The organism is Methanobacterium subterraneum, from assembly GCF_002813695.1.
GTDB classification, from domain to species: domain Archaea; phylum Methanobacteriota; class Methanobacteria; order Methanobacteriales; family Methanobacteriaceae; genus Methanobacterium; species Methanobacterium subterraneum.
Genome location: NZ_CP017768.1, coordinates 922744 through 980414 on the forward strand (window position 1 = coordinate 922744; position 57671 = coordinate 980414).

Annotated in this window: 45 protein-coding genes (2 of these 45 only partly in view); 29 read left to right on the top strand and 16 right to left on the bottom strand. The window is 42.3% G+C overall.

The features are described 5' to 3' along the window. The 6 genes from BK009_RS04370 to BK009_RS04395 all read left to right on the top strand — a co-directional run. Nucleotides 1-49 carry the 3' portion of a protein translocase subunit SecF gene (locus BK009_RS04370; protein WP_100909133.1) on the top strand. Its footprint begins 794 nt before the window's first position, so only the last 49 of its 843 coding nucleotides appear in the window; its start codon lies off the left edge, out of view; the stop codon is at nucleotides 47-49. Beyond that, complete coding sequence (locus tag BK009_RS04375; RefSeq protein WP_100909134.1) at nucleotides 46-1263, top strand: preprotein translocase subunit SecD; 1218 nt, start codon at nucleotides 46-48, stop codon at nucleotides 1261-1263. Before BK009_RS04370 ends, BK009_RS04375 begins: the two co-directional genes overlap by 4 nt. A 349-nt stretch (nucleotides 1264-1612) precedes the next feature. Next, on the top strand, nucleotides 1613-2086 hold the full coding sequence (gene pyrI / locus BK009_RS04380) for an aspartate carbamoyltransferase regulatory subunit (protein ID WP_100906131.1): 474 nt from the start codon (nucleotides 1613-1615) through the stop codon (nucleotides 2084-2086). Between the two features lie 70 nt (nucleotides 2087-2156). After that, nucleotides 2157-2567 carry a secondary thiamine-phosphate synthase enzyme YjbQ gene (locus BK009_RS04385; protein ID WP_100909135.1) on the top strand — a complete coding sequence of 137 codons (411 nt, stop codon included), beginning with the start codon at nucleotides 2157-2159 and terminating at the stop codon, nucleotides 2565-2567. A 472-nt stretch (nucleotides 2568-3039) separates the two neighbouring features. Next, nucleotides 3040-3234: a helix-turn-helix transcriptional regulator gene (locus tag BK009_RS04390; RefSeq protein ID WP_100906129.1), complete on the top strand. Its 195-nt coding sequence runs from the start codon at nucleotides 3040-3042 to the stop codon at nucleotides 3232-3234. Beyond that, nucleotides 3231-3686, top strand: a complete 456-nt coding sequence (locus tag BK009_RS04395) for a DUF6773 family protein (RefSeq protein ID WP_100909136.1) — start codon at nucleotides 3231-3233, stop codon at nucleotides 3684-3686. The genes BK009_RS04390 and BK009_RS04395 overlap by 4 nt, the downstream gene beginning before the upstream one ends. Nucleotides 3687-3725: 39 nt before the next feature. Here BK009_RS04395 and pheT read toward each other — a convergent pair whose 3' ends face one another. Further along, nucleotides 3726-5396, bottom strand: a complete 1671-nt coding sequence (gene pheT, locus BK009_RS04400; RefSeq protein WP_100907890.1) for a phenylalanine--tRNA ligase subunit beta — start codon at nucleotides 5394-5396, stop codon at nucleotides 3726-3728. A gap of 89 nt (nucleotides 5397-5485) precedes the next feature. Then, nucleotides 5486-5842, bottom strand: coding sequence for a hypothetical protein (locus BK009_RS04405; RefSeq protein WP_100906126.1), 357 nt, complete (start codon nucleotides 5840-5842; stop codon nucleotides 5486-5488). Between the two features lie 374 nt (nucleotides 5843-6216). Here BK009_RS04405 and BK009_RS04410 point away from each other — a divergent pair, with 374 nt between their 5' ends. From BK009_RS04410 to BK009_RS04440, 7 genes are all read left to right on the top strand, one after another. Continuing rightward, complete coding sequence (locus BK009_RS04410) at nucleotides 6217-8952, top strand: valine--tRNA ligase (RefSeq protein ID WP_100909137.1); 2736 nt, start codon at nucleotides 6217-6219, stop codon at nucleotides 8950-8952. Between the two features lie 82 nt (nucleotides 8953-9034). Beyond that, entirely contained in the window at nucleotides 9035-10411 is a 1377-nt protein-coding gene (aroA, locus tag BK009_RS04415; RefSeq protein ID WP_100909138.1) for a 3-phosphoshikimate 1-carboxyvinyltransferase, read from the top strand. Between the two features lie 182 nt (nucleotides 10412-10593). Then, nucleotides 10594-11055 carry a GTP-binding protein gene (locus BK009_RS04420; RefSeq protein ID WP_100909139.1) on the top strand — a complete coding sequence of 154 codons (462 nt, stop codon included), beginning with the start codon at nucleotides 10594-10596 and terminating at the stop codon, nucleotides 11053-11055. Between the two features lie 404 nt (nucleotides 11056-11459). Then, nucleotides 11460-12089 (top strand): endonuclease III domain-containing protein, encoded by a 630-nt coding sequence (locus BK009_RS04425; RefSeq protein WP_100909140.1) that lies wholly within the window; start codon nucleotides 11460-11462, stop codon nucleotides 12087-12089. Nucleotides 12090-12744: 655 nt separating this feature from the next. Then, nucleotides 12745-13239 (top strand): hypothetical protein, encoded by a 495-nt coding sequence (locus BK009_RS04430; RefSeq protein ID WP_100907894.1) that lies wholly within the window; start codon nucleotides 12745-12747, stop codon nucleotides 13237-13239. Between the two features lie 306 nt (nucleotides 13240-13545). Beyond that, entirely contained in the window at nucleotides 13546-14388 is an 843-nt protein-coding gene (locus tag BK009_RS04435; RefSeq protein WP_100907895.1) for a helix-turn-helix transcriptional regulator, read from the top strand. Then, nucleotides 14318-15229 carry a UbiA family prenyltransferase gene (locus BK009_RS04440; RefSeq protein ID WP_100907896.1) on the top strand — a complete coding sequence of 304 codons (912 nt, stop codon included), beginning with the start codon at nucleotides 14318-14320 and terminating at the stop codon, nucleotides 15227-15229. Before BK009_RS04435 ends, BK009_RS04440 begins: the two co-directional genes overlap by 71 nt. Before the next feature lie 96 nt (nucleotides 15230-15325). Here the strand turns inward: BK009_RS04440 and BK009_RS04445 are convergent, their stop codons facing one another. The 7 genes from BK009_RS04445 to rbr all read right to left on the bottom strand — a co-directional run bounded on the left by BK009_RS04445 (nucleotide 15326) and on the right by rbr (nucleotide 23301). Further along, entirely contained in the window at nucleotides 15326-16318 is a 993-nt protein-coding gene (locus tag BK009_RS04445; protein WP_100909141.1) for a sensor histidine kinase, read from the bottom strand. A 135-nt stretch (nucleotides 16319-16453) separates the two neighbouring features. Then, complete coding sequence (locus BK009_RS04450; RefSeq protein WP_100909142.1) at nucleotides 16454-16816, bottom strand: response regulator; 363 nt, start codon at nucleotides 16814-16816, stop codon at nucleotides 16454-16456. Nucleotides 16817-16848: 32 nt separating this feature from the next. Continuing rightward, a complete protein-coding gene (locus BK009_RS04455; RefSeq protein WP_100907899.1) occupies nucleotides 16849-18294 on the bottom strand; it encodes an ATPase domain-containing protein in 1446 nt (481 codons plus the stop codon). Nucleotides 18295-18848: 554 nt separating this feature from the next. Next, on the bottom strand, nucleotides 18849-21026 hold the full coding sequence (locus BK009_RS04465) for a DHH family phosphoesterase (protein WP_100909143.1): 2178 nt from the start codon (nucleotides 21024-21026) through the stop codon (nucleotides 18849-18851). Nucleotides 21027-21358: 332 nt separating this feature from the next. Then, complete coding sequence (locus BK009_RS04470) at nucleotides 21359-21856, bottom strand: hypothetical protein (protein ID WP_100906114.1); 498 nt, start codon at nucleotides 21854-21856, stop codon at nucleotides 21359-21361. Between the two features lie 267 nt (nucleotides 21857-22123). Further along, nucleotides 22124-22501, bottom strand: coding sequence for a desulfoferrodoxin (locus BK009_RS04475; RefSeq protein ID WP_100909144.1), 378 nt, complete (start codon nucleotides 22499-22501; stop codon nucleotides 22124-22126). Nucleotides 22502-22716: 215 nt separating this feature from the next. Continuing rightward, the gene (gene rbr / locus BK009_RS04480) at nucleotides 22717-23301 is read right to left on the bottom strand and encodes a rubrerythrin (protein WP_100909145.1); all 585 of its coding nucleotides are present in this window, start codon (nucleotides 23299-23301) and stop codon (nucleotides 22717-22719) included. Between the two features lie 482 nt (nucleotides 23302-23783). On the opposite strand from rbr, the gene BK009_RS04485 reads away from it, so the two are divergent. The 3 genes from BK009_RS04485 (at nucleotide 23784) to BK009_RS04495 (ending at nucleotide 27449) form a co-directional block, all read left to right on the top strand. Continuing rightward, nucleotides 23784-26144 (top strand): sensor histidine kinase, encoded by a 2361-nt coding sequence (locus BK009_RS04485; protein WP_100909146.1) that lies wholly within the window; start codon nucleotides 23784-23786, stop codon nucleotides 26142-26144. Between the two features lie 358 nt (nucleotides 26145-26502). Next, nucleotides 26503-26967, top strand: coding sequence for a hypothetical protein (locus BK009_RS04490; RefSeq protein WP_100909147.1), 465 nt, complete (start codon nucleotides 26503-26505; stop codon nucleotides 26965-26967). Nucleotides 26968-26969: 2 nt separating this feature from the next. Continuing rightward, entirely contained in the window at nucleotides 26970-27449 is a 480-nt protein-coding gene (locus BK009_RS04495) for a metal-dependent hydrolase (RefSeq protein WP_100909148.1), read from the top strand. A 320-nt stretch (nucleotides 27450-27769) separates the two neighbouring features. Here BK009_RS04495 and BK009_RS04500 read toward each other — a convergent pair whose 3' ends face one another. Next, nucleotides 27770-29254: a sensor histidine kinase gene (locus BK009_RS04500; RefSeq protein ID WP_100909149.1), complete on the bottom strand. Its 1485-nt coding sequence runs from the start codon at nucleotides 29252-29254 to the stop codon at nucleotides 27770-27772. Between the two features lie 563 nt (nucleotides 29255-29817). On the opposite strand from BK009_RS04500, the gene rfbA reads away from it, so the two are divergent. Further along, on the top strand, nucleotides 29818-30690 hold the full coding sequence (rfbA, locus tag BK009_RS04505) for a glucose-1-phosphate thymidylyltransferase RfbA (RefSeq protein ID WP_100906106.1): 873 nt from the start codon (nucleotides 29818-29820) through the stop codon (nucleotides 30688-30690). A gap of 172 nt (nucleotides 30691-30862) precedes the next feature. Here rfbA and BK009_RS04510 read toward each other — a convergent pair whose 3' ends face one another. After that, nucleotides 30863-31471 carry a hypothetical protein gene (locus tag BK009_RS04510; RefSeq protein WP_100909150.1) on the bottom strand — a complete coding sequence of 203 codons (609 nt, stop codon included), beginning with the start codon at nucleotides 31469-31471 and terminating at the stop codon, nucleotides 30863-30865. Between the two features lie 147 nt (nucleotides 31472-31618). Then, entirely contained in the window at nucleotides 31619-33922 is a 2304-nt protein-coding gene (locus tag BK009_RS04515; protein ID WP_169923154.1) for a glycosyltransferase family 39 protein, read from the bottom strand. Between the two features lie 309 nt (nucleotides 33923-34231). On the opposite strand from BK009_RS04515, the gene BK009_RS04520 reads away from it, so the two are divergent. The 4 genes from BK009_RS04520 (at nucleotide 34232) to BK009_RS04535 (ending at nucleotide 39747) form a co-directional block, all read left to right on the top strand. After that, nucleotides 34232-34888, top strand: coding sequence for an RAD55 family ATPase (locus BK009_RS04520; protein WP_100909152.1), 657 nt, complete (start codon nucleotides 34232-34234; stop codon nucleotides 34886-34888). 333 nt (nucleotides 34889-35221) lie between these two features. Then, nucleotides 35222-36250: an archaeosortase/exosortase family protein gene (locus BK009_RS04525; RefSeq protein WP_100907910.1), complete on the top strand. Its 1029-nt coding sequence runs from the start codon at nucleotides 35222-35224 to the stop codon at nucleotides 36248-36250. 176 nt (nucleotides 36251-36426) lie between these two features. Continuing rightward, on the top strand, nucleotides 36427-38214 hold the full coding sequence (locus tag BK009_RS04530) for a glycosyltransferase (RefSeq protein WP_100907911.1): 1788 nt from the start codon (nucleotides 36427-36429) through the stop codon (nucleotides 38212-38214). A gap of 294 nt (nucleotides 38215-38508) precedes the next feature. Beyond that, nucleotides 38509-39747, top strand: a complete 1239-nt coding sequence (locus BK009_RS04535) for a GDP-mannose 4,6-dehydratase (protein ID WP_100907912.1) — start codon at nucleotides 38509-38511, stop codon at nucleotides 39745-39747. 94 nt (nucleotides 39748-39841) lie between these two features. Here BK009_RS04535 and BK009_RS04540 read toward each other — a convergent pair whose 3' ends face one another. The 3 genes from BK009_RS04540 to BK009_RS04550 all read right to left on the bottom strand — a co-directional run bounded on the left by BK009_RS04540 (nucleotide 39842) and on the right by BK009_RS04550 (nucleotide 40982). Beyond that, nucleotides 39842-40243, bottom strand: a complete 402-nt coding sequence (locus BK009_RS04540) for a type II toxin-antitoxin system VapC family toxin (RefSeq protein ID WP_100906098.1) — start codon at nucleotides 40241-40243, stop codon at nucleotides 39842-39844. After that, nucleotides 40233-40457: a type II toxin-antitoxin system VapB family antitoxin gene (vapB, locus tag BK009_RS04545; protein ID WP_100906097.1), complete on the bottom strand. Its 225-nt coding sequence runs from the start codon at nucleotides 40455-40457 to the stop codon at nucleotides 40233-40235. Before vapB ends, BK009_RS04540 begins: the two co-directional genes overlap by 11 nt. Before the next feature lie 315 nt (nucleotides 40458-40772). After that, a complete protein-coding gene (locus tag BK009_RS04550) occupies nucleotides 40773-40982 on the bottom strand; it encodes a BRO-N domain-containing protein (RefSeq protein WP_100906096.1) in 210 nt (69 codons plus the stop codon). Between the two features lie 602 nt (nucleotides 40983-41584). Between BK009_RS04550 and BK009_RS04555 the strand changes: the two genes are divergently transcribed. Both BK009_RS04555 and BK009_RS04560 read left to right on the top strand, forming a co-directional pair. Further along, nucleotides 41585-41842: a hypothetical protein gene (locus tag BK009_RS04555; RefSeq protein WP_100906095.1), complete on the top strand. Its 258-nt coding sequence runs from the start codon at nucleotides 41585-41587 to the stop codon at nucleotides 41840-41842. Next, nucleotides 41839-42264: an HVO_A0114 family putative DNA-binding protein gene (locus tag BK009_RS04560; RefSeq protein ID WP_100906094.1), complete on the top strand. Its 426-nt coding sequence runs from the start codon at nucleotides 41839-41841 to the stop codon at nucleotides 42262-42264. Before BK009_RS04555 ends, BK009_RS04560 begins: the two co-directional genes overlap by 4 nt. A 281-nt stretch (nucleotides 42265-42545) precedes the next feature. On the opposite strand, the gene BK009_RS04570 is transcribed toward BK009_RS04560, so the two are convergent. Then, on the bottom strand, nucleotides 42546-43181 hold the full coding sequence (locus BK009_RS04570; RefSeq protein ID WP_232728035.1) for a nuclease-related domain-containing protein: 636 nt from the start codon (nucleotides 43179-43181) through the stop codon (nucleotides 42546-42548). Nucleotides 43182-43816: 635 nt separating this feature from the next. Between BK009_RS04570 and BK009_RS04575 the strand changes: the two genes are divergently transcribed. From BK009_RS04575 to BK009_RS04600, 6 genes are all read left to right on the top strand, one after another. Continuing rightward, the gene (locus BK009_RS04575; RefSeq protein ID WP_100909153.1) at nucleotides 43817-44593 is read left to right on the top strand and encodes a 4'-phosphopantetheinyl transferase family protein; all 777 of its coding nucleotides are present in this window, start codon (nucleotides 43817-43819) and stop codon (nucleotides 44591-44593) included. A gap of 2 nt (nucleotides 44594-44595) precedes the next feature. Continuing rightward, entirely contained in the window at nucleotides 44596-52857 is an 8262-nt protein-coding gene (locus BK009_RS04580; protein WP_100909154.1) for a non-ribosomal peptide synthetase, read from the top strand. 120 nt (nucleotides 52858-52977) lie between these two features. After that, the gene (locus BK009_RS04585) at nucleotides 52978-54720 is read left to right on the top strand and encodes an MATE family efflux transporter (RefSeq protein WP_100909155.1); all 1743 of its coding nucleotides are present in this window, start codon (nucleotides 52978-52980) and stop codon (nucleotides 54718-54720) included. A 68-nt stretch (nucleotides 54721-54788) separates the two neighbouring features. After that, nucleotides 54789-55103 carry an STAS domain-containing protein gene (locus tag BK009_RS04590; protein ID WP_100906089.1) on the top strand — a complete coding sequence of 105 codons (315 nt, stop codon included), beginning with the start codon at nucleotides 54789-54791 and terminating at the stop codon, nucleotides 55101-55103. Nucleotides 55104-55241: 138 nt separating this feature from the next. Then, complete coding sequence (locus tag BK009_RS04595; RefSeq protein WP_100909156.1) at nucleotides 55242-55793, top strand: ATP-binding protein; 552 nt, start codon at nucleotides 55242-55244, stop codon at nucleotides 55791-55793. Between the two features lie 65 nt (nucleotides 55794-55858). Next, nucleotides 55859-57671: the 5' portion of a PP2C family protein-serine/threonine phosphatase gene (locus BK009_RS04600; RefSeq protein WP_100909157.1), read on the top strand. 113 nt of this gene lie beyond the right edge of the window; only the first 1813 of its 1926 coding nucleotides appear in the window; the start codon lies at nucleotides 55859-55861; its stop codon lies beyond the right edge, outside the window.

The window sequence follows — 57671 nt, forward strand, 5'->3', positions numbered from 1 at the left end:
GCTCATGAACCTTGGAATACTGAGATGGTACACGGAGGCACGCCAATGAAACTCAAAGAATTCTTAAAAGATAAAAGAGTGCTACTCCTGATAGTTCTGGTTATTGCCAGTATTGGTGCTATTTCTGTTCTAGGGATACAGCAGGGTTTGGATCTGAAAGGTGGGTCTACTATACAGATCCAGCTGGAAAAACCAGTGGACACCGCCACCATGAACACGGTTACCGCGGTTCTGGATAAAAGGTTGAACATTTTCGGGGTTAAAGATGTTAAAGTTTATCCCAGTGGAAACCAGAATGTAATTGTGGAGATTGCGGGGGTTCAACCTGAAGATGTGGCCAAGATCGTGGGAAGTAACGGTAAATTCGAGGCCAAGATCAACAACCAGACTGCGCTGGTGGGATCAGATATCACCCAGGTGAAAACTTACCAGGTGACCGGAACCCAATGGCAGGTCCCATTCACCGTGTCATTAGATGGTTCCAATCGATTTGCCCAGGTTGCTAAAGGCCAGGCCGGAGTCCCTGTGGAGATGTATCTAGATGATGAGTTGATCACTTCCCCGGAGCTTGCCGAAGAACTGGCCAATGGAAATCCATCCACCGATGTGATGATCAGTGGCGGGGCAGCTACCAAAGAAGAAGCTCAGACTGAAGCTAAAAGTGTGCAAACCCTCTTACAATCTGGTGCTCTACCAGTTAAAGTCAAAATAGTAGGAGTTAGTAGTGTATCCGCAGATTTAGGTGATCAGTTCATTAATGGTGCTCTTATCGCCGGTTTATTAGCCCTAGTGGTTATTGCTGCCATTATTATCCTAAGGTACCGTACCCCCATACTGGTTGTTCCCATCATAATCACCAGTATTGCAGAGTTAATACTGGTTTTGGGAGCCGCTGCAGTGATCCACTGGAACATTGACCTGGCAGCTATTGCCGGTATAATAGCAGCCATTGGTACCGGGGTTGATGACCAGATCATCATCACCGATGAGGTGCTCAAGGGATTCAGTGAGAAGAAGGGTAAAAGAAGAAGACTGGCAGGTGTACGGTCACAGATTAAAGGCGCATTCTTCATAATATTCGCTGCAGCCGGAACCCTGATCGCGGCCATGTTACCACTGGCCTATATTGGGTTCAGCAGGGGAGCAACAGGAATAGGTGTGCTTTCTGGATTTGCCTTCACCACGGTTCTGGGAGTGCTCATTGGAATTTTCATCACCAGGCCAGTGTACGCCAAATTCATTGAAATGATTCTGGATAAATAGGATACAATCCCTAAATCCTATTTTCACCACATCTTTTTTTTAATCCATTTTTTTCAAAATGAGGATATTCTAAACTATTCAACCACTATTTTCCATACCATTATTTCTTAAAAAAAACCTGAAAATAAAACTAATTTTAATATTACTGCAATAGGACTACATATTTGAAGGATTCATCCTTATTTGAAGGATCCATGCTTATTTGAAGGATCCATCCTTATTCTCCAAAATTAAGCGGAAATTCTATTATAATTAGCCGGTTCAGGATAGGCTGGTAATCACCAGGGGGGATAATCTTATAAAATATTATCAGAATATATTTCTTCTAGAAATAAGAAAATGGTGAAACATGAAAACTCCCTGGGAACTGAAGGTAAAACCCATTAGGAATGGAACCGTAATTGACCATATCAGTGCTAACAAGGCCCTGAGAGTCCTTAAGATACTGGGACTTCCCAGTAAGGAAACTGCAGTGACCCTGGCCATGAATGTACAGTCCAGCCAAATGGGAAGTAAGGATATTGTTAAGATCGAAGGCCGGGAACTGGCATCCCGGGAAGTGGATGAAATTGCACTCATAGCACCATACGCCACCATCAACATTATAAGGAATTATGAAATTGTGGGAAAGGGTAAGGTGAATCTCTTAAATGAGATTAACAGTATTTTAAACTGTTCCAATCCCAACTGCATCACCAACACTGATGAACCAGTTACCACCCGTTTCACTGTCCTGCAGAAGGAACCATTGATACTGCGCTGCCATTACTGTGAACGGATTATGGATCAAACTGAAGTACAAACTCAGTTCAGAGTTTTCTAGATTCATAAAATTTTTATTATCTATTTTAAAGACAAATATAGGATTTATAGGATAAATAAGGGGGATTTTGATGGTTTTAAAACGTGGAACTGTGGAGGTTAACACCTCCCAGAGGGTGGAGATTCAGGATATCACCCCTGAGGTGGATGCAGTGCTTAAAACTAGTGGTGTTAAAGATGGGCTGTTGAATATTTACAGCCGTCACTCCACTTCAGCCGTGGTAATCAATGAGAATGAAACTGGTCTGGTTAATGATTTCCAGTTAGCCCTTCAGAAACTGGTTCCAGAGGGTGTGGGTTACCAGCACGATGGTATTGATAACAATGCTGACAGCCATATCCGTGGGTTCTTACTAGGGGGCAGCCAAACCATACCTTTCGAGAATGGTAGGATGATGCTGGGTACCTGGCAGAGTATCTTCTTTGTGGAACTGGACGGCCCACGGCAAAGGAAACTTACCGTGACTGTTATGGGAGATTAATAGTTATAGATTAATTGTTATAAAAATCAATAATAAAACTTGTATTTTTTGAAGGGATGCTTAAAATAAGGGAATAATTTAAGGGAATGCTTAAAATTCGTTTAAAATGGATATCTAAAAACTGTTGGAAAGGATTAAGAACCTTCATTAAAGAGTATAAAAAATTAAATTAGAATATAAAATCAATTGAAGGGACTTTCAATTAAAAAAAAAAGATTTTAAATTAAAATAGGGTTGTTTATTCCATCTTATCACATAAATTACCTTCATTTCATTTTTTTATTATTTTATCTCGGAAGTTGTAAGTTTCTGGTATAATATTCTTATTTTTCATCAATATCTCAAATCTATTGATTGTATGCATCTTTAAAGTTCAAACTTGAAGATAAAAATAGATAACATTTATAAGGTGCAATATATAATTAGAATTATGCAACATATATATTGCATACGGGTGGTGGAGGTAAAAATAGTGAAAAATAAAAGAATGAAAATTGCAAGGGTTGAAATGGATTTATCACAGGAACAACTTGCAGAACTTGTTGGAATAACCAGACAAACAATAGGACTTATTGAATTAGGAAAATACAATCCGTCCTTAAATTTATGTATTGCTATTTGTAAAGCTTTGGGAAAAACATTAAACGATTTATTCTGGGAGGAATGAATATTAAAAAAATTAAAGATGAACGAATTGAAAAAATACAGAACAGATATGGGACACATGCTTTCATAATAGTATCTGCATTGTTATTTTCATCCATATTATTCAAATCAGTTGTAATGAATTTACCATTTAAGGAGTATCTAACTGAACTCGTGATATTTTTAATAGGAATGGTATATTATACCCTTAAAATTACAAATGCAGGTTTATTCCACACAGTCAAAGAAAGCAAAATATACCTCATTACATCTTTTGCTTTAATCTCCATCCTTTTTGGTATTTTAGTGGGACTAACAAATATGTTCAGGTATCAAAATGGACAATTCAATGAAATAACAATGTTCAGCATATCCATTTTAACAGCTGAAGCATTCGTTATTATAATAATTGCATGGATAACTTTTGAAAAGTTATCCAAAAGAAGCGAAAAAAAGCAATTTGATGTAGAGTGAAGGTATAAACTTTTTATTAATACCTGAATGTAGTGGAGTTTATTTAAGGGTTTTAAACTCCACTTCCATTGCCACCACCGGATACTCCAGTTCAAAGTTCCGTATAACCTCTGGATTCATTTCACCGAAGAATCCTTCAACACATATCTCACCTGTTTCTTTTTTCACTCCTTTTAGTAATGCGCAACGCCCCCGGATAAAGCTGGGGTGATCTAGATCGTCAATAACCATTTCCAGCCCCAGATTGTTTATAAAGGCATCGCTGGTTGATTTGATCTCGGTGAAGTTGGCCTGTGAATGGGTGATCATGGCTGCCATTTTTTTACTACCCTTTGTCCGGGTTTCATTCTCCCCATCCAGGAAGACTGTTTCCCCTACTTCGAAGATCCTCTGGGGTAGTTCTTCGTGTTTGTTATCCTCCAGAAACTCCAATAATCCATTTAGAAGACTCTGTCTGATCATGGTCCGGTCCTGGCTTATGGGTTGGGCTACTTCCACCCGTTCCGTTTCCTGGAGTTTCATCTTCTGGAAGTGGTTCTCCTCGTTGGTTAACATGAGACTCATAACCTCTGTGAAGCTGAGTCCATTCATGATCTCCCGGACGTTCTGATCAAACTCCAGGTAAGGGTCTTCCCGGGCCACTGTGGCTACCTGAGGTAGTTCCGGTTCTATCTTACGGAAACAATAACCAATAGCCACATTCTCAATTATATCCACCTCATGGAGGATATCAGCCCGGTAAGGAGGTATTTTAACCAAGACCGTATCCTCATCAGCGACTTCTGCATCAAAACGGACTTTTCTTAGGGATTCTACCACCATATCCAGAGTTAATGGTATTCCAATAAGTTTTACTGCATTTTTCAAGCTTAATGTTCTTTCTTTCGGTGTTAAATCAGGCCTTATGAATGTTTCATCCGGATAAATGTTTTCCATGGTCTGAATGGTAGCCCCAGATTCAGCGAAGCTGGTGGCGATAATGTTCAGGGTTCGCTCCACTGCCTGCTGGTCAGTACCGGTGACATCCACAAATAGGTTCCTGGTATCACTGGTAAGCTTGGTGAGCTCCCCATTGATAATAGGAGGCATGGAAAGTATTTTATCTTCAGAATCCATAATCAATGGGTAACGGTCGTACTGGTCTATTAAATGGGCATAGGCCTGTCCTTTTTTATGTTGGGTGAGTATTTCCCGGAGGGTCATTTCCTCATCTGATTCCAGGGGTACGAAGGATACTTCATCAGGATCTGCAGCAAAATATCGGAAAGGACCCTTTATCACGTCCAGGTTGTGGATTCCAATGGCTACTTTCTTACGGTCCCGTCCAATAACCCAGTGCAGGTCTTCCTGGAAGTCCATGATCTGGGGAAGTTTATCATCATCAAATTCCACGTTAAGGACCAGACAACAGGCGGTGTAAGGTCGGATATTTTTAAGTCCCGGATCAATGGTTATGCTGGTTCCAGATGGCTCTAAAGGGTACTTTGGTATTCCTTCCTCTATTTTCAGGAAACCTTTAAGTGCCCGGGCAACTCCCTCCACACTCAAATAGTCTGGCCGGTTGGGGAAAAACTCCACTTTTACCCCTTCATCATCATACTCCTCAATATCACTCCCAATCATGGGGAGAAGATCAATGAGTTCATCCTTGTCTATTTCCATTTCCAATAGTTCTTCCAAATCAGTGTAGGTGAATTTTATAACTGGCATGACTTTTTCCTCATTTATTTATTTTTTCTAGATGATCCAGTTAGATCAACTTATAATTGAGATTAATTATCTAAAACTACATCCACATATTATATACCCAGTATCATTATAAAGAACAGTGATTCTACTGTAAAGTGAAGGGCACGGTGTTGAAGGTAGTTCATTTTTAACCCCGCCACTTCGTGGTAGAGGTCCACAACCAGGTGAATTACAGCTGCTAAAAACCCTATCTCCAGGGATAAAAATACCAGGGATAATAATATAAAGTGAAAAACGGCTTCCAGGACCTCATGAACCACCCACATCCGGATATTAGAACCCATTATTCTCTGGATCATTCCGGCCAGGAGGACATAAAAATCAAAGAACACCTTCCAGAATATCTGACTATGGGCCTCATCACTCACTGCCAGAATAACCGCAATGTAAAACCACAGTATTTCCATATTATATCCACCGGTATTTACTACTTTTAAGGATTATTTATCACTTTTAAGCTATTTAGAAACTCTTAGGGTATTTAGAAACCTTTTCAGATTGAGGAATCAATAATATTTACTCAAGTATTAGCTTATCTCACCCGTACTGATCTATCTTAATTACTGATCAATCTACAAGTACTGATCTATCCTAATATCAAGGTTTTTATTATCAACGTAATTTTATATCATGTAGCTATAATATAGCTATAATTATATCCATTCATTAATAAACTATAGAAATACTTAACTTGAAAGCATATATATTAATTTGTATTAATTTAGCTAATAATTTGGCTGATTTTAGAGTTTACTAATGATTTATTAAGAGGAGACCTAAGATGAAGGAAGTTGAGGTTCCCAAGGACTACAATCACGAAAATGAAATAAACTGGCAAGCAACCTGGCAGCGAATGAAACTCTACCAGTTCAACCCTGATGAAAAACGACCACGCTATATTATTGACACCCCACCACCATACCCCACTGGCTCAATCCACATAGGTCATGTTCTTAACTGGCTTTACATGGATTTATTAGCCCGATGGAAGCGTATGCAGGGGCACTCAGTATTGTTCCCCCAGGGATGGGATTGTCACGGCCTGCCCACCGAGGTTAAGGTGGAGGAGATCCACGGTATTAAGAAGAACGATGTTCCCCGGGAGGAATTCCGGCAGATGTGCATCGAACTCACCAAAGAGAATATTCAGGGTATGAAGACCCAGATGCAACGTATGGGATACTCACAGGACTGGAACCGAGAATACGTAACCATGACCCCTGAGTACAAGGAAAAAACCCAGCGCAGCTTCCTGCAGATGTACCATGAGGGTCTGATCTACCGCGCAGTGCACCCGGTGAACTGGTGCCCCCGCTGTGAAACTGCCATTGCTTTTGCTGAAGTTGAGTACCAGGAAAATGAAACTTTCCTCAACTACCTTGAATTTCCTGACCCTGCTGGTGAAACAGGTGTTCCCATTGCCACCACCCGACCAGAATTACTGGCAGCATGTGTAGCAGTGGTGGTACATCCAGAGGATGAACGCTACCAGCACCTCACTGGTAAAAAGGTACAGGTACCCTTATTTAACCGGGAAGTGGAGATTATCACCGATGAAGAGGTGGACCCCGAGTTCGGTACTGGAGCAGTTATGATCTGTACCTTCGGGGACAAAACTGACGTAACCTGGGTGAACCGCTATGATCTGGACATCATTGAGGCCATCAATGAACAGGGAATAATGCAGGATGTCTGCGGGAAATACAGTGGACTCACCCTCACAGAATGTAAAGATGCAATAGTGGAAGACCTGGATAAGGAAGGATTCCTCACCCGTAAGGAGAAGGTAGACCAGAACGTGGGCCAGTGCTGGAGATGCAAAACACCCATCGAGATACTGGTGAAAAAACAGTGGTTCGTGGCAGTTAAACAAATGAACCCCCAGATCATAGATGCCGCCGAAGGCATGGACTGGATACCAGAACACATGAAAACCCGTCTATTGAACTGGACTGGTAGCATGGACTGGGATTGGTGTATAAGCCGGCAGAGGATATTCGCCACACCCATACCAGTATGGTACTGTAAAGAGTGCGGAGAGGTTATGGTCCCCTCTGAAGAGGAAGTACCCCTGGACCCAACCCAAACACAACCCACAAAACCATGCCAGTGTGGAAGCACAGAATTCATAGCAGAAGAAGATGTACTGGACACCTGGATGGACAGTTCCATCACCCCCCTGGTAATCGCTGGCTGGCCTGGTGAAGAGTACCAGGATCTCTTCCCAGCCACCATCCGCCAGCAGGGACATGACATCATACGTACCTGGGCATTCTATACCATTCTACGTACCCTGGCCCTCACTGGAGACGCACCTTTTCAGAATGTGGTGGTTAACGGGATGGTGTTCGGGGAAGATGGACATAAGATGAGTAAATCCAGGGGGAACGTCATTGCCCCTGAGGATGTGGTGGAGGAGTACGGTGCCGATGCCCTCCGGTTATGGGCAGCCAACAGCGTACCAGGATCAGATGTGCCCTTCGCCTGGAAGGATGTTCAGCACGGCTACAAATTCCTCCGGAAATTCTGGAATGCCTTCCGATTCGTTAACATGCACCTGGCAGCTTACAGTGCAAATAATGATGTTGAATCCATTAAAACCACCTTAAAACCGTTGGATAAATGGATACTATCTGGTTTAAACCAGCTGGTAGGAGAGGTCACCCATACCATGGATGATTACAACTTTGCCCATGCCCGTAACCGTATCCAGGCCTACATCTGGCATGATTTCTGCGACGACTACATCGAAGCAGTTAAATACAGGCTGTACACTGATGAAGAAGGAGAATCCAAACAGGCTGCACTTTACACCCTGAACACAGTTATCCAAACATGTTTAAGGCTAATGGCCCCATTCACTCCCCACTTCACCGAGGAGATCCATTACTACCTGGAAGGATACGGAAATGCTAAAAGTAGCGCAGAAAATGATAATGTGGGAGAATTGGATAAAACTAGGGATGAAGATGTTTTCAGGAGCATTCACCAGGAAACCTGGCCTGAAGTGGTACAAGACCTGGTGGATCCAGTGGCCGATGGTATTGGACAGCTGGGCGCCGAAGTCATTGGTGAGTTAAGAAGATTCAAAGCCAGCAGGAAAATGCCACTCAACACCCCCCTCAAGGCTACCACCATCTATTCCAATTCTCCTGAAAAGTATAACCACCTTTTAACTCTAGAAGATGATATCAAGGGCACCATGCGTATTGAAGAGTTGATGGTCAGTGAAGGGAAACCAGATGTACGGGAGATCGTGGTGGAAATCACTCCCCGTATGGATAAGATCGGACCAGAGTTCAAGGGACAGGCCCCAGTTATAGTTAAATATCTGCAGTCCCATGATCCACAAGAAATAGCTGATTCCCTGGAAGAAGATGGTTCCATTGATATTGAAGGATCCCTGATCACTGCTGACTACATTTCAACCAGTAAAGAATTGGTAGGCCGTACCGGGGAAAAAGTGGAACTTTTACTCCTTGAGGAAATGGACCTGGTAATGGAACTGGTGATCTAACACCTTTACATGTAGAATCAATGACCCATTACAAATAAATCACAACGAAAAGTTGATTGATGATGTTTAATTGGTGATTAATGTGGAATTAAAGGTAGAACAGGCCAGTGAAATAAAAGGAGTGGTTAAGGCACCTCCATCAAAAAGTTACACCCACCGGGCTCTTATGGTGGCCTGCTTGGCAGAGGGTGAGTCCCGCCTGCAGGATCCCCTCTATTCAGCCGACACCATGGCCACTCTCGAGGCCTGCCAGGCCCTGGGGTGTGAAGTTGAAGTAGGGGATGACCATTGCATTGTCCAGGGCACTGGTGGAGATCTTGAAACTCCCGGGGATGTTTTGGACCTTAAAAACAGTGGAACCACCCTCCGTTTTCTTACGACCATGACCGGTCTAACCCCAGGTTGCACCGTGCTCACTGGTGATGATTCCCTGCGGGGAAGACCCATGCAGGACCTGTTAGATTCCCTCAGTATGCTTGGAGTTAAGGCCTACTCCACCCGTAATAATGGCCTGCCACCAATGGTTATAACCAGTGGTTTTCCTGGGGGTAGAAGTGAGATTAAGGGAGATGTTAGTTCACAGTACATCTCTTCCATCCTGCTTTCAGCTCCCTACGCCCAGAATCCGGTTGATCTTCAGGTGATTGGAGATTTCAAAAGCAGACCATACGTGGAGATGACCCTGGACATAATGGATAAATTCGGGGTGTACTGCCAGCAGAGACCTGGAAATCAGTTCCATCTAGAAAAACAAACATACCAAGCCAGGGATTACACCATAGAAGGAGATTATTCTTCAGCATCCTACTTATTAGGTGCTGCTGCCCTTTTAGAGGGAGAGATAACTGTTCAAAACCTTTTCAAAGGCTCTAAACAGGGTGATAAGATAATAGTGGATATCCTGGAAAATATGGGTGCTAATCTTATTGTAAAGGAAGATCAGGTTACAGTGAAGGGAACTCTGGAACCGGATAAAAGTATTAAATCCCGGAATGATAAGTCATCTAGATCTGGAATTGATGATTCTACAAAATCCAGTAATGTTACCGGTGATCTTCTGTTCACAAGCAACCTCCAGGGAATAGAGGTGAACCTGGAAAATTCACCTGATCTTTTACCTACAGTTGCTGCCCTGGCAGCAGTGTCCCAGGGAACCAGCCATATAATGGGAGTTGAACACGCCCGTTACAAAGAGACGGATCGGGTGCATACCATGGCCCTGGAACTGAGTAAACTAGGTGTTCAGTTAAAAGAAGAACCAGACGGCCTCATTATCAGGGGAGGAGCTCATGGTGGTGAAGTGGAAAGTCACAGTGATCATCGTCTGGTTATGGCCCTAACCCTGGTGGGACTCCTCACTGGAGATATGCGTATCAAAAATGCAGCTTCACACCAAGTGTCTTTTCCCAATTTCCCCCAGGTGATGATGGGTTTGGGATGCCCTGTGGAAATCATTTAGAACCAGTCAATGTTTTCCATTTAAAAAAATAGAAAAAAGTAAGGTATACTGGAATAGTTTAATAAAAGATATTTATTAAATAAGATAATAACTTAATACTTGTAAGGGATAGGTAATATGCACTGAGGTTAATAGAAGATTTGAATATTTATGTAACATTGGAATATTAGCAGGCGGTTAAAATGAAACTTAGCAATGAAACCAAAATTGTGGTTCTAGGAGCTTATAACTCAGGGAAAACCACAACCTTAGAACAGATATGTTATAACAGGGCCAAAGTTGAGTACAATGGAACCACCACAGCCCTGGATTACGGTAGCACCATGATCAATGGGGAAAAGGTGCACTTTTTCGGAACCCCCGGTCAGGAACGCTTCCGCTTCATGCGCAGGATACTCTCAGAGGGCCTGGATGGAGCTATACTGGTGGTGGATAACAGTAAGGGAATCACCTCTACTGATCAGGAAATTCTAGGACGTTTAAAAGAATTCAAGGTCCCCTATGTTGTTTTCTCTAATAAACAGGATCTGAACTCCAACAACCTGGAAATAGATTCTGATGCCCCTGTAATTCCAACCATAGCCCAGGATGGAGAGGGGATCCTGGATGGGGTGGAAACACTTCTGGAAATAATTAAATCATAAATAAGAAGATAAATCACATCATACCTAAGATTTATCAATTATATATATTTTTACCTCTCCTTATCTATCTTTTTAACCTGATTAATTCTAAGATTTATCAACCACACTTAATAAGGAAACATTTTTACCACTTATGATTCTATTTAGTCAATTATTAAAGAGGGATTATTTACATGGAATAATCAAACTTTATGAGTGAAATTATTCAACTTCAATGTAAAAGTAATTCAACTTGGTGTGTGAAGTCTTTATTAGTAAATTTCTCAGCCCAGTTTTTCTAATTTGCAATGATTTTCTAATTTGCAAATGAAAGTTTGGGAAAAATGTTTGAATCAATTTAGGATAGCAAATTTAGGATAGCAAATTGCATATAAATTATTAAAAACTTTAAAAGGATAAAGAAAATGGATCTTAGAGAACGTATTGACCTGATTATGGAAAGTCTGCAGCAGCAGTACGATCTAAGGGTATTTGAAGATAGAGACCCATACCGGGTGCTTATAAGGACCATTTTGTCCCAGAGAACACGGGACGATAACACTGACCGGGCCTCAGCACAACTTTTCTCAAAATATCATACCATGACTGAGATTGCCCAGGCAGACCCGGCTGAACTGGAGCCCCTCATCCGTCCGGCTGGTTTTTACCATGTTAAGGCCAAGAGGATAGTTGAAGTATCCCGCAAACTTCTGGATGAATTTAAGGGCCAGGTGCCGGAGGATATGAAGGGCCTCCTGGAACTACCGGGAGTGGGAAGAAAAACCGCCAACTGTGTGCTGGTTTACGGTTTCCAGAAACCTGCCATTCCAGTGGATGTGCATGTCCACAGGATAAGTAACCGACTGGGACTGGTTGACACCAAAAACCCGGAAGAAACTGAATTGGAACTTGAAAAAATAGTTCCCAGGGAGTACTGGATAGAACTTAACGATCTCATGGTGCAGTTCGGACAGAATATCTGCCGCCCCCAGTCACCAAGACACCAGGAATGCCCCCTAAATGAAATCTGCGATTACTACCAGAACCTCGAGTAAAAACCTTTAACAGAATATTCCCTCAAAAACCAGCACAGAGAATAAAAACTTTAAAAAGAGAACAAACACTGTAAAAGGACAATGATCAATTGTAACAAAATAATGCACACCGCAATATTTTAATGTAAAATATCAAAGTTACACTGGGATAGGTAATAACCCAACCACCAAATAGAATGTAATTATATGAAAATTTAACTCACACTTTACCTATGAATGTAATAATCCAACTTCAAGCCAGAGATTTTAAACGAATATTTTAAACCCAAAATATTCACTATTAACAATATTAAAGTGATTATATTATTTTTTAAAGATATAACTGAAGTTGAATTAAAAATAGAGTATTTCAATAATAGTTAGGTCTTTTAGATATCATAGATACCCATCATTTAAGATATAACAAATTATAACATACTTCCAGTTAATAAACCTCTCCTATAACTTTAATTATACTATGTCCCCACATAATATAATTATATTTGGCCTTCTTTGGGAGATTATCCTGTTTTGTGAGTGTTGCTTACATTTACGGCCATTTAGTCCACTGAAGTTTTTATGTTACTTTCAAAAGAAAACTTATTTACATAATACTTGAAAATAGTTTAGTACATGGTAAAATTAATAATAAAATTTTATTTGTGGAAGTGAACCTATGGAAACCAAATATTTAGTGGGAGTTTTAGTATTGATTGTGGCTATTAGTGGCGCCACTGCCTGTAGTTTTTTGTTACCATCAAGTAATCCCTTGCAGAATAATGCTGCCACATCGGTAAGTAGCCCTGTGGCTGGAAATGACTCTGGAACACAGGAACAAACACAAAAACCGGCCAATAACCAGAAAACTGTGCAGGCTCAGAAAGTCACCTGCACCAAGTGCGGTGGAAGTGGTGTGCTCAAATGCACCAGTTGCGGTGGAAGTGGCAAGCTTAAAGGATCATGCGTCACCTGTGGTGGGGATGGGAAAGTTTACATAGATGGGAAAGGTGTTTCTAACCCCAATGTAATACATGTTGTTGCGGTTCTAGCATGTCATGAAGAAACCTGTTCTGCCTGTGGAGGAACCGGTGGAATTAAAACCACATGCACCAAGTGTGGTGGGGATGGGAAAATAAGCTGTCCTGCCTGTGGTGGGGATGGATATACATAATTGGATTGGATAAAAACTTTATTTAAATAATCCTTTGTTTTTAACTAGTTCCTAATTCCTTTTTTTTAGTCTAAAAAAATGACTCCATTTAATAGAATGATTATAATCAATTCCTGATTATAGAAAATACATCCTGCAATAATAATACAATATTTGCCCATAGTACTAATTTTAACTGTTCTAATTAGTATACTAAGAACAATGGTTATTAAGTAATTACTACTAAAAATAGTTAGGGAAGTAAATGTTATATTAAGAATCAAATGTAAATTAGTTAAAACTCGAAAACCGTTATTACCAAGATTCGTGGGGGCGATTTATATTACTGTTAACTATCTTGATGTTTATACTGAAACAAAGGACCTATTAAAATACACTTCCAGTTCTGCAGTTAGAGTTAAAATCCTTATCTGCCTCAGTGAAGGCCATGGAACCATGAGCGCACTGAAAAAAGAAACAGGAATCACCAGTTCCACCATATCCCATAACCTCAGTGATCTGGAAAAAAGGAAGATAAGCACCAAGAAAGGTGAAAAATATTCTTTAACACCCCTTGGTAAAATAATCACCATTAATCTTATTGAATATATAAAAACCAATGCTGCAGTGAGTAAATTCCAGAGATTGTGGATGGGTCATGATCTAAGCTGTATACCCCTCCACTTAATAAAGAGGATCGGAGATCTTCACAACTCAGTACTGGTTGAATCAGAATCAGGGGAAATTTACAAACCCCATGAAACATATCAAAAGATAATATCAGGATCCAAATATATTAAAGGGGTTTCACCTATTTTCCGTTTCGATTACATTGGTTTATACCAGAAATTGGTGGTTGAACACGATATAGATGTAGAACTCATACTGACCCAGGAGATAGTTAACCAGACCATGGAGGGTATTGATGGAGATAATTTGAAGTACCTTCAGGATTTCATGTCCAGGGATAAAGTCAAATTTTGGGTTATTCCAGATGATGTGAATATTGCGTTTACCGTCACTGATAAATATTTATCATTGGGCTTATTCCATGAAAATGGAGAATACGATAATACCAAAGATCTGATAAGTGATGATCATGACGCTGTTACCTGGGGTAACCAGCTATTTTACCACTATAGAAACCAGGCTGAGAAACTCGAACTATAAATTTTGGCGAAGTTTACTGGTTATATTAACTTCCAGTTCCATTTTCATTGCCATTAATGGTTGTTTAAAAACATTTTTCTCTTTTTATTTATATGGGGTCCCTGTTTCCTACCAACTTATAATGGCCACTTTCCTGGTTATATACTCAGTTTACGGTCTAAACAAGATTACAGATACTGAAGAAGACCAGTTGAATGCACCGGAAAGATCAAATCTCATCTCCAGTCACCAGAAACTATTCACCTACAGTTCATTTATTGCCTACATCCTGGCGGTGATTATTGGAATCCTGCATGGATGGCAGGTGATTTTGGTGCTCCTCTTCCCATTACTGGCTGGGGTGATATACAGTATACAGGTCCATCCCCGTATCCCCCGGTTAAAGGATATATTTGCAGTGAAGAGTCTCGTAGTGGCCCTGAGCTGGACTGTTGGTAACACCTTCCTGCCCCTGGTGAATTATAACAGTAATCTACTGGTTATGAGTTTGATATTTTATTTTTTCTTCATAAAAAGCTTCATTAACACCGTTCTTTTTGATCTAATGGATGTAGATGGGGATAAGCTCACCGGGGCCATGACCATACCAGTGGTTATAGGGGCATCCTGCACCATAAAATTACTACTCCTACTGAACACAACACTATTATTTTTCATTTACCTTGTTATGGCCTTTGATTTGTTTTCGGTATTAATCATCCCCTTGATATTCTGTGTAATCTATGGTTACGCCTATATTCTATATTTTTCAGGCACCAAAAACAGGTTACAAATGGATATCCTGGTGGATGGTGAATGGATACTGGTAGTATTCATTAGTTTACTGAGCATGGGAATTTAAGTAATGACATTTAGGTAAGAAATGAGTTTAGGTAATAAGTGAGAGTCCTAATTAAAAAGTAGAAGTTTGCTTCTTTAAAAAATGGGTTATTGGAATTTATTCCTTAAATTTTATCCGGAAGGTGGTTCCCTGCTTGCTTATCAGTTCCAGTTCTCCCTGGATCTGGGAGGTGAGACTGCTCACCAGTAACATTCCCAGACTGTCACTTTTTACCACATCAAAATCATCTGGTATTCCAATTCCATCATCAATGACCTCCAGCACGTATTCATCACCTTCAAGGTGGAAGTTTATCTTTATTGTTCCCTCCTGATCATCAGGAAATGCATATTTAAGGCTGTTAGTCACCAGTTCATTGATTATTAGTCCCAGGGGCACTGCACTATCCACATCCATCTTAACATCCGAAACATCCATCTGGAGCTGGACCCGCCCCCTGCTGGTACGGTAGGTATCAAAAATATCCCGGGTAAGTGATCGAAGGTAATCCGGAAAATCAATGTTCTTAACATCCCCTGATCTGTACAGTCGCTCGTGGATAAGTGCCATGGATTTAGCCCTACTCTGACTTTCTCTGAATATCTCCCGGGTTTCTTCATCCTTAATGTACCTGGACTGTAGACTCAGGAGACTGGAAATGATCATCAGATTGTTTTTAACCCGGTGGTGAATTTCCTTCATCAGCATCTCCTTATCCTGCAGGAGCTGGTTAACCTGCACCGAAAGTCGGCGGGTCTGTAGAAGAACCCTTACCCTGGATTGCAGTACCATTTTTGTAATGGGGACCGTGATAACTTCATCAAAACTACTCCAAACATCATTTTTAACCTTTAAAAGATCATTAGGAGAAGTAACCAGGAGATAGGGGAGGAAAAGAGGTTTATCTTTCTCTTTCCTGGTTTTAACCTGGTCTTTGATAGGGGCCCATGAAGGTAAGTCCATGATAACCATACTCAGACTATCAGGAGAATCCTCTGAAATGTCTGATTCATCATATATTATATTGTAATCCTTACCAAGAAGCTGTCCAACCATTTCACTGTTTTTATGGTTAACCATGGATATTAAGATGGTTTCTGATGATTCCATAGTAATCCCTCATTATAATAAAAGCAATTTTCCCAATAAAACCTATACTTGTACTTTAGAAATATCAAATTCACCACCCAATTAAACCCCACCCCGCAACAGTGATAAACCCTGGTTGTTAAACCCATATATCTCCTATTCCTCAATGAAACTTTTTATCAGGAGTAAGAGTTCTTTAACCACCAGTGGCTTTACCAGTACCCCATGAGCTCCATGTATTTTACTCTGTTTCTCCACAGCCTGCTGGTGCTGGGGGCTTAGTACAAGAAATGGGATTTCCAATACTCTGAGACGTTCACAGGAGTCCCAGATACTCCGGTTGAATCCGGATATGTCCATCAGTACCAGGTTTATGGTTCCCTGATTTTCAACCTCTTTGTCCAGTTCTTCAGGACTTAAAACCCCTATAACTTGGTATCCTTCTTCCCCTAAAATTTTAATTAAAATGTCCAGGTTCCGCTGATTGCGATTTAAAGCCAGTATTACTGTTTTAGACATTTAAATCATACCCCCAAGGTAACCTAGCATTCCTAGTTTTTGATGTTTTCCGGGGTGCCGCTTAGTATTCCACGAATATCCTTGAGTGGAGGTCCCACCCGGATACCGTACTGGGTGATGCGTACTTCCCGGAGGCTTTTCTCAAAGTCGCTTAAACGTTTTTTAAGCACACCAATAGATTTGCGTAGTTCTCCGCTGGTTTCAAAATATCTGAGGAACATTATATTATCAGCCAGGTAGCTGATACCAATTTCAGTTACTTTTATTTCTCCACTGATGTTTTCCACTTCGTTTATGAGTATAACCGTGACACCAGAGCGGGTGAGGTACTTGGCCATGGCATGGAGATTACTCACTGGATCCTTCCCACGGAGGGAGAGAGTGTAACCGGAGGTGCTGTCGATCATCACGATCTTGGAGTCATTCCCATCAACTTCCTTACGCACCAGCTGGGCGAATTCCTCAGGAGAGTAACGTAAGGGTTCCACTGGAACCACCGCGAGCATACCCGTCTTTATCATGCTTTTGATTGGTATGTTAATGGATTCACACCGGTTGATCAGGTTTTCCTTACTTTCTTCAAAGGTGTAAACCACGGAACGTTCCCCCCGGCCGGCAGCTTCCTTCATGAACTGTATTCCCACTGTGGTTTTACCCACCCCACTGGGTCCGCTGATTATAGTGGTGGTACCCCGTTCAATACCACCATGAAGTAGTTCATCTATCTCAGGAACACCAGAAGATATGGTTTCCTGGATGAATTCCCTTTCAGTAACCACTGGTCGCAATCGAGGATAAATTTTAACACCCTGACGAGTGATGCGCATGGAATGAAAACCAAACCTGAACCCAGAACCTCTGAATTTACTCACCGCTAAACTACGGCCATCCTTGAAGAAATCCAGGTTTATGATACCATCACACATGAACTGGAGATCGTCATCAGGGTCATGGTCACTGAATTCAGAGGTGAATAGGACTGTGGCTCCATTATCTGTTAAAAAGCGGAGGAATGAAAGGGCCTGTTTTCGGAACTGGAATTCATCGGTGGATAAATACCGGAACTGGGTGATAGGGTCCAGGAAAACACGGACTGGTTTCAGGGATTGTACTTTTTCAGTTATTTGAGAGGTGGTTGTTTCCCTTTCAACTTCTGCTGGGGAAAATATGTCATAAGCCTCCTGTTTGGCGAAGAAATCTTCATCAGGACTAAGATCCAGGAAGTTAATACCTTCAGTTTCAAAGCCCATATTCCTGGCATTGCTTATTACCTGGGCGGTAGGCTCCCCCATATTGATGAACAGGACTTTTTCATTATTTTTAACACCCTCGGTTAAAAAGTGCATCCCCAGGGCTGTTTTTCCAGTTCCTGGTAACCCCCTTAATAGGTATGAGCGTCGGGGTACGAATCCCCCCATTAATATTTCGTCAAAACCAGGAATTCCACTTGATAATCTTTCCATTTTCTTGCTGGACATTAAATGTTCACCCCTGAATATTCCATTTTTTCGTAACTATATACTGGTTTCATTTTCATTACACTTCTATTTTCCTTTTTAAAACACTTAATCAGCATTAACCCAAGTTCCAATGTTAAAACTCCCCAAATTGAGAAATGAGGTATTTTTTCCAGAATATTGATATGGTCCTGGAATATTGTTTCCATTGAAGAATAACCCTTCACATATCCATAAACTTTAAAAGTTATTTTGTGAGGATTATCACAAATTACAGAGGGAAAAAAGAATCCCCATTGAAAAAGAGTTAATTAGGATATAAATCCAATTATAAGGGTTCAAATATTCACAAAAAACTGAATATTACTTGAAGAATTATAATAAAAAAACCATTTCTGAGATATTCATTTAAATCAGGATAATAAATCAGGAATATGGGGAAAATATGGGAAATCGGGAATATGGGGAAAATAGGGAATCATATATGGGGAAAATTAGAAAAAATCAAAATATAATGAGGGAACAGATGTACGAGGGAAAATAATGGAGAGAAGGTAGAAAATCGAAAAAAATTATTATGATGCTTTTAAGCCAGCAACCTTAGCCGCAAAGCTCTCAAGCACCTTCTTGGATAGTCCTTCCACATATTTCAGACTACCGGCACATTCATGGCCACCACCATCAATTCCAGCCTCAGGGATTTCACCCAATAATTCCTGGATTATGGTGTTAAGGTTGAACCCGAATATCTCGTTAACAGCATCGGTGGCTCTGATAACTCCAAAGTCCGGCCCGTAGGCTAGTGTGATGATTGGTGTTTCCTCCCCATGCTTTTGTACCATACTGTCATGGACGAAACCACAGGTCTTACCCGGGGCAGGGTAGGTGAATTTATGGGCGAATTTCTCCACATCCAGGACATTGAAGATGATACCATTGGGGAAACTCTGGGTTTTCAGGTTGGGTAAGGCAGCTGCCAGTTGCCACTGCACCCTTCTCTGGGACTCAGTGTATAATGCATCCACCAGTTTAGTGTGTTTTTCACGATTACCCAGACCAAGTATAGTATCCATGATTCCCCTGCCGTTCATAAAGCGCAGGAAGAAAGCTTCGAAGTCAATGGCAGTGGCGATCCTATCCAAATCTTCAAGATCATAGCCTTTTTCCCCGGCAAGATCGATGTACCACTGTGCTTCGGGTGATCGGGCATGGTCTCCCACTGCAGCAATACCCGGCAGGTGTAAGAGTCTGTCCTTCACCTCCGGGTTGATCATCTGGGCAAGTTCCACTGCCAGTGCACCGGCAGTGACCTGACTGTCCCCTCCTTCTAGATATGGGTTCACATGAACATCCACGTAGTCATCCACTGCCACCCGGCCATCAGTGACCTCTCCAGGGTAGTGGTGGTCCACCACCACAACTTCTATATCGTAAATTTTAACCTTCAATAAGGCTAAGATGTCTTCTTCTGTGGATCCGTTATCTAAGAGTACTAGGAGGGGTAGTTTCTGTCCGTGTCGTTCCTGGTCTTCCAGGGCAAAACTTAAATCCTTCACCACATCCTCTATTTCATAGAAGGGTGCTTTACTGGGAGACCGGCGGAAGTAATGCCATTCAGCATCGTTGGATGGGTTGATCTCCTGTAGTAGTGGTATCACTGCCTTTTCCACAGCCACACCTGCACAGATCCCATCGGCGTCAGCGTGGTGGCGTACCAGGAGGCTCCTACCATCTAAAACAGCCCTACGTATGGATTTAGCGGCTTTGACCAGTCTGGGCTGGAGTTTCTGGAGTATGGGTGCGTCCTGTATGAGTTCCTGGTTTTCAGGTACAGCACGTTCATCCAGTGCTTCATCGATACGTTTTCTTGCTTCAGTGGCTTCTGATCCGTGCAGGCGTTCGATGTTCTCGGATTCTATCTGGATTTTGCCCCCGTGGAGTGATACTTCTCCCAGGACTTCCACCATGTTATCAACGTTGATGTTGGGGTAGACTCGTACTCCAGGTTCGTCAAAGGCTGCGGCCCAGGTGATCCCGGTTTCATCAGAGATGGTGAATATGGTGGGGCCACTGGTTTGCTGGATCTGCACCACTTCACCCACTATGCATACATTTCTTCCCTTAATTTTAGGGGTGAGTTCTTCGATTCGGGTGCGGGGAATCTCTTTTTTGACCTTCACCAGGTCGTAGGATCCCTTGATAGCGGCAGGTGCCAGGTCCACCTCTCCCCGACGGGGTTTGATCTCGATGATTTGGACAAATAACTCATCACCCACACTGTAGGGTGGGTTTCTGAGCCTTAAGAGTCCGTAAAGTTTCTTGGAGAGGCTTACGAACACACCATAGTCTTCCACTCTGGTGATTTTCCCTTTGTAGTGTTCTCCCACTTCCAGGTCACTCATTTCCGAAGCAGGGTGTAATATGTATACCTGTGTTTTGTTCTGGCAGTCATCACAGTAGTCTCCCTTTTCTAGGGGTTTACCGCAATTGATGCACAGGTTTATTTCTCCTTCTCCCTGGCATTCTGGGCATTCTTCGGTGACTTCCACTTCCCCTTTACCACTGCATACACTACAAGGTACTTCCTGTTCTTCGTCAAGCTGGAAGCGTTCCCTGGCCCCTCCAGATAAGCCCTTGAGATGGCCTTTTATATCTACTTCACCGGATACTCCGGTTCCATGGCAGGTTTCGCATATTTTGTAGCTTACTACCTTCCTTCCTTTTCCTTTACATTGTGAGCATGTCTTCTTCATTGAATTAACCTCATAAAAATAGATTTATGGTATAAACGGGTTTACGTTAATTTAGAACTTTCTTTTTGATTGGTATTGTTAAATACTGGATTGTATTTAATTTGATGGGGTATTCTTAAATAATATGGATTATATTCTAATAATAATTTATTCTTAAATTGTTTATGGTGAATTTAGAAATAATAATCTGATGTTTATTCCTTGCAAATAAATATTCTCTTTATTCCTTTGTAACTAGTTGTTATGTTTATTCCCTGTAATAATGGTTCGGGTGTGTCCGGATATAATAATTGTGGTTCCAGTTGTGCTATGTTTTTTACTCTAAATATGATTTAGAACTTGAATTTAGTGGGATTCTGCTGTACTATTTCCTCTCTCTGTTTCTGGTATTTCAGTGATTGTTGCATGAACTGGTTGGCACTGTCCACGTGGGTGTTGCCGGTTCTGGTGTCATTCCGGGCAAATAATGGTATGGCCACTTTCAGTTGGTTGGTGGCGTTGATCTTGGCATCCAGTTCATAGAGGGTGATTTGAAAGTAGGTGATGTAAACCTGGTCCTGAAGGTTTTTAGAGTATATCAATGCCTCCTGGGAGGTTGTTCTTGCCTGGTTGAATTCAGATGATGCGTTTTCTGCCTGTGATTGGGCAGCAGTGTACTGGTATTTGTTGGTGCTGGTGGCAGCCTGGTTGAAATAGTTGTCCCCTGCTTTAATATGACCATTGATGCTGTCGGTTAACTGATCTATCTGAGCTATCTGGTTGCCTAAACATCCAGATAAAGAAACAGTTATAATCATCACGAAGAATATGATGGGGATTATTTTACGCATAACACACCTGCACACTTTGAATTTCTTTTTAAACCTTGAAAATATTTGGAAACCATAGTATTCATCTATAAATCTAATATGTATGGGTTATTACTAGAAATATTTACCTGTAAAGATTGAAATAATCTCATTAAAATATAATTTGAATAGTACTATTTCCTTAATATTAGTTTTGAATTGGAACTATTTAAGTGATATATTTTTATGAAGGAATATTTCTTCGGGAATACCATTGAAAAAAAGTTAAAAAAAAATGGAATATTCATTTTATGATTTCCATAATCCGTGTATGTTACAGTAGCATCTTGCCTGTAGCCCTTCATCAGATTCTACCGGGAATTCTGCTTCTGGCTGGTCACCGGGGTTTAAAAACTGTATGAAAACATGTTTACCAGTGGTTAACTCCACCAGTTCAATGTGGTGGTTTTCTTCCATGGGATGGGCTGCTTCTCCCACTTTTACCCTGACTCCCTCTGTTGTTTTCTCAATTACTGGCCGGTGCTTCAGGGACCCATCCTTATCCTGCCTTTCTTTTAAAAGTTCCATTGGCACTTCGCAGCAAACCAGGTTCCCCTGGCCCTCACAGAGAATATTCACAATATTCCCACAAACATCACACCGATAAACTTGTCCTTTTTCAGTCATTTGCACCCTCTAAATAATTTTTTTTAATGGTAATTATATAGTAATTTTTGAAAAGTCTGGTCTTTTATTTTGAAAACTTTTGTTTAATGGTTGGTATAAGAAATCTTTTTACTGGATTTGATAATTCAGTAATGATTTGATATTCAGTAAATGAAAAATATTCCCTAAAAAAAATGATGGGTGGGGAGTTCCCCTTACGGAACTACCTGGCTATCTTAAAATTTTTCGCAGCGAATGTAGAAGTATTTGGTAGGGTGGTCACAGGCTGGGCATTTTTCCGGTGGCTGTTTTCCAGTGACTGAGTATCCGCACTTTACACAGGCCCAGGTGACTTCTTCATCCTTGTTAAACATGGTGCCGGCTTCCACCTGCTCCAATAGCTGGGTGTATTTTTCCTCGTGGTGGACCTCTGCTTTACCAATGGCATTTAAACGCTGAGCTACATCATCCAGTCCTTCTTCTCTAGCCACTTTAGCAAATTCCGGGTACATTTCACTATTTTCATAGTGTTCTCCGGCTATGGCTGCTTTCAGGTTTTCAGTAGTGTCCCCTATGGTTAGGGGAGCTTCTGCTTCCACGTGGATCTCATCATTTCCAAGGTTAGCATCTCCTTTAAGGTCCTGAATCATTCTGAACAACCATTTGGCATGTTGCTGTTCGTTTTCAGCAGTTTCCAGGAAAATATCCTGTATCTGAGGGTAACCATCCTTTTTAGCCTGTTTAGCATAGAAAGTGTACCTGTTTCTAGCCTGACTTTCACCAATAAACGCCTTTGTAAGGTTTTCTAAAGTTTTCTGCATATTAACACCAATATAATATTGTAATTCAAAGTTTATAAATTTTTATTATCTAAACTGGAGGGCAGTTTAAGTCTTAAATACTTATTTTAATGGTTTAAATGGATTATTATCCTTAAATATTCCATTAAAATCCTCCAGCATTCTATCCGAAAATATATTACCGGAGTAAGTATTTATTTCCACTTTTCAATGGAAATATTCTACTCAGCGTCGCTGTGCACCATACCACCTAGTTTATTCACTCTACCCTCCTACAAAAAACAACCTAACCACTTATTATCTACCAGTAACATAATAATTGATAGATAATATTACTGAATACTAACACATACCATTCCCTTATTTTGGGAAGTGTAAAGCTCATCTAAAGTCCTTAGATTAATATTTATCTCATTTAATATCTGCATTTAAGGAATAGATGTTTTTAAAAATATTTAGGATAATAAATCTTTATCTAGGTATAGTTGGAGGAACTATTTCCCATGTCAAACCCGATAAGGGGCGAATTCGAACCCTTAAAACCTGACCAGGTGCCCCTGGAAGATGATAAAGAACAACATTCCATTTATCTCAATCGTCTTTCTCATTTTAAAATTTATTCCAGGAGTTGTGCCCTGCTGGTGATAATTTTAGGGATCATATCTGCCATGGGGTGGTTTTTAAACATACCAGTGCTCAGGGGAGAATTCATGGGCTTCCCCGGGACCAAATTCAACAGTACATTAATCTTCATCATGGCCGGAGTCTGCCTGTATCTTTTAAACCGTAGGTTTACTTCCAATTTACTCTCCGTAACCCGGATCCTGGCCGCCCTGGTCACTATTCTAGGTGCTTTAACCCTGCTGGAATATGCTACTGGTGTTAATATCGGTATGAACCAGTTATTTTCAAGTATTCTGCCTGGTTCGGCTGGTGTGTTGGGTAAAAGTAGATCCTTGGGTGCTCTTAACTTCGTCTTAGTGGGTATTGCCCTGTTGATGGCCAGTTACAAATATAAACCCCACTTAATGCAGTTTCTGACTTTTATAGTTGGTTTTTTAGGATTACTGGGATTATCTTCCTATTTCTATGGAGTGAGTTCCAGTTTCCTTCTGGATTTAATGGTGCAGATGGCTTTTCTCTCATCATTGATTCATATCTTTCTTTCAGTGGGCATCCTCTGCCTTTACCCTGACCAAAGTTACATGGGACGGATAACTGCCCAGAACAGTGGGGGGTACATGGCACGGCGTCTTCTACCTGCGGCTCTGGTGGCAGTGTTCATCCTGGATCTGCTGATAACCCGTGGTCACCAGCTTAAAATGTACAGTGAACATTTCGGGAATGTTTTCGGAATTATGGTCACCCTGGCCTTTTTAACCGCAACAATTATTTGGACTGCCAATATTCTTAATGGGATGGATCGGGAGCGGCAGAAATCCAATCTTAAACGTCTTGAACTTAAAGAATTCTACGAGAATCTAGTTGAAGGTATAAATGAAGGCATATGGGTTACTGACCGTGATGATCATCTTTACTTCATGAACCGGGGTATGGAAGAGATTGCAGGGGGTAAAACCAGGAATCTGGATGGTTTGAATGTGCTGGAGCTTCCTGATGAATATGTAGATGGTTTGAAGGATTATTATCGGAAGGCCAAAAAAACCATGCAACCGGTTTATTATGATTCACTATGTGTCAGAAACCCAGAGGGTAAAAGATCATACCAGAGTGGCTGGATCATTCCCCGCTTAAATAATGGTCATTTTAACGGTGCCATATGTACCGTGATTGATCAGACTGAACGTAAAAAGGCTGAAGATGCACTATTAAAATCTGAAACTTTTTACCGGGCTATTTTTGAGAATACCGGTACTGCCACCATTATCGTGGGTGTGGACACCATTATCTCCATGGCCAATAAACGTTGCGAGGCCCTCAGTGGTTACCCTGTGGAGGAAATTGAAAATAAATTGAGTTTTATGGATTTTGTGCATCCTGAAGATCAACAACGAATTTTAGAGTATCATAAGATGCGTAGAAGCGGTGATGTTAATATTCCAGATGAATATGAATTCCGACTATTGGATAAAGATGGTGAAGAACGGCAGATCATGCTATATGCGTCCATTATACCAAGCACCACCGATAGTGTGGTTTCCCTGCTGGATATAACCCAACGTAAAACTGCGGAGAATGAGGTTAAAAGATCCCTGAATGAGAAAGAACTCTTACTAAGGGAGATCCACCACCGCGTGAAAAACAACATGCAGATAATCAGCAGTCTCCTGAATTTACAGCGCAGTTACATCCATGATGAAGAAGCAGCCAACATTCTCCAGGAGAGCCAGGGAAGGGTGAAGAGCATGGCACTGATCCATGAGAAACTGTACCAGACCTCGGATCTGGCCAGGATAAATGTGGAAGAATACATTCAGAGTTTAACCATGAACCTGTTCCACAGTTACACTGTAAATCCAGGTATAAAGCTCAGCATGGATGTTAGTGATCTGTACTTCAATATTGACACTGCCGTTCCCCTGGGACTTATAATCAATGAACTAGTATCTAACAGTTTAAAGTACGCCTTTAAGGATCGGGATGAAGGTGAAATCCGAATATCCCTCCTGGAAACAGCTGAACCAGGCAAGTATCTTTTATTGATTAGGGATGATGGTACTGGTTTCCCTCATGAACTGGACTTCGCTGAATCCCACAGCCTGGGACTGCAGCTGGTTAACACCCTGGTTAATCAACTTGATGGGGAGATTGAAATGATTACCAATGGTGGGACCACCTTCAACATAATAATCCATGAACAGAAGTACAAAGAGCGGGTTAAACCTTCCTCTGATGATAACTAACCCGTTAAATTAAAAACCCCTTTTTTAGACTTAAAAATTAACTTTTAATATTAATTAATCCTAAATTTTTTGAAATGATCTATTCATGAAATCATTTAGCCCTTCTTGTTGGTAAAATCAAATAGAATTACGTTTTTCTAGAATTTATTATAATATCTCGTTATGGTGTATTGATATAACAAAGAATTTTGAGATTAAAGTATATATTTTAAAATAAAGGGAAATCTGATAAAGAAATGAAAGCTGATTAGTGATAAAACACCCATTGTAGATGATTATTAACACCCAGTAGTTGATTACAAATATGAAATGTATTTGATAATAACTACTCTGGTTACGGAGTTACGGAGTAATAAAAGTGAAACTGGAAACACCCAGCAAGCGAATTTTAACCGGGCTCATCCTGGTAGTAGTCCTGGCTGGACTTTGCATCCACTACACCACTGAATACCAGGAACACCTTAAATATCCTTCATACGAGGTTATACTCGCTGATTACCCTGAGGGCGAAGTGGTTAATGTGGATGGAACAGTGCTCGGCAGGGATAATGGAATGCTGGTTATCCAGGAAAACCAGCAGGGCCAACTGGTTACCATGAAGGTGGAAAGCAACACCCCGGTGGAATTAAAGGATCAGGTGTCGGTGGTGGGAGTTTTAGGGGCAAATAACACCATAATAAATGTGGAAAGGGTGGAAGTGAATGAGAACTGGAAGTACCTTTTCCTGTTACTGCGTTCACTTCTAGTTTTAATCTTCCTGGGATACCTCTTCCAGCGGTACTGGTCCTTTGACTGGGAAGCTTTCCATTTCAGGAGGCGGTAGGTATGCCTGACTGGATGGTTCACGTGGCAGTGGCCTGGAGTCTATGCCGCATACTCCGCCTCCACTATGGGGAGTTTAACCCGGCTAACACCGTCCTGGTTATGGTGGGATCCATCTTCCCAGATGCCATAAAGGTCTCCATTATAGGGGAACTTCTTGGTTTTGATCTGTGGAATTATATCTATGTCTTCCACCTACCAGTAGGTTCATTCCTCCTGGCAGGGATTACATCCCTCCTTTTCCAGGAGAAAAAGAAGGCTTTCCTCTTTTTATCACTGGGAATAGTTACCCACTACCTGATGGATTTACTGCTTATACAGGTGGGTTATGGAATGTCCCTTTTCTATCCCCTGAACTGGATGGGATTCACCTTGAACCTGGTCCCCAATGACGATTATTATATTACCATCGTGGCCCTGGTAGTGGCACTGGTGATTTACCTGGTTACAAACTGGATTGAATCCAGAAATATCCAAAAATGATAAACCAGGAAGATAGATAGAACCATTTTAAGGGGTAAATTAACAAATTTTTCCTTTCATTGTGTATCTTAACCTTGAGATCATCTAAATAATTGAAGAAGCTTAGATTGAAAACTAAAAAGACTACCCTAGAAACTGGATTATAAATTAAAATAAATAAGAACTTGAATTGTAAACTAAAAGAAATAAAAACAGAATTGTAAACTAAAAAGACTCCAATTATAACCAGTATGATAACCTCTGCCATTGAACACTAATTGGGCGGGTGTTCTGGGTAAGGATGTTCATGGTAAACATTAATTTATAGACTTTTACCGTGTTTATTCCCCATATTCTTCTTCACTGAAGTTAATGGTGAAAGATGTTCCCCTGGTGGTGTCCAACTCTATTTCCCCGTCTAGTTGGTCGGTGAGGGTGTTCACCAGGCGCATCCCCAGGGAGTTGGTTCTTTGATAGTCCAGGTCCGATGGAAATCCAATACCAGTATCTGAAACCTGGAAAGTGAAATGATCATTGACCTTATGGAATCGGACAGTTACCTCTCCCTTCTCTCCATGAGGGAAGGCGTGTTTAAGACTGTTAGAGACCAGTTCGTTAACAATAAGTCCCAGAGGTATGCTGGTGTTTATGTCCAGGAGCACTTCTCCCACATCCAGGTTAAGGTCGATGTTATCCTGGGTGATGTAGGTGCGGAATAGTTCACTGGTGAGCTTGGCTATGTAATCCCCGAAGTTAATGCACTTGAGATCAGTGGACTGGTATAACATGGTATGAATAAGGGCCATGGAACGAGCCCGGTTCTGACTTTCCCGGAAAACCTCCAGGGCAGCCTTATCCTTGATGTACTTCGATTGCAGGTTAAGAAGACTGCTAATGACCATGAGGTTGTTTTTAACCCGGTGGTGGATTTCCTTCAGCAATAATTCTTTTTCGTTAAGTGATTGGAGGAGTTGAGCCTCAGATTCCTTTCTCCGGGTTATATCCCTTAATATGGAAAGGACCATCTTCTCACCACGGAGGTTGAAAATATGGGCGCTGACTTCCACTGGTATTTCCACACCATCACGGGTGAGGTTCACTGCCTCGAAGGTGTTATTCCCATTCCTGATGATCTTTTCCATACGCCTGGGTATTTGCCTTATGGTTTCCTCATTATTAATATCCCGAGGATTCATTCCCAGTAATTCTTCACGGTTGTATCCAAGACGCTTGCAGGCCACATCATTCACTTCAATAAAGTTATCTGGGCTGCCATCGGGTTTAATGGGGTGGAGGACTATGGCATCGTTGGCATTGTTAAAGACCTCCCGGAATTTCTCCTCACTTTCCTGGAGTTCCAGTTCCATCTTTTTACTGGTGGTGATGTCCCGGGCTATGCTGGATGCTCCAATGACTTTCCCAGCTGAATCTTTGATGGGGGAAACACTGAGGGATACATTCACTATGGATCCGTCCTTCCTACGGCGCAGAGTCTCATAATGGGTCACCCTTTCCCCACTTTTGATCCAGGCCAGGATCAGGGATATTTCATCGGCATTGTAGGGTGGTATGAGGATGGACACACTGCTACCCACCACCTCACTTTCCGTGTAACCATATATAACCTTTGCAGCAGGGTTCCAGGTTAGTATGGTCCCGTCCAGGTCTAAACCCACAATGGCATCTTCGGTGTGACCCACTATGGATTTAAGGTAATTTAACTCAGACTGGGTTTCAGTTAACCTTTCTTTAGTATGGGCTAACTCTTTTCCCATTTCAACTAGTTCCCAGTGAATTTTTTCCTGGTTTAACTCTTGCTCCTTCATGATAATAACTCGGTATAAATCCAGTATTCTTCTTGAGTTTTGCTACTTTTAAGGTTAAGTTTCATCTTTAACCTCTTTTGTGGTTTTGGTGCAGTCAGGTATTAATTAACACTTAAAAAAGGTTCAAATAATTATTATCCCCTAGCATGAGATCAAAGTAGATCATTGTTAAAATGTAGATCATTATTAAAAACCTCAGATTTTTACTATCCCATTTAATATTTAACACTGGGACCTGGGCTGAGTAGCGAATAAATAATACTTAAAAAAAAGCCCTTCATCTCCGGCGAATATATACTTTCTCATGGGAACCGGAGTTTCTTCCCATGGGAACAGTAGTACTTGCATTTAGGGGAAAATATTAAATAAATATTGGAACCAGAACTGAAACTAGATTAACATTAAAAATTGGTACTGTGCATGGGAATTACTTAAGGGTTATTTAAGAATATAAAAATACTCCCTGGAAAGTCTTTAAATATACCCCAAGGAATATAAAATGTTCAGTTATATATTGAATACATTAAACATTAAAAAAAATAGAATTTAAGAGGTTAATTATTATGAAAGGAATCATACTAGCTGGAGGTTCCGGCACCCGCCTTTATCCCATAACAAAAGCAGTTTCCAAACAGTTACTGCCAATCTACGACAAACCCATGATCTACTATCCCCTGTCAGTGCTGATGCTGGCTGGGATAAGGGAGATACTCATAATATCCACACCACGGGATTTACCATTCTATGAGGATTTACTGGGTGATGGTAGCAAGCTGGGGGTGAGCTTCTCCTACGCAGTACAGGAAGAACCAAGGGGACTGGCCGAAGCATTCATAGTAGGGGAGGAATTCATTGCAGATGATAACGTGGCCCTGGTACTGGGTGATAACATCTTCCACGGACACCGGTTCAGTGAAATACTCAAAAGAGCCGCCTCCTTAGATGAAGGGGCCATAATCTTTGGTTACTACGTTCGGGACCCTAAAGCATTTGGAGTTGTTGAATTTGATGAAGGATGGAACGTCCTATCACTGGAAGAAAAACCAGAACACCCCAAATCCAACTATGCCATACCAGGACTCTACTTCTACGATAATGACGTGGTTGAGATAGCCAAAAAGGTGAAACCATCCCAACGTGGTGAGTTGGAAATAACCTCAGTCAACGAGGAGTACCTTAAAAGGAAACAGTTAAAAGTGGAATTACTGGGGCGAGGTATGGCCTGGCTGGATACCGGAACCCACATAGGACTCCTGGAAGCCAGTAACTACATTGAAGCCCTCCAGAAAAGACAGGGATTCTTCGTGGCCTGTTTAGAGGAGATTGCCTATAACAACGAATGGATTGATGAGGAAACTGTCCTGGAACTGGCTGAAACCCTTAAAAAAACTGAGTATGGGGAGTACCTGGTGGAACTGGTTAAGGGTGAGTTTTAGTTAAAAATAGAATAAGATATTTTCATTGGCCAGATTAATTAGATCTGAAGCTGGATTTTATCTAATCAATTTCTTTTTTTTGTCCAATTCTTTTTTTTATTACCTTTTTGAATGATTTAACCCTAGCATTTTGGAAAATATCAATACCGGCTTTTAGAAAAAATACCAGCTTTTAGAAAATATTAATCCATATCTTTGAGAATATTAATCCCCCAAATATCAAGGCTAGGGCCAGAAATAGGTAGTTTAGTGGGCTTCCGGTTTCTTGCATACCAACGGTTTTTGCAGCAGTTCCAACTGTAATGGGGGCACTGGTAATGGTGATGTTTGCAGTGTCTGAATCCACCATTAACTGGTCAAGGTATAGTTGCACATTCATCACCTCATAACCCGGGGTCACTGGTGTGCCTGGCCAGCGTAGGATAGCTTTCTGCTGGGCCAGGAGTGATCCAACCTGCCAGGTGAAACCATCACTACGGGTTGTTACCGAGCTGGGATTCTGGGCCCAAGTGTTACCCCCGTCCAGGGAAGTGTAGTAATTATCATCATTGATCCACTGGTTATTATTGTGGTAAGACTGTTCAACCACCACGTTGGTAACTGAATTTCCATCATTTTGAACCACAATGTTGGAAGCAATGGTTTCACCAACCTGGACTTCGTCCACAGGATGGTTATGGGTATCAGTGTAATACAAATCAATATTGGCTGCTGCCGATACAGTTCCACAGATTAAGAGTGCTGAAAATAAGAACATAACCCCTTTTAAACCCTTTTTCATTGAATAATCACTTTCCCGTTTTTTGTCAATATTTTTATTAAAGTGAATCCCATTGAAATGATAACCCTAACACTACCCAGATGAGAATTCCCGTTCTCGGTAAATCTATTAATGATATCTGGAACCCAGAACAATTAGTTTCTGACCTTAAATCCCAATAGCTTCCTGGATTAATCCCATTTCATCATTGTTGTCCGTGTGGAAGGCATGCCAGACGAAATTGTAGCCGATCCAGATGATCTTACCCTTACCAACTTTTTGAACACCAATTAGAGTTTGGTTATTGACAGTGACCAGTGGTTCGATCTTATTCTGGTTAGTTGATTCATAGTTGGCCCCGTACCAGGGCTGACCATCGGCCAGGAATGGGGATAGTTTTACTGATTCTGGTTCTACCTTGGGGTTTCCAGGGAGGCTCTTCCGGGTTATGATGGTGTGCAGGAATTCAGAATTATCCAGGTTGTAGAATGTACCCTCCAAGTTACCCGATGCGTCAATAACCAGTGTCCCACCAGATTCCACGTATTCCATTAACAATTCTTCGGCCGTTTCCTGGTCACGCCATTTGAAGTTGTAGAGGAGGATGTAAGGATATTGCTGGAGTTCTTCCAGGGAATGGGAGTCTATCTCTGTGGATTTTCCCCGGATAGCATGACCCTTATTCTCGTATATAACGTAGGTCTTAAGGCCCAAGACCTCATCGATGTAGTTCTGCCAGTTCTGCCCAATGTAGAGCATCCTGGTTTTATTTTCTAATTTAGAGGGGTCTTTCTGGTAGATGGTTACCATTCCAAACTGTTCCAGTGGAGGATAGGAATCTATGTTCAGGGATTCCGAGGATATGTAGTAGTCAATATCATTTTTGGCCAGTTCATGGGCTGTTAACCGGGTGGTGTTGACAGTGGGCTGCATATCCATGAACATGCGCAGATTCCACACAGCCCCAGGCCATAAGTTGGACCGTATCTTCCGGTTACTGTAGTCAGGGTCATACTGCATCAGCCATTGGGTGGCCTGGTTCAGGCTCTCCACCGTGTATTTATTCCGCACCAGATCCGATGCATTCACATTAAAGGGCGTAAAATCCTCCTCGGAGATTAGAGCCATGTGCTGGTCTTCATCCATCAGTATATGGTCAATATCAGTTAGGTAGGTTGCAGTAGAGGATAATGCCACCATGATGAGTATTAAGGGCAGAATATAGCTAGTGAGGTTAAATCTTCGGTATTTAAATCTTATTTGCCCTGATATCTCATGGATTCCCAGGATCAGGAAGTAAACCAGGGCCGGAGCCATGGTGATGAAGTAACGGTCCACCTTCAAACCGTACTGGGCGTGGACTATGAACTGGGTCAGGAACCATGAAAACATGAGTAGATCCAGGTCCAGATTTACCCTGCCCCTCCACAAATCATAGGCCAGGTAACAGGATAAGACCACCAGTCCAATGCTGGCCATGCTACTGATTTTACTGAAGGTGAACAGGAAGGCAATAACAAAAAACACCATTAAGAGGATTTTCAATCGGTTAAGGGAAGACTTCCAGTCTAGCTGATGGTCCTTAACCAAGTTGTAAAAGTAGATGATCACTCCCAAGATCAGGATCATTACAAACAGATAAAAAATCCAGTGATGGAGAGATCCAGGGATGGATATGAACAGATCAAGTGTTTTCAGATAGTAAAGTGGATCTGCGGAGAAGGCAGAGTGCCCGGAGAGTGACTCAGATTGTATGCTCAGTAGGCTGGTGAGGGTGATGAAAGGGTCCCCGGCTCTCTGGTACATGAAGCCCAGGTAGGGGATTATAATCAGAATACTCAGGACCAGCCCCAGGATCATCTCTTTCAAGTTCCGGAGGTAATTACCGCACATTAAAATGTACAGTATAATTGGGAATAACAGGAATCCTGCGGTAAAACGGGTTAAAAATGCCATCATGGCCAGTGGGAATGCCAGGTAAAAATATTTAGGGTTCTTCTTAACTGCTAGAACTGTGAGGTAAACTGCCCATATGGAAAAGGCTACCGCGGCTATGTCCAGATATCCGATCCCCAACCAGACCAGTATCACCGGAAATGAGATATAAATGGTGGATCCGGCTAAACTTTCCAGGGGGTTAAACCGTAGTTTGAGTAGGAGGTAAAGTCCGATAACTCCGAAGATGAATATCAAACCCTCCACCATGTAAATGGCGATTTCCGAGACGAATCCCATCCTGAATACCAGCGAGGTTAGGAAAGGGAGGAAGGGAGATCGGTCCAGTTCAATGTAACCAGTGCCCATCCCAGCATATTCCAGGGCATTGGCTAAGAAGGAATATGTGTCCCAGAAAGGTCCGATGATGATTTGCATCCGGACACGGTAGTACACTACTAAACTTACTGTTAAAATAAGGATCAAAAGACAAATCCAGTTCAGAAGGTTTGATCTTGTGAAGATGTTCCTGGTCAAAAGTATCGCCATTAGTAGTAGTGGGTGGTATCTATAAATTTTGGGTTACACATTTAATATTATTGTTGGTACTAATCAATATTCTTAATAGAAACGTATATAAGAACTATATCTGTAATTATTTATTATTGTGCTGTGAAAGATCAATTAATACTGAAGATCAAAGGGGAATGATAAGTTACCAATGCACTTTTAAGTTTATCATTGCACTTGAAAGATCAAATTTAATACAACTCATCACTAAACTGAAGATCAATGTGAATTAAAGTTCATTAATATATTAAGAGTTGAAAGGTGGAATTATAGTTTATGAATTATAAATTCGGATATCCGGATATGGGAATTGAAGTACCTCCCGGCACCAATTTAATGCTTTTAGGCGATCTTTTCTCCGGGAAGGACATTCTGTCTAAAGAATTCATCAGGGAAGGATTAAAAAATGGTGAAGCCTGTATTTTTGTCTCCACCAGCGACCCTATACTGGAGACTGTGGAAGAGTTTTCAGATAACGATCTGGAGTATCTGGGAATGGTTAACTGTATCTCCTCCCGCACCGATCTGGCCCCTGATTTTGCTTACATTAACCAGGTACGTTTTGTAAGCAGCCCAACTGAACTGGCCACCATCATGGCCTTCATCAATGAATTCCTGGATATTTTCAGGGATAAAGATGTTAAAAAGATAAGGATAGTTTTCGACTCGGTTTCCACCTTGCTGATGTACTCCAATTTGAAAACCTTGTATAAATTCCTGCACGTATTAACCAACACCGTAAAAAGCAGGAACGCAGTTCTTCTTTTGACCATGGAGGAAGGAGTGCATGATAAGATTGAAATAAGTTCTCTCCAGAGGTTAAGCCAGGGACTTATAACCATGGCCGAGGGAGAAATTCAATTTAATGGTTTTTCCCGGAAGAAGTTCCAATACGAAACCCAGGACAACCGTATAATTCTAAATGGAGATTGAAGAGATTTGAGTTTGCATAAACTAGTTTTTTTATATGGTGTAAATGTTTAGATCATTAAGTTGGTAAATGATGGATTTGTTTAAATTCATTAATTATTCTTATAATTTCAATTAATTACCCAAAAAATTGATATAAATACTTATATCTTGCTTGGACCTGTTACTGTTAATATAACTCATTACTGTTGATAGAAACCAATTATAATCCGAGAGTCTAGGATTATTTCAAACAATGTGATATATTTAAAGTACCAAATACATAACTTTAAAATAAGCAAGGCCTTTTAAACCAGGAAATATATATTGTTTACAGTGAACAATATTGGTCCAATTATGTACAAACGATTATTAATTGTTAGTTTAATGGCTGTGGCTATTTCATTTTTATTGGTTACACCCATCTTCGCTGCCGAGTACGGGGGAATCATTACCAACCTCGCTCCGGATAAAGCCAGTTATCCTAATCCTGGTGAGACCATTACCATAACCTGCCAGGGCAGATTCACCAATGCCCAGGGACATGGGAAAACCCTGGATGACTCACAGATCGTCTACACCATTACCGATGGTGGAGGGAATGTTGTGGGAACACACACTGCAACTTTAGATCCCCTGGAAGTTGGTGACAGCTTTACTGATACCTGGGTGACCACCAACACTAATTTCCCCACTGAGGGTAGTTACACCATCACTGCCAAATGGTACGATGGTACCAACCATAACCCTGGACATCTCATCACTTCCAGTAGCACATCATTCACCAGTATCCCTTCACCCTGGATTATTGTGGTCATCGCCGGGATTACCATGACTATAGCTGCCTTTGCCCGGAAGAGGAGATGGTGGCTTTCCTACTACCTGGTGGGAAGCGTGTCAGTGGTAGCCCTCCTCATGTCCTTCTTCGTTTTAACTGGTTATGATAGTTACATCATGAGTATTGAAGCACAATCCATGGCCTACGTTGCCAGCATACTGGGCATGTCCTCCCAGTACCTGGCACCCAACGCCTTCCTCTTCCCGGATCCAGCCGGGTGGAGTATCTTTGGAATAGGATTGGAATGTTCATCCATAATAGAGATAAGCGTCTTTGTAGCATTACTATTATTTTATCCCAGTTACAGTTGGAAGACAAAGTTAAAATACGCCACCATAGGAGTGGTGGCCACCTACCTGGCCAACATAATCCGGATACTATCCATAGTGGCCATTGTGGCTGTCTTCGGGAAAACCTCGGTTTACCTGGCCCACGCCATAATCGGTAAACTGATCTTCTTTGTGTTGATTGTAATCCTCTACTGGTACCTCCTAACCAAACCAACCATGAACACGGTGCGGAAAAACATTAAATCCGGGAAATTCTAGGGGTTCTTAAAAAAAATTAAATTCTAGGGATTTTTATAAAAAATGATCCCAGAACACGATTATGGTGGAAAAACGATTTATATAATTTACAAGAAGAGTTCAAGATTAAAAAAAAAGAGATTCACGATATAATAAATTTAAGATTATAGAAAAAAGAATGGTAGGCCGATAGAAAAATGCAGGATCCAAGCTGGGTGGTTATCTTAGTCTGGGGTACCTGGTTACTCTTGACCATACTCATTGATGGGGTGCCCATACCCTTCAAACTACATTTCTCCAATAAGACCCGGAGGAAGGTTGATACTGGGGTGAAGGATGATGAGTTACCGGAGGTTAGCGTTGTGGTACCAGCCCATAACGAGGAAGCCACCATTGGGGTCTGTCTGGAGTCACTGGTGGAATCTGAATACCCCGCCGGTAAGATGGAAGTAATCCTGGTGGATGATGGTTCCACTGATAACACCATCAAAAAAGCAGAATTATTCGAACCCCGGGCAGTTGATAACGGTAAGAAGCTCCGGATAATTAAAAGACCGCACACTGGTAAAGTGCAGGCCCTTAATACTGGTCTTAAGAGTACTCGAGGCAGTATAATCATTACCATTGATGCTGATGCAAGGATGGCCCCTGATGCCATCCATAATATTGTGGTGCCCTTTGTCCGGGAAGCAGAGGTAGGTGCAGCCACCGGTTACATTGAAATCAGGGTCCCCGAATCAGGCATACACCTGGATAAGGACACCCGTTTAACACCCACTACCATTGGAAACATTTTACATGTGGATGGTGCCAGGGATATTGAAGTCATCACCTATTTGCATAAATATTCTGCAAGTGATACCAGTACAAACAGGGCCCTATCTCTATCACCATTAGGATCCATTGATGTTGATTCATCTATTCGGGAGGATAATGATAATCCCCAAATTCAGGTTGATATTATTAACCCACAAATCCAGGTTAGAGAATATCATGGGGATAAGGATGGAATCCTGGAAACCTTCTTTGCCCGATGTGAGTTCCTGGAGTACATAACTGCCTTTAACTTTGAACGAAGTTACCAGTCCTTTGTGGGTTCTATTTATTCCATGTCCGGAGCCTTCTCCGCCTTCCGACGGGAGGTTATTGGAAAGGTGGGTGGTTACTGGCCCCTCACCGTGGCCGAGGATATGCATATGACCATGATGCTCCACAACAGGAAAGTGAGCATCATCCATGTCCCCGAGGCTGTGGCATATGTGGAGGCCATAACTGATTATGACACCCTCTACTCCCAGCGGGTGAGATGGGCACGGGGGCAGATTGAGGTGGCCTCCATGCAGGAGAAGCAGTGCCCCATTCCCAAGGATGATGTTTCATTCCAGGATATGGTGAGCATTGCCTGGGGACAGAGAAGCCCCGGCATGATCTGGAGTTACCTCACCAACCGGATATCCATTAAGATCCAGAGACTCAGGCAGTGCACCTACAGTTCCTTCAACTTCATGGGATTGCAGAGGATCCTCCTGGTGGACCATACCATTGCCTTCCCCAGACTCCTCTGGGTTTTTGTACTGGCATTATTCCCCATCCTGGGACTCTACCTGTACATAATACCAGTGGTAACCCTCCTGTTATACTCATTCTACGTAGCCATTGACCTGGTGGTGATCATATTCGTCTACCAGAACTCACCCAGCAACACCAAGCGCAACATAGAACAGTACTTCCCCTTCATACTCCTCCTACCAATCTACCGCCTGATGACATTCTTCTTCCGATTATCAGCCTTCCTCCAGGTCCTGAAGGAACCTTCCAACTGGACAGTGGACGGACCAGTGAACGGTTTTAAGGAAGGAGTAAAAGAAGCCAGAGAAGATGCCAGTGCAGCCCGTGAAACCCTGGTTACAATGATATTCAAGTTAGCAGACCTAGTTAATGTTAACCTGGAAAACATGTTTAATCAGGGAAGGAAAGGTAAATAAAACCAGATTATAAATATAAATAGATTTATCAATTCCCACAAAAAGGTTAATTTTTCTTTTTGATGATTTTTAGCAGTACCTGCAGTGTTGAATGTTAAAAATAGTTCTAATATTGTGCATATTTTTTTAAAAAATCAGAATGTGTTTCATCTTGTTTATCTCAGATTTTTAGTTAAATGAACTTTTAAATAATTTATATGATTAGAAGGGAATACAAAGTATGTAGGTATAAATAAATTTTTTTAGATGACCGATTTAGTTTATTAAGAAAAAAGATTTCTGGAAGATAGTAGTATGAACTGGAATGAAAAGAACATCCTCATAACCGGGGCCAATGGATTTGTAGGCTCGTATCTAGCTAAAGAACTTTTAGAAAAGGGGTCAGATGTTTATGGTTTTATAAGGCCGGAAGATATGGTGGCCATGGAAAAGAACTTGATAGACAAGGGTATTAAGGATAAGCTGAAGATGCTGGAGGGGGACCTTGGTGATATATCCTCCCTGGCCAGTGCCCTGGACCAATCCCAGCCAGATGTGATCTTCCACCTGGCAGCCCAGTCCAGTGTGGAGTTTTCCTTTAAACGTCCCCTGGATACCCAGGATATTAATACCATTGGCACGGCCAATCTCCTGGAAGCTGTGCGTATTAAGGATGTTGATGCCAAGATAGTGTTTGCTGGCTCCAGTGAAGTTTACGGCATGGTTATATCCTCCGAGGAACAGTACCAGCGGGCCCTTGATAGTGGTAAGACCATCTTCCCCGAACCAGAGAAAATCCCTGAGTTACCCATCAGTGAATCCAATCCCCTGCGCCCCATGTCCCCCTACGCAGTGAGCAAGGTTTCGGGTGATTTTCTGATGCAGAACTACCACCACTCCTATGGACTGGATACTGTGGTGTCCCGGGCCTTCAACCACGAAGGGGCGGGTAGGGGTATGATGTTCGTAACCTCCATTATCACCAACCAGATCATGAAACTGAAACACCAGGAGACTGACCGGATCACCATAGGCAACTTGAATGCCTGCCGTGACTGGTCCCATGTAACTGACATCATCCAGGGATACCAGGTACTTGCCAGTAAGGGGCGTGGTGGTGAAGTGTACAACCAGGGATCCATGAGAACCAACTCCGTCCTGAGCTACATATTACTGGGCCTGGAAAGGGCAGGGTGGGATATAAACCGGATTGAAACCCTTAAAGGCGATGAACAGACAAAAACCATCAATAATCCCACGGAAATCGATGATGATCCCATCTTCGGAGTTAAGTTTGACAAGACCAGGGTGGACCAGATGATCCTGGAGAACCAGCTGGAATACACCATACAGGATAAGGGGATCCGGGTCACCACTGACCAGGGACCTCTGACCATTGAGTTCAACCCCGACCGGTTCCGGCCATCAGAGATACCGCTCTTACTCTGTGATAATCAGAAAATCCAGAAAATAGGTGCAAGGATTGAATACAGTCTCAGCGACGTGATCCAGGACCAGCTGGACTATTTTAACCAGAAAGAGAACCGGGTTTAAAATAATATTTTCAAAGAAGGTTAATTCTATTCTTTCCTCCTATTTTTCAAAATAATTATTAAAATTATTTAACAATTCCAGTTTTGAACTTAAATTACAGTAGTTTAACCAGGTTCGAAGTTTTTTCGAGTTTTTTATCCAGGGTAAGTAGTGGTACTCCTTCCCGGAGTGACGCTCTCACAAAAAGTGCATCGTAGAAACTAATTTTATTTTTTAAAGCCATGGGAAAGGATTCTTCCACCAGTTCCCGGGTGGGGATGACTTTACAGCTGGTTTCTATGAATTCCATGCTCATCTTGAGTGCCTTAGTGGTTATTTCCCGGTCTTCATTAAAGAATGTTACTCTTTTCCAAGCCACGTTGGCTACTTCTGCTCGTGCCAGGTCAACTGTAACCAGCTCATGATTTTCTACTGCGCTGGCAGCTTTTTCTGAGGAGGGTTCCTGGAAAAAAATGGCTGCTATAACTGATGAGTCTAAAACATATTTAGTGGACATCCCTATCCTCTCTAATGAGTTCTGCTGCTTCAACATCCTTCATCTTTTTTCTGATACTTTCAGCATCCCTGAGGAGCCTTTTTTTACTTTCTTCCTGGATTAATCTAATGGTTAACTGCCGTATTTCTTCTTGCCAGTTCACATCATCCATTTCATCCATCATCTTCCGAAACTGGGCCGGTATACGAATACTGTATACAGATTTTGTAGACATAATCGTATATATGCTCCTGATTATACTAATATTTTATTATTCAAAAATTATTCAGGATTAGTTGTACTAATTCAACCAAAAAGAAAATCGTATTCAGATTAAGTCCATGTCTTATTTTAGAATTTTACTTGAAAATAGTGACTAATGAACACATTGGCTGGATATTGCTCTTTCAAAATGAGCTTCACTAGATTTTAAGCTAACCTGATTCTCTACTTGTTCATGTAAAAACCTTGGTGTTTAACTGTTACTCATCTAAAAGCTCTGGAGTTCTAGCATTACGTCTTGTTATAACCGGCCGCCCAGATTCCTTTTCTATAATTTAAAAGGTTCAGCCTTAGGCGAAGGTATGGATTGAATTAACCTCAATAATTGTTTTGTGCTGGCTGCGTCGGTTAAACGCATTTTACCATCAGCAGGCATTTTCAACTGTACGATATTTTCGTACAGTTCACTACCCTCATCAATTTTCATTTTAATTTTCAAATCACCCCTATCTTCGGGGTTTTTACTATCGGTTAACACGGCTATAACATCAATAATCGAAAAGAACCATTCTTATTCGTTTTCATCCCAAAAGGTCCTAATTTTTTTATCCTCGAAAAGTTTAATTGCATTGTTACCCGTCTAATACCCCAATTAATTCCCACATAATAAACTAAGAGTAATTATTAATACTACTGATTTTATTGATATTAAAGTATCCTATTCTTCAAATCTTGTTAAGTCTTGAACACATTCTAAATCTTTCCCGGACCTTTGATTCATATTCATTTGAGTGACTAATCCATTTTAAACTCAAAAGTCTAGAATAGCCATTAAAAAAGTTTTCAAGTATGCCCATCTCATTTTTGACCAGATATACACTCCTATAATTCCTTTTTTCATTCAATTGGTTCTACCAGGAGTACTTTGACTCTTTTCCAGATCCAACCTGTGGGGAACATAGAATCCTTCCGGAGTTTTCAAAAAAAAGTTTTCAGGAAAGGTTAATGGAAATTCTCTTAAGTTAATATATTATTAATTAATAAATAAGTATTATTAAATGTAAATATTAATTAAACCAACATCGACTGATGGTTTTTATACCTCAACTGTTTTATATGTGATGTAGAACAGAGGGTAACATGAAAGATGAAAGTGGAAATTCAGTGCAGATAGCAAGTAGGACAATCTACTTTCGCATAACTGAGCGAGGATGGGCAATAGTTGTAATGCCAGACAACTTCAAAGTGGATAACTATTACCATGGAGTACACATCCATCCAGATAGAAAACAATTATCCATCCATGATCCAGAAATAATATACGAGATTATCTATCAGCACATCATCAGAGAAGGTAAGATTGTGGAAGATAAAATAAGAGAGGAGTTAGGATTATGATAATAAAACTGGTTCGCCAGATGAAAGGTAGCGAATTGGTGGAAATGTTAAAGGAAAAATATGGTTCAATGGATAACTTAAAAAGGTTGATGGAAAAAGACCCGAAAAATGTTTTATATCCACTGGATTTAGAAGATTGGTTATACCACCTAGAACACCCAGACGCCGAAGTCAAACAATCTGAAACCATCTTCATAAAGGATCTTAAAATAAATATGTCAGATCTGAAAATGCTGGACATCATCAAAAATCAGCACCCCACATCCATAAGAAACCTTTCCTATATACTTCACAAAGATTTAAAAACAGTTCAACCAAGGGTGCATAAATTAGCAGAAGAAGGTTTCATTAAATTGGAACCGGGCCCTAAAAATGCCAAGAAACCTGTGGTTAATTTCAATAAAATAGAGATTGAGATATAAGGAAAACAAAAACTTGTTTTTTTAGGATTTACAATATTATTAGATTTTCGTAATGTTTTTTCTTTTTCATCTCAAAACAATATAAACATTATTTTTTTACATGTTCGTAATGTTTGTACTGAAAATTATAGTTTAATAAAATGTTCAATAAAGAATTATGGATGCTTTATTGAATTTTTTACCCAATTTGGGTTTGAGAAGATCATTCAATTTGGATGATTCTAATTTCACCTGTTTTGCAGAGTTTTGTGGAGATACTCTGCCTGAGGTATATTAAGCATCTATTTTATTCTACCATACTTAGCTAAGATATTAATTATCTCCTTAACTTCCTTAGAACTCAGAATTTTCCGCCCGTGGGAAAGGTAAGAAACTAGATCTTCAGGGTAAACGATTTCATACGATTTTATATCTTTTTTAAGGATTAGATTATGGTTTATTGGAGATATTACTGGATTTATGGCTGTTTTATTTAATTTTTTACCCAGTTTATTTTTTAGAAAAACATTCAACTTTGAGACCTGTAATTTCACCTGTTTGGCAGGGTTTTGTGGGGATACTCTGCCGGAGGTATGGTACCAGCAGTCCTCATCTGGGATGTAGGTTGGCTTGTAATTTTTGGTTTCAATAACGTAGACCCCGGTGGGTCCCACCACCACATGGTCAATATCACCACCCAAATTTGGTATCTTAACATCCCGAATAGCCGTGTACTTTTTAGGTAATTTCTTGAGCTTTTTAGCCACTATCTTCTCACCCTTAGCACCCCTACTCCAGGTTCGGCGTTTAGACCACCCATATCTAGATATGATTAGCCCGGTGATGACCAGTAAGGCGAGTAAGGATAACTGTAGAAATCCCCATATCCCGGTTAATAGAATAAACCCTGAGATCCTGATTAATAATACCAATCCCATGATCCCCATTAATAGAATAATTACCCCCAGAAAGGTTATTTTAGTGTAATATGATACCCTGGATTTAACATGTGATTTCTGTTTAGAAATGTTCACCACTCCGTAGTTTCTGATAATATTTATTATAAACCTATTTTTTTAACTATTAAGTATTATATAAAGGTTTTTCATGGTTAAATGTGGGGAAGTATTGTAATTCTTTAAAAAGAGTTAATTTTTTATTTATTTTTGATTCCAATATAAATTATTTAAATATGAACACCATCTAGAATATCCTTCATTCAGAGTACATAATTTTTTTCTAAGAAGATACCACTTGATAATTCAAGTGATTACCACCTACTAATTAAAAAAATGATTACCCCTAATAATAGAAAAATGATTTTTACCCTATAATAAAAAAGTGATGATTTTTTTGATTTTTTCCTCAATTTTTTTAAGTATATCGCAGATTATTTTCAATGTATAGTTCTAAATTTCTAAGTATTAGTTCTAAATTCCCAAGTACACCGCTAGATCCGGTGGTAATCCCCTTTTTATAAGATTCATAGGTGGTCCGCCAAATATATATGTTATAGTGCTGGTAATTAGATTAAAGCCCATAAAGTATGTGTTAATAAATTTAGGGTAGTGCCATGCTGTTATATTACACTGATGTTTCAAAGCTGGACATAAATCAGGCCCATCATGCTGTATCTTTGGAGAGGCTTGAAAAAACAGCCAGATACATCCATCAGAAGGATAAAAAATTATCCATAGGTGCAGAACTTCTTTTAAAATATTCTTTAAATCAAATTGGCATTTCTAATCCGGTATTCGACCATGATAAATATGGTAAACCTTTTTTAGGGAACCATCCCCATGTTCATTTTAACCTCTCTCACTCCGAGGACTACGTGGCCTGTGCAGTTACTGATTCTCCAGTAGGAGTGGATATTGAACACATCCAAGATGCAGAGCTAGACATAGCCAGGCACTATTTTTTCGGCAGTGAATACAAGCATATCCAGAACAGCCCCCGTCAAGAGAGAGCTTTTTTCCAGTTTTGGGTTTTAAAGGAGAGTTACATGAAAATGACTGGCCTGGGATTCCGCATGGCCCTTGACGAATTCTCCATAGATATCAACAATAGCTCTCGGGATAAGGGTGCTAGGATAAGAGTTAAAACACGGAATGAAAACACCGGTGGATTGGAATTAGCTGACAAACAACCGGAATTTGGAGTTTGGAGCGTGGCTGGGGATGAGTACATGCTGGCGGTGTGTTCAGAAGGTAAAATTAACCAGGAAGCAAATTCAAAGCCAAATTCAAAGCCAAATTCAAAGCCAAATTTAATCAGTTTAGACGATTTATTGAGGGAAACCGAGAGGGAAACCATGGAAATAAAGAGCCAACACCAGAGGGGGATTTAACTGTGGATTGTTTCGATCTATCCAATGCCCAGAAAAGGACCATAATAACCGAGATCAGCAACCATGGAAACGAATCTTACATCATCTCATTCAAATCCAGATTTCCACTTGAAGACGAAGAACATGTTAAAAAAGCTTTATCCATCCTTATAAGTGGAAATCTTCAACTCCGCATGAGGAAAGATGAAAATATGAACTTTTCACAGTATTATGCTGATGAAGAAGGTTCAGTTACCACTGCTGAAAAGGGAGAAAACAGTCCACATTCCTCTGATGAAATGGATGAAAATACTGAGGATAAAAATAGAGAGGATGGAAATACTGGGGATAAAAATAAGGAGGATGAAAATACTGTATTTTCAATTATTGACCTGACTGGTGAGGTTGAAGATGAAATAAACCAGTATATCCATGAATTTTCCCTTAAAACCTTTAAGGAAATTTTCGATTCCCCTCTTTATGAGTTCCAGCTCCTTAAAACCAGGGAAGAGTTGATTGTGCTGGGGCGGGTTCACCACCTCATAATGGACGGTACTTCCCTATCCATCCTGGCCAGGGAACTGGAAGACTGCATAGAGACCCTGAAAAAGGGAAAAGAATACCAGTTCAAACCAGTTTCCTACAGGGAATATGTGGAAAAGGAAAAAGAATACCTATCCAGTGGAGAAGCCCAGCAGGATGAAGAGTTCTGGCTATCTAACCTGGATGGATATCACCATGACTGGTACTCCTCCTCTGATCTGGGTATCAGCCGGGAAAATTTCCACTTGGATGGGGATTTAAGGGACCGGTTAAAAGACCTGTACTCTGTTGATGGGGAACGGATTTCTCCCTTCATACTGGCCTTGTCTCTGGTTTCCCTCTACTTTGCCCGGAGCACCCACACTGATGACCTGGTCTGGAACAGTGTGTACCACGGCCGGGACTTTGGAGAGGACACCCGGGAAATGCTGGGCATGTTCGTGAATATGATGCCCCTCCGGCTTGGTTATGATGAAAACCGGTCCTTTAAAGAAACCCTGCTCTACACCAAGTCGGTGGTGAAGGATGGATTGACCCATGGAAAGCTTTCCTTCAACATTTACGGGCCTAAACTACAGAAGAAAGGTATTGACCCGGCTATGCTATCCATGTACTCCATAGTATCCAATTCAACCGATGCACCCCTGGAGTACCTGTTCCATAGTTCCAAGAGTGAATTTCCCTTCCACATACGGGTGAACCCCTCACTGGATGATAAGGATGGCCTGCAGCTTTTAACCATTGAATACAATAGGGACTGCTTTTCCCGGGAAGAAATCAAAAGGCTGGTGGAGGGTTTGGAAAAACTCATCCACCAAATTGCCAATAACCCCCATATCACCGGGGGTGAACTGGAGGTAGAGACCAGCCCCTACCACCGGGCTGGTGAATATTTCAAAGATATGCTGCAGGGAAGTGACGGTGCCACCACCATCAGCCCTGATTTAAGTGGTAAGGAAGAAGAGGGAAACTACCCGGAAAGTGCAGTTTCCATGGGAAAAGGAGTAATAAACGAATTTTGCCATGAAAATGGAATAAACCCCAGTGACCTATTCTTAGCAGCCACCCTCTTTGCCCTGGTTAAATTCGTCTTCAGTAAGGATATTTTAATCTCCATTATTTCAGATAATTCCCCCATAGGTTCAATAAATAACTCACAAAGGAATGAACAACATAAAGGGAATAACTCACAAAAAAGGAAACACCAGCTACAGGAATTACCAGAATCTATTAACCATGATAAACTACAGGAATTACCCCTTTACCTTAAGATTGACACCGGTAAATCAGTACTGGAATTTTTAAATACTGTACATGATTCCTTCACCCAGGTCACCAGCTATGATTATTATCCCTTCACCAGGGTTAAGAGTGAACATTACATTTTACCCGAATTTTTATACAATTACGGTTCCCCGTACAGTAAAGACTCACCGTACAGAGAAGACCCCCTATACAGTCCAGACCCATACCGACATGATGATTTAAAAACACCCAGAATGGTGGTTAATGTTTCCGAAAAGGAGGATGAGTTTAAAATAACACTTTTTTATAATGATGCCCTTTACTCAGATGATCTAAGCCTTACCTTCACCGAGAGCATGGCCACCCTGGTGAATAAACTGATGGAACAACCGGTAATGCTGGAGGATATTGCCCTACAAGATGACGATGGTCAGGAGGAAAACTTCCACCTGAACCCGGCGGAGGAACCCCTCCTAAACCGGTTCTTTGAAAAACAGGTGGAAAAGAACAGGGAGGAAGTTGCTTTAATTGCCCAGGATGGACAGTTCACCTATCATGATCTTAACCGGAAGGCCAACCGCATAGCCAATGCACTTATCAAACGCGGGGTGGATTTGGAAGACCGGGTTATGTTCATATTAAAGCGTGACAGCCGCCTGGTGGCCACCATGCTGGGTATTGTCAAGGCCGGCTGTGCCTTCATACCCGTGGACCCGGATTACCCTGAAGAAAGGATAAAGGAGATCATCAGGGATAGTGATGCCCGTTACATCATCACCAATCACGATAACGTTACCATTAACCTGCCCCAGGCAGTTAGTGTGGATGAACTGCTCACCGAAGAAGATGAGAACAACCCGGAACCGGATCTCTCGCCGGAGAACCTGTGTTACCTTATTTACACCTCTGGTTCCACTGGCAAACCCAAGGGTGTTATGCTGAACCATCGGGGTATCACCAACTACGTGTCCCCCCATCCGGAAAACATTCCCATCCATGCCCTGGTTACTCGGGCCCGTAAGATGATATCCATATCCACGGTGTCCTTCATTGTATTTTTAAGGGAAATGCTGGCCACCCTCACCAATGGAATGCCAGTGGTTTTTGCCAGTGAGGAACAGGCTGTGAATCCCCTGGAACTGGTGAAACTCTTCGAGGAAACTGGGGCCGATGCATTTGGTGCCACACCCACCCGGCTCCTGCAGTACCTGGAAATGGAGGAAGTACAGAAAACCATGCCCCGCTGCAAGGTGATCATCGTAGGTGGAGAGACCTTCCCTCCCCAGCTTTACAACACCCTCTCCAGGTACACCTTCGCCGAGATCTACAACTCCTACGGCCCCACCGAGATCACCATTGCCTCCCATGGTAAACTCCTCACCAGCGATGATATATCCGCCGGGGCACCCCTTTTAAATGTCACCGACCGGATCATGGACATAGACACCAACCCCCTACCCTACAATGTGGTGGGTGAGCTCTACGTGGCCGGGGCGGGAGTGGCCCGGGGCTACTGGAATAATGATGAACTCACCCAGGAACGCTTCATAAACTACAACGGCCTCCGCTACTACAACACCGGAGACCTGGCCAAGCGCGACAGTAACGGGGAGTTATATGTCCTGGGCAGGATGGACACCCAGATCAAACTCCGGGGACTGCGAATCGAACTCGGGGAGATTGAAAATACAATCACCGGTTATGATGGTGTTAAATCCGCCTTTGTACTGGTAAGGGAGGTGCACGGCACTGAACACCTCTGCGCCTACTTCACCGAGAAGAAGCCAGTGGACACCACCCTTTTAAGGAAATATCTACTGGATAGATTACCCCAGTACATGGTTCCCTCCTACCTGGTGAGGATGGACCAGTTCCCCATGACCTTCAATGGAAAGGCCGATCTTAGGAACTTCCCAGACCCTGATGATTACCTGGTGGATGAAGTTATAACACCAGAAACAGAGTTAGAGAAGGATCTCCTAGGGATGTGTTCAAATATACTGGACACCACCAGTTTCGGGGTGACCACTGATCTCTTCCAGTTAGGCCTCACCTCCCTATCGGTGCTCAAACTGGTGACTATGATCTCCCAAAAACTGGGGTTTAAGGTCAATGTAACCAGTATCATGCGCGCCCGGAACATAAGGGAAATAGCCAGGGAGGTGGAAACATCAGCGGCAGTTACCCGTAAGGAATACCCAGTAATGGACTATTATCCCCTGACCCAGAACCAGCTGGGAGTGTACTTTGACTGTGTTAAAAACCCGGAAAAACTGACCTACAACCTGCCCAAAATGATACGCTTTAAAGAAATCTCGGTGGATAGGTTGAAAAAATCATTGGAGGAACTGGTTGAAAAACACCCATACCTTAAAATGCGCCTGGTTATGCATGATGGTGAAATCTACCAGGAACGAAGGGATATCTTCCAGGTCACCATTGAAGTTATAAAAGGTCGGGTGGATGATGATGTGATAAATGAGTTTATACAACCATTCTCCCTATTCGAGGGTCCGTTGTTCCGGTTTAAAATTTACACCCACCAGGATGAAACCATACTCTTATCAGACTTCCACCACCTGATGGTGGATGGAACATCCTTGAACCTCCTTTTCAATGACCTGGGGGCGATCTACGATGACCGGGTGGTGGATGCTGAGGAGTATGACGGGTATGACCTCAGCCTAGAGGAACAGGACATTGAAAAAAGCCAGATCTACAGCCAGGCCCGGGAATACTTTGAGGGAAAAGTGGCGGAGTTTGACAGTGCCACGGTCATCTCCCCGGATCTCAAGGGGAAAGAAGAGAAAGGTGAGTTAGGTGAGGTGGGGGTGTCTTTAGATAAAAAACAGGTGGAAAACTATTGTAAAAATAATTCCATCACCCCCAATAACCTGTTTTTAGCGGCAACCCTCTTCACTTTAAGTAAATTTGTTTACAACCGTGATATTCTAATTTCTACCATATCCAATGGCCGGAGCAATCCCTTGTTCCAGAAGACATTGGCCATGATGGTTAAAACCCTGCCCATAGCCCTGAATATTGACAGTACCTCCACCGTCACCCAGTTCTTCAGCCAGGTGGAGGAAACCTGGCTGGATGTCCTGAAATATGATGTGTACCCCTTCACCAAGATTTCCGATAAGTACGACCTGTTCCCCGAGTTTTTATACGCCTATCACGGGAAGATCATTGAGGAAATAACCATGAATGGACAGACCCTGGAGAGGGAAAGCCTGGAATACGAGGCACTGAAGTTCAAGGCCAGTGTTAATGTAACCGACACTGGTTCCCGGTTCTACCTCTTCAGCCAGTACAACGATGCCCTCTATTCACAGGAACTCATGGAGACCTTTATAAAAAGCCTGGAATTAATGGTGAACAAGCTGATAGAGGACCCTAATGCCCGTTTAAGTGATGTTTCCCTGGTGGCTGGTGAACCTGGCCTGGTGGCTGGTGAACAGGGAATGTTCCAGATGAAACCAGTGAGCGAGCCACTGGTGAATAAGTTATTTGAAAAACAGGTCACCAAAAGCAGGGATAAAGTGGCCCTGATAGCAGAGGATGGGGAGTTCACTTACCATGAAATCAACCAGATGGCCAACCGCATTGCCCACGGCCTGGTTATAAGGGGTGTGGGGGTGGAGGACCGGGTAATGTTCATCCTGAAACGTGACAGTCGACTGATCGCCACCATGTTCGGTATTGTTAAGGCCGGCTGTGCCTTCATACCCGTGGACCCCGAGTATCCGGAGGATAGGGTGAAACACGTCCTTAAGGACAGTGATGCCCGGTACATTATCACCGATTACAACTTCAACACCATTGATTTACCCCAGGCCATCAGTGTGGATGAATTACTAAGAGAAGGGATTGAAGAGAACCCACTAAAAGAGGGAAGTGAAGAAAATCTAAATCCTGATCAACTAAATCCTGATCAACCAGTTGAGAACCTGGAACCAAATCAATCAATAAAAAACCTGGAACCAAATCTATCCCCAGAGAACCTCTGTTACCTTATCTATACTTCTGGCTCCACTGGCCTCCCGAAGGGGGTGATGTTAACCCATGCCAATATCACCAATTACGCCTCCCCGGATCCGGAAAACTGTTTTGCCCATGCCTTTGTAAATAAGGGCCGGAATATGCTCTCCATCACCACCGTAGCCTTTGATGCCTTCCTGCACGAGGTCATGATCAGCCTCCTGAACAGCCGCACCCTGGTACTGGCCAGTGACGAGGAAACCAGGAACCCCCTGGAACTGGTTAAACTGTTTAACCGAGCCGAAGTGGATTCCTTCTTTGCCACACCATCCAGGATGTTACAGTACCTGGAAGTGGATGGTATGTGTGAAGCAGTGTCCAAGTGTAAGATCATCAGTATCGGTGGAGAACCCTATCCCCCACAGCTACATAAAAAACTGGAAAGCTGCAGTGCCGGGGAGATATACAATGTTTACGGACCCACTGAGACCACCATATCCTGCAACACCACCCGCATCACTGATTCAGGAAACATCAATGTGGGTAAACCCCTCCTGAATGTTTACGAGGAAGTCATGGACCTGGATGGTAACCCCCTCCCCAGTGGAGTAATCGGGGAGTTGTACGTGGGTGGAATGGGGGTGGCCCGGGGATACTGGAACCGGGAGGAACTCAACCAGAAACAGTTCATCACCCGCCACGGCATCCCCTACTACAGGAGTGGGGACTTTGCCAGCAGGGATAAAAACGGCGAGTACCATATATTCGGACGTCTGGATAACCAGATCAAGTTGAGGGGTCTGCGAATCGAAATTGGGGAGATTGAAAGTGCAATCTCCGACTATCATGGTATAAAGTCAGTGACCGTCCTGGTTAAACCAGTCCAGGGACAGGAACACCTCTGCGCCTACTTCACCAGCACCATGGACATTGATGTGGAGGATCTGAAAAAAGAACTCAAAAAGAGGCTGACCAAGTACATGGTGCCCACCGTATTCATGCACCTGGAACAGATGCCCCAGACACCCAATGGTAAAACTGATGTTAAAAATTTACCGGAACCGGTTTTAAAAGAACGAATATACGTAGCACCGGAGAATAGTATTGAAAAATTCTTCACCCAGTCCTTCAGTGAGATTCTGGACGTGCCTGATGTGGGGGCTACCGATGACTTCTTTGAACTGGGTGGAACCTCACTCCTGGTGACCAAGATCACCATTGAAGCCCTGAACCAGGGATACGAAATAAAATATGGGGATGTTTTCGCCCATCCCACAGCCCGGAAACTGGCCCAGTTCATAAATGAAGCAGAAAAATCTGTCCAGGAACATGAAGAATACTCCTATGATGCTCTTAATAAGATCCTGGAAAATAACACCATAGAAAACTTTGTGAAACTGGATAAAGAGAGTTTGGGTAATGTTTTATTAACCGGGGCCACTGGCTTTTTAGGGATACACGTCCTACGGGAGTTTTTAGAAAACGAAAAAGGCACTATTTACTGCATGCTCCGGAGGGGTAGGCGTACCAATCCTGAGGACCGGCTTAAAACCCTCCTCTTCTACTACTTCAGTGAAAACTATGAGGAACTTTTCGGTACCAGGATCCATGTTATTGAGGGGGATGTTACCAGTAAAGCAGACTTTGAAAAATCCCGGGGCCTGGATATAGACACGGTGATCAACTGTGCCGCCAATGTGAAGCACTTCGCTCCCGGAACCCAGATCGAAGATATAAATATTGGAGGAGTGGTTAACGGGGTGGATTTTGCCCGGAAAAAGGACTGTAAATATATACAGGTCTCCACCACCAGTGTGGCCGGGGAGAGTGTGGATAATGTACCACCACTGGACACGGTATTTGATGAGAAAACCTTATATGTGGGCCAGCTACTGGATAACAAGTACCTCAGCAGCAAGTTCCTGGCGGAGAGGGTGGTGTTGGAAGCAGTTAGTGAGGGATTAAATGCCAAGATAATGCGGATGGGTAACCTCATGGCCCGGCAGTCTGACAGTGAATTCCAGATAAACTTCGAAACCAATGCCTTCATCAAGCGCCTGAGGGCCTACGCTGCAATAGGGGAAATACCATACCAGGTTTTAGGTGGTAAGGTGGAGCTCACACCCATAGATATGGCAGCACGGGCTATCCTGCTACTTTCACAGGCACCCCGGGAGTGTTGTGTTTTCCATGTTTACAACAGTCACCAGATCTACATCGGGGATATTGTGGATATGATGAGGGAGGTGGGACTGGCAATCTCCGGGTCAGAGGAAGATGAATTTAGAGAAAGCTTCGCCCGGTCCAGGGAAGATGAGACGAAACAGGATGCCATCAGTGGACTGGTAACCGCCATGGGGATGGGTAAAGGTGAGGGCCGGGGTCTGGTGGAGGTGGATAACGATTACACCACCCAGATACTCTACCGTTTAGGATATAAATGGCCCCTCATAAATGATGAATACCTGGTAATGTTTATCCAGTACCTGAAGGAGATGAACTTCTTTGATTGATAAAAACTACTTTGACGGATAAAAACTACTTTGATGGATAAAAAGAAGAAGAATTTAATCCAGAATAAAAGAATATCAACCAAAATACGATAATTAATCTAGAATAAGAGGAATTACTACATGTACGAAAGAAGCTACAATCTGGTTAGGGCCAAGTTCAGGGAATTTTTCCTGCCCACCCTACTCATGTCCATGGCCATGAACCTCAGCACCTTCATGGACACCCTCATCGTGGGTAACACCCTGGGACCCATCAATATCTCAGCCATGGCCCTCATCGCCCCTATCATCACCTTCATCAACCTGGTGTACTGGATGATCGGCCTGGGTGGTTCCCTGCTCAGCGCGGTTTCCAAGGCAGAGCGTAACCAGGAGAAGAGTGACATGTACTTCACCATCTCCATCGTGCTTTTGATCCTGGTGGGATTATGCTTCTCGTCCCTGGGACTGGTGTTCATGGACCAACTGGTGGCTGCCCTCACCAGCAACCCCCAACTGGCCGTGCTGGTTGAAAGATTCCTGGGGGTTTACTTCATGGGATCTCCCCTGCTCTTCTTCCTTATGGGCATCGCCTACTTCATACGTGCTGATGGAATGCCCAGATTATCCTTCTACGCCCTCCTAATATCCAACATCGTTAACCTGGCATTGGACCTCTTTTACATCCTGGTCCTGGGGATGGATATTCAGGGAGCAGCCCTGGCCACCATCACCGGGTACACCGTGGGGACCATATTCATCATGCAGTACTTCTTCCACAAGGAGAGGACCATGCACTTCATCTCCCTGGCCAAGTGCAAACTCTACCTGGTGGGGGATATTGTGAAGCTGGGATTTCCCCCGGCCTCCATGCAACTATTCTTAACAGTGAAACTCTTCTTCATCAACACCTTCATCCTACTCTATGCTGGTAAACCTGGTTTAACTGCATTCTCGGTTTTCTACAACAGCCTCTACATTATCTACATGTTCCTCATTGGAACCTCACAATCCATGTCCCCCATTGTCTCCATTTACTTCCAGGAGAAGGATTACTACGGGGTTTGGTACACCCTCAACACCTCACTGAAGATAGTGTTAGTCACCGGGGTGGTGTTCACTGCCCTGTTACTGGCCTTCCCCAGCACCCTACTCCACCTCTTCGGGGTGAGCGACCCGGTGGACTTAGTTGTGGGGGTGAATGCCCTGCGTATACTTTCCCTGAGCATCATGGGCACTGCGGTGACCTTCCTGATGATGTTCTACACCCAGGCCATAAAGCAGGGAAAATTATCCTTCCTGATATCCATAACCGAGGGATTGATTCTACCTGTGTCTCTGGCTTACCTTCTCTCCGGGGTTATGGGTATTGATGGAGTGTGGGTGTCATTCCTCCTGGCAGAGGTTGGTACCATAATACTGATCTACCTGTCCACCCGGTTAATTGCCCAACGGTCCAGGGGTGAGCTTTCCGGGTTCTTCCTCATGGGCAGTTACCATGATGCTCCGGTTCTGGATGTGACCATAAAAAATTCCCTGAGTGATGCAGTGGGCATATCCCAGAAGCTCATTGACTTTACCCAGGAAAACGGGGTGGACCCCAGGACTGCTGTCCTCATTGGTATGGCAGTGGAGGAGATGGCGGTGAATATAATCAACTACAACCAGGATAAAATGGAGTACATGGATATTCTGACTAAAATTGGGGATGAACATATTACCATTGCCTTCAAGGACACGGGAACCGAATTCGACCCCTCCACTTATACACCGGAGGATATGGGCTCCTTTGAGAGTATTGAAGTTCTGCAGAAGATAGCCCATGAAATAAGTTACGCCCGGTTGATAGGTTTAAACAGTACAGTGATTAGCATTAAAAGATAAAACATTAACCTGAGCAAGATTTGTGAATTACTTAAAAATCAATAAATTACCGTTTCCATGGTGAAAGGATGAACATTGAGAAGACTAGAGAAGGGAACAAATTAACCATAAAATTAGATGGCAGGCTTGATACCAACACCGCCCCGGAGCTGGAGAAAGAATTAAAGGAAGCTCTTCCCGGTGTGGGGGATCTGGTATTTGATTTTAGTGATCTGAAATATATTTCCAGTGCAGGGCTGCGCCTGATCCTCTCCACCCAGAAGACCATGAACCAGCAGGGCACACTGGTGATAGAAAATGTGAACGACATGGTAATGGAGATCTTTGAAACCACTGGATTTTCCGATGTTTTAACCATTAAAGAAACAGAACCCTTAAACTAAACAAAGCCGTACCACCCGATTAAAAAAAAATGAATAAAATAAAATAGAAAGAATAAGGGTAAAAATAAAGGATAAGAGTTTAGGAGAGGGCCTAAAATCCGGGGATCAACGTCAAGGTAAATGAAAGGGAGATATCAGATGGACCAGATAACAGTACCGGCACGCAAAGAAAACCTTAGTCGTGTACTGGAATTTATAGGACGGAAGTTGGAGCCATTCCCGTACAATGCCACTGCACTGCTCCGCTTGGAACTTTCTGTGGAAGAAGCATTCGTAAACATTGCCAGCTATGCTTACCAACTCAACAAGGAAAAAATAATCCCACAGGAAGAGATAATCCCGCAGGAAGGAATAACCAATCATGAAAAGATAACCGTACAGGAAGAAATAACTCGGCAGGAAGAAATTACTGTGCAGGAAGAAATAACCGCACCTGAAGAAACAAGAGATGAAGAAATAACCGTGCGCCTGATTATAGATGAGGACCCCTTACAGATCATGGTACAGTTAATAGACTCTGGAAACCGGTTTAATCCCTTGGGAAAAGAGGACCCTGATATTTCTAAGGGAATTGAAGAAAAAGAACCCGGTGGATTGGGAATTTTCCTTATTAAGAAAAACGTGGACCAGGTTCACTACGAGTACCAGGAGGGGAAGAATATTCTAACCCTCCACAAGAGAATGGATTAAAAAGGAAACCCAATTAAACAGCCCACATTGGGAAACCCATATAGACAGTTAAATTTAGGATTAAAATGAATACCACCACCCTGAAGCACAAAATCAGCAGAATGGCCATCTGCGGTGTCCTGATCTTCCTCACTAACTTATTTTTCAGTTATTTATTCCCAGTCTTACCTATTTCTGAGCTGGGACCAGCCAGTGCATTACCCCCTGTTTTTGGTTTACTCTTTGGCCCATGGGGTGCATTGGGATCAGCCCTGGGGTACCTGGGAGCAGATATACTCTCCGGTGATCCGCCGGAAATTTATCTCATGTACTTCTTTGTCCAGTTCCTCTACGGTTACATTCCCTACAAACTATGGTACCTGCTGGATAAGGATAAGACCATCAGCCCACCCCGCCTGGACACTGTGAAGAATTTAACCAAATTCGTGGTGATAATGTTTGTAAATGCTGTGGTAATGGCCGGCTTCCTTGGTTTCCTCCTGGACGGCTTGGGACTCTACGAACTGGTCTCCTTAACCACCATAATATTCGCCCTGAATAACTTTGATTTTTCCATAATGTTCGGTACTTTACTTGTTATTGGGGCTAACTATTACGGTATCCTCATGATCAAACCCCGCACTGTCACTAAAACCTTCCTACCCCGGGGTTTATATGATGCAATGGCAGTGGTGGCACTCCTGGTGGGAACTGAGAATATTATTTACTCCCTGTATACCGGGCCCAGCATATGGTCCATGGCTGCCGGGACCATAACCTATTCCCTGGCTTTAATCTACGTTCTAAAACCAGTGACCAAGGAAATTGGGGAAAAAACTAGCCAGATAAGGGTTTCATTAACCGAAAGGTTAATCCTGGTTTTCATCATCATCGGGGCTATCATCGCCATGGTAACCGGGATCATATACTATTACACCATCCCCTTTCCAGAAGGTGGTGAAATACAATTCTGGGAGTCAGTTTACCTCCATGTTACATTAATCCTATCCATTTTTTATATATCCACAATTCTACTTTTAAGGTACATTGAAAGGACCATAACCACCCCTATTGAGTCCATATCTGATATTGTCAATAATTATGTCAGTGATTCTGAGGGTATTGCCAGCAGCGCCCTAATCACTGCCAAGTGTCAGGAGTATGCTGCTGATGAGACTGAAGTGGGGATCCTGGCCCATTCCTTCCAGAACATGATCCAGGACCTGGAGATCTACCTGGAAAATTTGAAGAAAGTCACCTCGGAGAAGGAAAAAATTAACACCGAATTGAATGTTGCCCGGAAAATCCAGGCGGATATGTTACCCCGGATCAGTACTTTAGGGGTTAGGGATGGATTTGACATCTACGCCACCAACCTGCCGGCCCGGGAGGTGGGTGGGGATTTCTATGACTTTTTCATGGTGGATGATAACCACTTGGCAGTGGTGATCGCCGATGTATCTGGTAAGGGTGTGCCTGCAGCTTTGTTCATGGTGATTGCCAAGACATTAATTAAAAACCAGGCCCAGCTCGGTAAAAATGCCGGGGAAGTTTTCTCCACAGTTAACAACCAATTGGTGGAGGGTAATGATGAGAACATGTTTGTAACCAGCTGGATGGGTATCCTGGAAACCACTACCGGAAGGTTCACCTATGTTAACGCCGGCCACAACCCACCCCTCCTGAAACAAGGTGGTGGGGATTACCAGTGGCTGAAGTCCAAACCAGGATTCATACTGGGAGGACTGGAGAACACCCAGTACCACCCGGAAGAGATTCACCTGGAACCTGGAAGCCGGGTTTACCTCTACACCGATGGTGTTACCGAAGCCATTGATGAGGGTGAGGAACTCTTTGGTGAGGGTAGATTACTGGAGGCAGTAAACCGGGACCAAGATC

Bases quoted from the DNA above. Each gene is read 5' to 3' on its own strand.
- BK009_RS04535 (WP_100907912.1), top strand. From the start codon at position 38,509: ATGAACTGGAATGAAAAGAACATCCTCATAACCGGGGCCAATGGATTT.
- BK009_RS04540 (WP_100906098.1), bottom strand. From the start codon at position 40,243: ATGTCCACTAAATATGTTTTAGACTCATCAGTTATAGCAGCCATTTTT.
- pyrI (WP_100906131.1), top strand. From the start codon at position 1,613: ATGAAAACTCCCTGGGAACTGAAGGTAAAACCCATTAGGAATGGAACC.
- BK009_RS04385 (WP_100909135.1), top strand. From the start codon at position 2,157: ATGGTTTTAAAACGTGGAACTGTGGAGGTTAACACCTCCCAGAGGGTG.
- BK009_RS04395 (WP_100909136.1), top strand. From the start codon at position 3,231: ATGAATATTAAAAAAATTAAAGATGAACGAATTGAAAAAATACAGAAC.
- BK009_RS04575 (WP_100909153.1), top strand. From the start codon at position 43,817: ATGCTGTTATATTACACTGATGTTTCAAAGCTGGACATAAATCAGGCC.
- BK009_RS04420 (WP_100909139.1), top strand. From the start codon at position 10,594: ATGAAACTTAGCAATGAAACCAAAATTGTGGTTCTAGGAGCTTATAAC.
- BK009_RS04485 (WP_100909146.1), top strand. From the start codon at position 23,784: ATGTCAAACCCGATAAGGGGCGAATTCGAACCCTTAAAACCTGACCAG.
- BK009_RS04375 (WP_100909134.1), top strand. From the start codon at position 46: ATGAAACTCAAAGAATTCTTAAAAGATAAAAGAGTGCTACTCCTGATA.
- BK009_RS04450 (WP_100909142.1), bottom strand. From the start codon at position 16,816: ATGTCTAAAACAGTAATACTGGCTTTAAATCGCAATCAGCGGAACCTG.
- rbr (WP_100909145.1), bottom strand. From the start codon at position 23,301: ATGCAGAAAACTTTAGAAAACCTTACAAAGGCGTTTATTGGTGAAAGT.
- vapB (WP_100906097.1), bottom strand. From the start codon at position 40,457: ATGTCTACAAAATCTGTATACAGTATTCGTATACCGGCCCAGTTTCGG.
- BK009_RS04425 (WP_100909140.1), top strand. From the start codon at position 11,460: ATGGATCTTAGAGAACGTATTGACCTGATTATGGAAAGTCTGCAGCAG.
- BK009_RS04445 (WP_100909141.1), bottom strand. From the start codon at position 16,318: ATGGAATCATCAGAAACCATCTTAATATCCATGGTTAACCATAAAAAC.
- BK009_RS04405 (WP_100906126.1), bottom strand. From the start codon at position 5,842: ATGGAAATACTGTGGTTTTACATTGCGGTTATTCTGGCAGTGAGTGAT.
- BK009_RS04585 (WP_100909155.1), top strand. From the start codon at position 52,978: ATGTACGAAAGAAGCTACAATCTGGTTAGGGCCAAGTTCAGGGAATTT.
- BK009_RS04560 (WP_100906094.1), top strand. From the start codon at position 41,839: ATGATAATAAAACTGGTTCGCCAGATGAAAGGTAGCGAATTGGTGGAA.
- BK009_RS04455 (WP_100907899.1), bottom strand. From the start codon at position 18,294: ATGTCCAGCAAGAAAATGGAAAGATTATCAAGTGGAATTCCTGGTTTT.
- BK009_RS04470 (WP_100906114.1), bottom strand. From the start codon at position 21,856: ATGCGTAAAATAATCCCCATCATATTCTTCGTGATGATTATAACTGTT.
- BK009_RS04500 (WP_100909149.1), bottom strand. From the start codon at position 29,254: ATGAAGGAGCAAGAGTTAAACCAGGAAAAAATTCACTGGGAACTAGTT.
- rfbA (WP_100906106.1), top strand. From the start codon at position 29,818: ATGAAAGGAATCATACTAGCTGGAGGTTCCGGCACCCGCCTTTATCCC.
- BK009_RS04525 (WP_100907910.1), top strand. From the start codon at position 35,222: ATGTACAAACGATTATTAATTGTTAGTTTAATGGCTGTGGCTATTTCA.
- BK009_RS04440 (WP_100907896.1), top strand. From the start codon at position 14,318: ATGACGCTGTTACCTGGGGTAACCAGCTATTTTACCACTATAGAAACC.
- BK009_RS04595 (WP_100909156.1), top strand. From the start codon at position 55,242: ATGGACCAGATAACAGTACCGGCACGCAAAGAAAACCTTAGTCGTGTA.
- pheT (WP_100907890.1), bottom strand. From the start codon at position 5,396: ATGCCAGTTATAAAATTCACCTACACTGATTTGGAAGAACTATTGGAA.
- BK009_RS04510 (WP_100909150.1), bottom strand. From the start codon at position 31,471: ATGAAAAAGGGTTTAAAAGGGGTTATGTTCTTATTTTCAGCACTCTTA.
- BK009_RS04465 (WP_100909143.1), bottom strand. From the start codon at position 21,026: ATGAAGAAGACATGCTCACAATGTAAAGGAAAAGGAAGGAAGGTAGTA.
- BK009_RS04570 (WP_232728035.1), bottom strand. From the start codon at position 43,181: ATGGGATTGGTATTATTAATCAGGATCTCAGGGTTTATTCTATTAACC.
- BK009_RS04495 (WP_100909148.1), top strand. From the start codon at position 26,970: ATGCCTGACTGGATGGTTCACGTGGCAGTGGCCTGGAGTCTATGCCGC.
- BK009_RS04520 (WP_100909152.1), top strand. From the start codon at position 34,232: ATGAATTATAAATTCGGATATCCGGATATGGGAATTGAAGTACCTCCC.
- BK009_RS04555 (WP_100906095.1), top strand. From the start codon at position 41,585: ATGAAAGATGAAAGTGGAAATTCAGTGCAGATAGCAAGTAGGACAATC.
- BK009_RS04530 (WP_100907911.1), top strand. From the start codon at position 36,427: ATGCAGGATCCAAGCTGGGTGGTTATCTTAGTCTGGGGTACCTGGTTA.
- BK009_RS04410 (WP_100909137.1), top strand. From the start codon at position 6,217: ATGAAGGAAGTTGAGGTTCCCAAGGACTACAATCACGAAAATGAAATA.
- BK009_RS04475 (WP_100909144.1), bottom strand. From the start codon at position 22,501: ATGACTGAAAAAGGACAAGTTTATCGGTGTGATGTTTGTGGGAATATT.
- BK009_RS04590 (WP_100906089.1), top strand. From the start codon at position 54,789: ATGAACATTGAGAAGACTAGAGAAGGGAACAAATTAACCATAAAATTA.
- BK009_RS04430 (WP_100907894.1), top strand. From the start codon at position 12,745: ATGGAAACCAAATATTTAGTGGGAGTTTTAGTATTGATTGTGGCTATT.